62 protein-coding genes, 1 tRNA gene and 1 other RNA gene (2 of these 64 only partly in view) are annotated in these 53,859 nt (G+C 64.9%); 29 read left to right on the top strand and 35 right to left on the bottom strand.

All coding sequences use genetic code 11. The features are described 5' to 3' along the window. The 5 genes in view from ACUXST_RS02995 to ACUXST_RS02975 are tightly spaced (each overlapping or abutting the next) and all read left to right on the top strand, a layout consistent with a single transcriptional unit that may run on beyond the window. Window positions 1–124: the end of a MiaB/RimO family radical SAM methylthiotransferase gene (locus ACUXST_RS02995; RefSeq protein WP_458388458.1), read on the top strand. The gene continues 1,037 nt to the left of window position 1, outside the view; only the last 124 of its 1,161 coding nucleotides appear in the window; the start codon falls outside the window, past its left edge; it ends in the stop codon at window positions 122–124. Continuing rightward, a complete protein-coding gene (ftsY, locus tag ACUXST_RS02990; RefSeq protein ID WP_458388457.1) occupies window positions 121–1,038 on the top strand; it encodes a signal recognition particle-docking protein FtsY in 918 nt (305 codons plus the stop codon). Before ACUXST_RS02995 ends, ftsY begins: the two co-directional genes overlap by 4 nt. Then, a complete protein-coding gene (locus ACUXST_RS02985) occupies window positions 1,035–1,649 on the top strand; it encodes a septation protein A (RefSeq protein WP_458388456.1) in 615 nt (204 codons plus the stop codon). Before ftsY ends, ACUXST_RS02985 begins: the two co-directional genes overlap by 4 nt. Further along, complete coding sequence (locus ACUXST_RS02980; protein WP_458388455.1) at window positions 1,646–2,587, top strand: ABC transporter ATP-binding protein; 942 nt, start codon at window positions 1,646–1,648, stop codon at window positions 2,585–2,587. The genes ACUXST_RS02985 and ACUXST_RS02980 overlap by 4 nt, the downstream gene beginning before the upstream one ends. Further along, window positions 2,584–3,345 (top strand): ABC transporter permease, encoded by a 762-nt coding sequence (locus ACUXST_RS02975; protein WP_458388454.1) that lies wholly within the window; start codon window positions 2,584–2,586, stop codon window positions 3,343–3,345. Before ACUXST_RS02980 ends, ACUXST_RS02975 begins: the two co-directional genes overlap by 4 nt. Window positions 3,346–3,363: 18 nt before the next feature. Here the strand turns inward: ACUXST_RS02975 and ACUXST_RS02970 are convergent, their stop codons facing one another. Further along, window positions 3,364–3,987 (bottom strand): superoxide dismutase, encoded by a 624-nt coding sequence (locus ACUXST_RS02970; RefSeq protein WP_458388453.1) that lies wholly within the window; start codon window positions 3,985–3,987, stop codon window positions 3,364–3,366. A 96-nt stretch (window positions 3,988–4,083) separates the two neighbouring features. Continuing rightward, window positions 4,084–5,139, bottom strand: coding sequence for a phage shock protein operon transcriptional activator (pspF, locus tag ACUXST_RS02965; RefSeq protein WP_458388452.1), 1,056 nt, complete (start codon window positions 5,137–5,139; stop codon window positions 4,084–4,086). Between the two features lie 186 nt (window positions 5,140–5,325). Here pspF and pspA point away from each other — a divergent pair, with 186 nt between their 5' ends. Genes pspA through ACUXST_RS02915 form a run of 10 tightly spaced genes read left to right on the top strand, consistent with a single transcriptional unit; the run spans window position 5,326 to window position 9,001 of the window. Further along, window positions 5,326–5,994 (top strand): phage shock protein PspA, encoded by a 669-nt coding sequence (gene pspA, locus ACUXST_RS02960; protein WP_458388451.1) that lies wholly within the window; start codon window positions 5,326–5,328, stop codon window positions 5,992–5,994. Window positions 5,995–5,997: 3 nt separating this feature from the next. Then, window positions 5,998–6,267, top strand: a complete 270-nt coding sequence (pspB, locus tag ACUXST_RS02955) for an envelope stress response membrane protein PspB (RefSeq protein ID WP_458388450.1) — start codon at window positions 5,998–6,000, stop codon at window positions 6,265–6,267. Window position 6,268: 1 nt separating this feature from the next. Next, a complete protein-coding gene (gene pspC / locus ACUXST_RS02950) occupies window positions 6,269–6,688 on the top strand; it encodes an envelope stress response membrane protein PspC (RefSeq protein ID WP_458388449.1) in 420 nt (139 codons plus the stop codon). Between the two features lie 10 nt (window positions 6,689–6,698). Further along, the gene (locus tag ACUXST_RS02945; protein ID WP_458388448.1) at window positions 6,699–7,013 is read left to right on the top strand and encodes a hypothetical protein; all 315 of its coding nucleotides are present in this window, start codon (window positions 6,699–6,701) and stop codon (window positions 7,011–7,013) included. Window positions 7,014–7,033: 20 nt separating this feature from the next. Continuing rightward, window positions 7,034–7,357 carry a hypothetical protein gene (locus tag ACUXST_RS02940; RefSeq protein WP_458388447.1) on the top strand — a complete coding sequence of 108 codons (324 nt, stop codon included), beginning with the start codon at window positions 7,034–7,036 and terminating at the stop codon, window positions 7,355–7,357. 26 nt (window positions 7,358–7,383) lie between these two features. Continuing rightward, a complete protein-coding gene (locus tag ACUXST_RS02935; RefSeq protein ID WP_458388446.1) occupies window positions 7,384–7,674 on the top strand; it encodes a hypothetical protein in 291 nt (96 codons plus the stop codon). Between the two features lie 34 nt (window positions 7,675–7,708). Continuing rightward, a complete protein-coding gene (locus ACUXST_RS02930; RefSeq protein ID WP_458388445.1) occupies window positions 7,709–7,999 on the top strand; it encodes a hypothetical protein in 291 nt (96 codons plus the stop codon). 35 nt (window positions 8,000–8,034) lie between these two features. Then, a complete protein-coding gene (locus tag ACUXST_RS02925; RefSeq protein WP_458388444.1) occupies window positions 8,035–8,316 on the top strand; it encodes a hypothetical protein in 282 nt (93 codons plus the stop codon). Next, entirely contained in the window at window positions 8,313–8,552 is a 240-nt protein-coding gene (locus ACUXST_RS02920; protein ID WP_458388443.1) for a hypothetical protein, read from the top strand. Before ACUXST_RS02925 ends, ACUXST_RS02920 begins: the two co-directional genes overlap by 4 nt. Before the next feature lie 32 nt (window positions 8,553–8,584). Next, the gene (locus ACUXST_RS02915; RefSeq protein ID WP_458388442.1) at window positions 8,585–9,001 is read left to right on the top strand and encodes a SufE family protein; all 417 of its coding nucleotides are present in this window, start codon (window positions 8,585–8,587) and stop codon (window positions 8,999–9,001) included. Here the strand turns inward: ACUXST_RS02915 and ACUXST_RS02910 are convergent. The 9 genes from ACUXST_RS02910 to ACUXST_RS02870 form a co-directional block, all read right to left on the bottom strand. Next, the gene (locus ACUXST_RS02910) at window positions 8,998–9,537 is read right to left on the bottom strand and encodes a J domain-containing protein (protein ID WP_458388441.1); all 540 of its coding nucleotides are present in this window, start codon (window positions 9,535–9,537) and stop codon (window positions 8,998–9,000) included. The two genes, ACUXST_RS02915 and ACUXST_RS02910, sit on opposite strands and share 4 nt — an antisense overlap. A gap of 57 nt (window positions 9,538–9,594) precedes the next feature. Next, an RNA gene (rnpB, locus tag ACUXST_RS02905) (RNase P RNA component class A) lies at window positions 9,595–9,974 on the bottom strand. 15 nt (window positions 9,975–9,989) lie between these two features. Continuing rightward, window positions 9,990–10,670, bottom strand: coding sequence for an N-acetylmuramoyl-L-alanine amidase (locus ACUXST_RS02900; protein WP_458388440.1), 681 nt, complete (start codon window positions 10,668–10,670; stop codon window positions 9,990–9,992). A 32-nt stretch (window positions 10,671–10,702) separates the two neighbouring features. Further along, window positions 10,703–11,578 (bottom strand): CheR family methyltransferase, encoded by an 876-nt coding sequence (locus tag ACUXST_RS02895; RefSeq protein WP_458388439.1) that lies wholly within the window; start codon window positions 11,576–11,578, stop codon window positions 10,703–10,705. Then, complete coding sequence (cheB, locus tag ACUXST_RS02890; RefSeq protein ID WP_458388438.1) at window positions 11,569–12,606, bottom strand: chemotaxis-specific protein-glutamate methyltransferase CheB; 1,038 nt, start codon at window positions 12,604–12,606, stop codon at window positions 11,569–11,571. The genes ACUXST_RS02895 and cheB overlap by 10 nt, the downstream gene beginning before the upstream one ends. An 82-nt stretch (window positions 12,607–12,688) precedes the next feature. After that, window positions 12,689–13,054: a response regulator gene (locus ACUXST_RS02885; RefSeq protein WP_458388437.1), complete on the bottom strand. Its 366-nt coding sequence runs from the start codon at window positions 13,052–13,054 to the stop codon at window positions 12,689–12,691. 56 nt (window positions 13,055–13,110) lie between these two features. Next, window positions 13,111–13,551: a chemotaxis protein CheW gene (locus ACUXST_RS02880; RefSeq protein ID WP_458388436.1), complete on the bottom strand. Its 441-nt coding sequence runs from the start codon at window positions 13,549–13,551 to the stop codon at window positions 13,111–13,113. Next, the gene (locus ACUXST_RS02875; protein WP_458388435.1) at window positions 13,548–15,896 is read right to left on the bottom strand and encodes a chemotaxis protein CheA; all 2,349 of its coding nucleotides are present in this window, start codon (window positions 15,894–15,896) and stop codon (window positions 13,548–13,550) included. The genes ACUXST_RS02880 and ACUXST_RS02875 overlap by 4 nt, the downstream gene beginning before the upstream one ends. Window positions 15,897–15,941: 45 nt before the next feature. Next, window positions 15,942–16,595 (bottom strand): histidine phosphotransferase family protein, encoded by a 654-nt coding sequence (locus ACUXST_RS02870; protein WP_458388434.1) that lies wholly within the window; start codon window positions 16,593–16,595, stop codon window positions 15,942–15,944. A gap of 87 nt (window positions 16,596–16,682) precedes the next feature. Here ACUXST_RS02870 and ACUXST_RS02865 point away from each other — a divergent pair, with 87 nt between their 5' ends. Then, on the top strand, window positions 16,683–17,633 hold the full coding sequence (locus tag ACUXST_RS02865; protein WP_458388433.1) for an RluA family pseudouridine synthase: 951 nt from the start codon (window positions 16,683–16,685) through the stop codon (window positions 17,631–17,633). A 58-nt stretch (window positions 17,634–17,691) separates the two neighbouring features. After that, the gene (gene rpoH / locus ACUXST_RS02860) at window positions 17,692–18,600 is read left to right on the top strand and encodes an RNA polymerase sigma factor RpoH (protein ID WP_458388432.1); all 909 of its coding nucleotides are present in this window, start codon (window positions 17,692–17,694) and stop codon (window positions 18,598–18,600) included. Here rpoH and ACUXST_RS02855 read toward each other — a convergent pair. Next, the gene (locus ACUXST_RS02855) at window positions 18,597–19,640 is read right to left on the bottom strand and encodes a YihY/virulence factor BrkB family protein (protein WP_458388431.1); all 1,044 of its coding nucleotides are present in this window, start codon (window positions 19,638–19,640) and stop codon (window positions 18,597–18,599) included. The two genes, rpoH and ACUXST_RS02855, sit on opposite strands and share 4 nt — an antisense overlap. A gap of 18 nt (window positions 19,641–19,658) precedes the next feature. Continuing rightward, the gene (locus ACUXST_RS02850; RefSeq protein ID WP_458388430.1) at window positions 19,659–20,957 is read right to left on the bottom strand and encodes a YihY/virulence factor BrkB family protein; all 1,299 of its coding nucleotides are present in this window, start codon (window positions 20,955–20,957) and stop codon (window positions 19,659–19,661) included. Between the two features lie 162 nt (window positions 20,958–21,119). Here ACUXST_RS02850 and ACUXST_RS02845 point away from each other — a divergent pair, with 162 nt between their 5' ends. Then, window positions 21,120–23,153 carry an elongation factor G gene (locus ACUXST_RS02845; protein ID WP_458388429.1) on the top strand — a complete coding sequence of 678 codons (2,034 nt, stop codon included), beginning with the start codon at window positions 21,120–21,122 and terminating at the stop codon, window positions 23,151–23,153. 51 nt (window positions 23,154–23,204) lie between these two features. Further along, window positions 23,205–24,530, top strand: a complete 1,326-nt coding sequence (locus ACUXST_RS02840; RefSeq protein WP_458388428.1) for a lipopolysaccharide biosynthesis protein — start codon at window positions 23,205–23,207, stop codon at window positions 24,528–24,530. Here ACUXST_RS02840 and ACUXST_RS02835 read toward each other — a convergent pair. Further along, window positions 24,522–25,346, bottom strand: coding sequence for a TIGR01459 family HAD-type hydrolase (locus tag ACUXST_RS02835; RefSeq protein WP_458388427.1), 825 nt, complete (start codon window positions 25,344–25,346; stop codon window positions 24,522–24,524). The two genes, ACUXST_RS02840 and ACUXST_RS02835, sit on opposite strands and share 9 nt — an antisense overlap. 89 nt (window positions 25,347–25,435) lie before the next feature. On the opposite strand from ACUXST_RS02835, the gene ACUXST_RS02830 reads away from it, so the two are divergent. Next, complete coding sequence (locus ACUXST_RS02830) at window positions 25,436–26,737, top strand: dicarboxylate/amino acid:cation symporter (RefSeq protein WP_458388426.1); 1,302 nt, start codon at window positions 25,436–25,438, stop codon at window positions 26,735–26,737. 6 nt (window positions 26,738–26,743) lie between these two features. On the opposite strand, the gene ACUXST_RS02825 is transcribed toward ACUXST_RS02830, so the two are convergent. Next, window positions 26,744–27,994: a M24 family metallopeptidase gene (locus ACUXST_RS02825; protein WP_458388425.1), complete on the bottom strand. Its 1,251-nt coding sequence runs from the start codon at window positions 27,992–27,994 to the stop codon at window positions 26,744–26,746. Between the two features lie 67 nt (window positions 27,995–28,061). Here ACUXST_RS02825 and ACUXST_RS02820 point away from each other — a divergent pair, with 67 nt between their 5' ends. Then, on the top strand, window positions 28,062–29,327 hold the full coding sequence (locus ACUXST_RS02820; protein ID WP_458388424.1) for a multidrug effflux MFS transporter: 1,266 nt from the start codon (window positions 28,062–28,064) through the stop codon (window positions 29,325–29,327). Between the two features lie 4 nt (window positions 29,328–29,331). Here ACUXST_RS02820 and recA read toward each other — a convergent pair whose 3' ends face one another. Both recA and ACUXST_RS02810 read right to left on the bottom strand, forming a co-directional pair. After that, window positions 29,332–30,411, bottom strand: coding sequence for a recombinase RecA (gene recA, locus ACUXST_RS02815; protein WP_458388423.1), 1,080 nt, complete (start codon window positions 30,409–30,411; stop codon window positions 29,332–29,334). A gap of 147 nt (window positions 30,412–30,558) precedes the next feature. Then, window positions 30,559–31,272 (bottom strand): phosphatase PAP2 family protein, encoded by a 714-nt coding sequence (locus ACUXST_RS02810; protein ID WP_458388422.1) that lies wholly within the window; start codon window positions 31,270–31,272, stop codon window positions 30,559–30,561. 303 nt (window positions 31,273–31,575) lie between these two features. Between ACUXST_RS02810 and ACUXST_RS02805 the strand changes: the two genes are divergently transcribed. Further along, complete coding sequence (locus ACUXST_RS02805; RefSeq protein WP_458388421.1) at window positions 31,576–32,112, top strand: dihydrofolate reductase family protein; 537 nt, start codon at window positions 31,576–31,578, stop codon at window positions 32,110–32,112. A gap of 28 nt (window positions 32,113–32,140) precedes the next feature. On the opposite strand, the gene clpP is transcribed toward ACUXST_RS02805, so the two are convergent. The 6 genes from clpP to ACUXST_RS02775 form a co-directional block, all read right to left on the bottom strand. Then, a complete protein-coding gene (clpP, locus tag ACUXST_RS02800; protein WP_458388420.1) occupies window positions 32,141–32,797 on the bottom strand; it encodes an ATP-dependent Clp endopeptidase proteolytic subunit ClpP in 657 nt (218 codons plus the stop codon). 61 nt (window positions 32,798–32,858) lie between these two features. Continuing rightward, entirely contained in the window at window positions 32,859–34,091 is a 1,233-nt protein-coding gene (locus tag ACUXST_RS02795; protein WP_458388419.1) for a glutamate-5-semialdehyde dehydrogenase, read from the bottom strand. Further along, the gene (gene proB, locus ACUXST_RS02790; RefSeq protein ID WP_458388418.1) at window positions 34,088–35,218 is read right to left on the bottom strand and encodes a glutamate 5-kinase; all 1,131 of its coding nucleotides are present in this window, start codon (window positions 35,216–35,218) and stop codon (window positions 34,088–34,090) included. The genes ACUXST_RS02795 and proB overlap by 4 nt, the downstream gene beginning before the upstream one ends. A 1-nt stretch (window position 35,219) precedes the next feature. After that, on the bottom strand, window positions 35,220–36,158 hold the full coding sequence (locus ACUXST_RS02785) for a glycosyltransferase family 2 protein (protein WP_458388417.1): 939 nt from the start codon (window positions 36,156–36,158) through the stop codon (window positions 35,220–35,222). Window positions 36,159–36,262: 104 nt separating this feature from the next. After that, a complete protein-coding gene (tig, locus tag ACUXST_RS02780) occupies window positions 36,263–37,891 on the bottom strand; it encodes a trigger factor (protein WP_458389001.1) in 1,629 nt (542 codons plus the stop codon). An 89-nt stretch (window positions 37,892–37,980) separates the two neighbouring features. Beyond that, a tRNA-Leu gene (locus ACUXST_RS02775) sits at window positions 37,981–38,065 on the bottom strand. 111 nt (window positions 38,066–38,176) lie between these two features. On the opposite strand from ACUXST_RS02775, the gene ACUXST_RS02770 reads away from it, so the two are divergent. Continuing rightward, window positions 38,177–38,344, top strand: coding sequence for a hypothetical protein (locus ACUXST_RS02770; RefSeq protein WP_458388416.1), 168 nt, complete (start codon window positions 38,177–38,179; stop codon window positions 38,342–38,344). Here the strand turns inward: ACUXST_RS02770 and ACUXST_RS02765 are convergent. Genes ACUXST_RS02765 through gatC form a run of 5 tightly spaced genes read right to left on the bottom strand, consistent with a single transcriptional unit; the run spans window position 38,341 to window position 42,153 of the window. Then, on the bottom strand, window positions 38,341–38,574 hold the full coding sequence (locus ACUXST_RS02765) for a hypothetical protein (RefSeq protein ID WP_458388415.1): 234 nt from the start codon (window positions 38,572–38,574) through the stop codon (window positions 38,341–38,343). The genes ACUXST_RS02770 and ACUXST_RS02765 overlap by 4 nt on opposite strands. A gap of 3 nt (window positions 38,575–38,577) precedes the next feature. Further along, on the bottom strand, window positions 38,578–40,050 hold the full coding sequence (gatB, locus tag ACUXST_RS02760) for an Asp-tRNA(Asn)/Glu-tRNA(Gln) amidotransferase subunit GatB (RefSeq protein WP_458388414.1): 1,473 nt from the start codon (window positions 40,048–40,050) through the stop codon (window positions 38,578–38,580). Next, entirely contained in the window at window positions 40,047–40,403 is a 357-nt protein-coding gene (locus ACUXST_RS02755; protein WP_458388413.1) for a hypothetical protein, read from the bottom strand. Before ACUXST_RS02755 ends, gatB begins: the two co-directional genes overlap by 4 nt. Beyond that, entirely contained in the window at window positions 40,397–41,869 is a 1,473-nt protein-coding gene (gene gatA, locus ACUXST_RS02750) for an Asp-tRNA(Asn)/Glu-tRNA(Gln) amidotransferase subunit GatA (protein ID WP_458388412.1), read from the bottom strand. Before gatA ends, ACUXST_RS02755 begins: the two co-directional genes overlap by 7 nt. Beyond that, window positions 41,866–42,153, bottom strand: a complete 288-nt coding sequence (gatC, locus tag ACUXST_RS02745; RefSeq protein ID WP_458388411.1) for an Asp-tRNA(Asn)/Glu-tRNA(Gln) amidotransferase subunit GatC — start codon at window positions 42,151–42,153, stop codon at window positions 41,866–41,868. Before gatC ends, gatA begins: the two co-directional genes overlap by 4 nt. A 101-nt stretch (window positions 42,154–42,254) precedes the next feature. Between gatC and ACUXST_RS02740 the strand changes: the two genes are divergently transcribed. From ACUXST_RS02740 to ACUXST_RS02730, 3 genes are read left to right on the top strand one after another with little or no spacing between them, the layout of a single operon-like run. Next, window positions 42,255–43,358, top strand: coding sequence for a DUF3089 domain-containing protein (locus ACUXST_RS02740; RefSeq protein ID WP_458388410.1), 1,104 nt, complete (start codon window positions 42,255–42,257; stop codon window positions 43,356–43,358). Then, complete coding sequence (gene ruvX / locus ACUXST_RS02735; protein WP_458389000.1) at window positions 43,355–43,828, top strand: Holliday junction resolvase RuvX; 474 nt, start codon at window positions 43,355–43,357, stop codon at window positions 43,826–43,828. Before ACUXST_RS02740 ends, ruvX begins: the two co-directional genes overlap by 4 nt. Before the next feature lie 5 nt (window positions 43,829–43,833). Beyond that, a complete protein-coding gene (locus tag ACUXST_RS02730) occupies window positions 43,834–44,730 on the top strand; it encodes an aspartate carbamoyltransferase catalytic subunit (RefSeq protein WP_458388409.1) in 897 nt (298 codons plus the stop codon). On the opposite strand, the gene ACUXST_RS02725 is transcribed toward ACUXST_RS02730, so the two are convergent. Genes ACUXST_RS02725 through ACUXST_RS02715 form a run of 3 tightly spaced genes read right to left on the bottom strand, consistent with a single transcriptional unit; the run spans window position 44,727 to window position 47,483 of the window. Further along, the gene (locus ACUXST_RS02725; RefSeq protein ID WP_458388408.1) at window positions 44,727–46,124 is read right to left on the bottom strand and encodes an SPOR domain-containing protein; all 1,398 of its coding nucleotides are present in this window, start codon (window positions 46,122–46,124) and stop codon (window positions 44,727–44,729) included. The genes ACUXST_RS02730 and ACUXST_RS02725 overlap by 4 nt on opposite strands. A gap of 4 nt (window positions 46,125–46,128) precedes the next feature. Further along, window positions 46,129–46,752, bottom strand: coding sequence for a hypothetical protein (locus tag ACUXST_RS02720; protein WP_458388407.1), 624 nt, complete (start codon window positions 46,750–46,752; stop codon window positions 46,129–46,131). 8 nt (window positions 46,753–46,760) lie between these two features. Further along, window positions 46,761–47,483, bottom strand: coding sequence for an AAA family ATPase (locus tag ACUXST_RS02715; protein WP_458388406.1), 723 nt, complete (start codon window positions 47,481–47,483; stop codon window positions 46,761–46,763). A gap of 135 nt (window positions 47,484–47,618) precedes the next feature. On the opposite strand from ACUXST_RS02715, the gene ACUXST_RS02710 reads away from it, so the two are divergent. Further along, entirely contained in the window at window positions 47,619–48,575 is a 957-nt protein-coding gene (locus ACUXST_RS02710; RefSeq protein ID WP_458388405.1) for an SPOR domain-containing protein, read from the top strand. 1 nt (window position 48,576) lies between these two features. Here the strand turns inward: ACUXST_RS02710 and serB are convergent, their stop codons facing one another. Continuing rightward, window positions 48,577–49,455, bottom strand: a complete 879-nt coding sequence (gene serB / locus ACUXST_RS02705) for a phosphoserine phosphatase SerB (RefSeq protein ID WP_458388404.1) — start codon at window positions 49,453–49,455, stop codon at window positions 48,577–48,579. Here serB and miaA point away from each other — a divergent pair. Then, window positions 49,448–50,383: a tRNA (adenosine(37)-N6)-dimethylallyltransferase MiaA gene (gene miaA / locus ACUXST_RS02700; protein WP_458388403.1), complete on the top strand. Its 936-nt coding sequence runs from the start codon at window positions 49,448–49,450 to the stop codon at window positions 50,381–50,383. The genes serB and miaA overlap by 8 nt on opposite strands. A 9-nt stretch (window positions 50,384–50,392) precedes the next feature. After that, complete coding sequence (ilvC, locus tag ACUXST_RS02695) at window positions 50,393–51,370, top strand: ketol-acid reductoisomerase (protein ID WP_458388402.1); 978 nt, start codon at window positions 50,393–50,395, stop codon at window positions 51,368–51,370. Here the strand turns inward: ilvC and ppa are convergent, their stop codons facing one another. The 3 genes in view from ppa to mutL are tightly spaced (at most 11 nt apart) and all read right to left on the bottom strand, a layout consistent with a single transcriptional unit that may run on beyond the window. After that, on the bottom strand, window positions 51,371–51,904 hold the full coding sequence (ppa, locus tag ACUXST_RS02690) for an inorganic diphosphatase (RefSeq protein ID WP_458388401.1): 534 nt from the start codon (window positions 51,902–51,904) through the stop codon (window positions 51,371–51,373). It lies immediately after the preceding gene. Window positions 51,905–51,906: 2 nt separating this feature from the next. Continuing rightward, window positions 51,907–52,284, bottom strand: a complete 378-nt coding sequence (crcB, locus tag ACUXST_RS02685) for a fluoride efflux transporter CrcB (protein WP_458388400.1) — start codon at window positions 52,282–52,284, stop codon at window positions 51,907–51,909. A gap of 11 nt (window positions 52,285–52,295) precedes the next feature. Beyond that, window positions 52,296–53,859, bottom strand: the 3' portion of a protein-coding gene (mutL, locus tag ACUXST_RS02680) for a DNA mismatch repair endonuclease MutL (protein ID WP_458388399.1). The gene runs 215 nt beyond the window's last position; 1,564 of the gene's 1,779 nt are visible here — the last part of the coding sequence; the start codon falls outside the window, past its right edge; it ends in the stop codon at window positions 52,296–52,298.

Raw genomic sequence — 53,859 nt, 5'->3', positions numbered from 1 at the left:
CCATCACATCGGCCACACCGATCATTTTGCGCCGGCGAACATCGCTTCGGGAGCCCGCGGGAAAACCGGTATGGTCCACGTCACCGGGCGAACCGGTGATCGCCTTCTGGCGGAGTTCGCATGAGCTGGCTCGATCGTCTGCGCGGCGGCTTTTCGAAGACCGCCGAGCGCGTTGCGGACAACCTGACTGGGCTGACCAGCCGCGCCGCCCTCGACACCGCGACGCTCGATGACATCGAGGAAGCGCTGATTGCCTCCGACCTCGGGCCGGCCGCATCGCGTCGTATTCGCGAAGCGATTGCGCGTCAAACCTTCGAACGGCTCGACGAGCGCGGCCTTCGCACGATCCTTGCAGAAGAGATCGAGAAGATTCTAGCTCCGGTCGCCAAACCGCTGGAAATCACAGGTTTTCCCCGACCTCATGTCATCCTCGTAATCGGCGTGAACGGCTCGGGAAAGACCACGACGATTGGCAAGCTGGCGCGCTGGCTGAAGGACCAGGACTATGGCGTACTCCTTGCCGCCGGTGACACCTTCCGCGCGGCCGCCATCGAGCAGCTCAAGATCTGGGGGGACCGGATTGGCGCCCCCGTAATCTCCGGCAAGGAAGGCGGCGACGCAGCCGGGATCGTGTTCGACGGCGTCAAGCAGGCGACTGACACAGGCGAGGACGTGCTGATCGTCGATACCGCCGGGCGCCTCCAGAACAAGACCCATCTGATGGAGGAATTGTCCAAGATCCGCCGCGTTCTTGGCCGCCTCAACCCCGAAGCTCCGCACGACATCCTGCTCGTGCTCGACGCCACGACGGGCCAGAACGCGCTTGCGCAGGTTGAAGTGTTCCGCGAGACCGCGGGCGTGACGGGGCTCATCATGACCAAGCTGGATGGCACCGCGCGCGGGGGCGTGCTGGTGGCAGCGGCTGAGCGGTTCGGACTGCCGATCCATGCGATCGCGGTTGGCGAACAGGCCGACGACCTGCGACCGTTCGACCCCCGCGCCGTCGCCCGGGCGATTGCCGGACTGCCGCCGGAATGAGCGACAAAGCCGAGCCGCAAGGCGGCGCCAAGCTCCTGATCGACCTCGGTCCGCTGCTTGTCTTTTTCCTGGTCAACTTCCTTGCGCCGGTGGCGCCGGCGCTGAAGATCTTCGTCGCGACCGGCGCCTTCATGATCGCAATGATCGCCGCCATGCTGTTCTCGGCGATCCGATATCATCGAATTTCGGCGCTGCTGTGGTTCTCCGGGATCATGGTCGTGATCATGGGCGGCCTGACGATCTGGCTGCACAACGAGAGCTTCATCAAGATGAAGCCGACCATCTACTACGCCTTTGTCGCGGCCCTCCTCGCCTTCGGCCTTGCGACGGACCGGCCCATCCTGCAGCACGTGCTCGGGTCGACCTATCCGGGTCTCGACAAGTCCGGCTGGACCAAGCTCACACGGAACTGGGCGATCTTCTTCGCCTTCATGGCCGTCCTTAACGAAATCGTCTGGCGCCACTCCACGACGACCTTCTGGGTCGGCTTCAAACTTTGGGGGGCGATCCCCCTCACCTTCCTGTTTGCCGCGGCGAACATCCCGATGCTGCTTCGCCACGGCCTGATGCGCGAGGACGCCGCGCCCGCCGAGCCCGGCCCCGTCGAGTGAGCGAACCGATCCTGTCGATCCGGGGTCTGAGGAAGGCCTACGCAAGCGGCACGGAAGCGCTCAAGAGCGTCGATCTGGATATCCAGCCGGGTGAGATCTTTGCGCTTCTGGGACCCAACGGCGCAGGCAAGACGACGCTCATCAGCATCATCTGCGGAATCGTGACGCCAACCGCGGGCCAGGTGCTGATCGACGGCAAGCACTGGCAGAGCCACTATCGCGAAGCGCGGCGCCGCATCGGACTGGTGCCGCAAGAGCTAACGATGGACGTGTTCGAGCCACTGCTCAGCACGGTCAGCTTCAGCCGCGAGCTGTTCGGCCGGCGCCCTGACCCGAAGCGCGTCGAGCAGATTCTTCGCGACCTGTCGTTGTGGGACAAGCGCAGATCGATCCTGAAGGAACTGTCCGGGGGCATGAAGCGCCGCGTCATGATCGCCAAGGCTCTGGCGCATGACCCCGACATCCTCTTTCTCGACGAACCGACGGCGGGAGTGGACGTAGAACTTCGCCGCGACATGTGGGACCTGGTGCGTCGCCTGCGCGAACAGGGCACGACGATCATCCTCACCACGCACTACATCGAGGAAGCGGAGGAAATGGCAGACCGCGTGGGCGTCATAAATCGCGGCGAGCTGATCCTCGTCGAGGAAAAGCATGCGCTGATGCAGAAGCTCGGCCGCAAGATCCTGCACCTGCAGCTGACGGAACCGCTCAGCGAGGTGCCGGAAAGCCTCGCCCAATGGGCGCCGAGCCTCAGCGACAACGGGTCGACGCTCACCTACGAGTTCGACGCCAAGGCCGAACGGACGGGCATCCCGTCCCTGCTTACGGCGATGCGGGACGCCGGGATCGGCTTCAAGGATCTCGACACCAAGCAGTCGAGCCTGGAGGACATCTTCGTCAACCTGATCCACGACCGCAGCGGAGCGAAAGCATGAACTGGCGCGGCGTCTGGGCAATCTACAAGTTCGAGATGCATCGCTTCCGCCGGACGCTGTGGACCGGTCTCGCGGTGCCGGTGATCACCACGTCGCTCTACTTCGTCGTATTCGGTGCCGCGATCGGCAGCCGGATGAAGGAGATTAACGGCGTCGATTACGGCAGCTTCATCGTGCCCGGCCTGATGATGCTGTCGCTGTTCAACGAGAGCATCTTCAACGCCAGCTTCGGCATTCACATGCCGCGCTTTACGGGCACCATCTACGAACTGCTTTCCGCGCCTTTGTCGGCCTTCGAGACGGTGCTCGGCTATGTCGGCGCGGCGGCCAGCAAGGCAATGACGGTGGCGCTCGTCATCCTGCTTACAGCCAATCTATTCGTGCACGTACGCATCGAGCACCCCGCTTACATGGTCCTCTTCCTCGTCCTCGTCGCGGCGACCTTCTGCCTGTTCGGCTTTATCGTAGGAGTTTGGGCCAAGGGCTTCGAACAACTACAGATTATCCCCCTGCTGATCGTCACGCCCCTGACGTTCCTTGGCGGCGCCTTCTACTCAATCGACATGCTTCGCGAGCCCTGGCGGAGCATCACGCTGTTCAACCCCGTGGTCTATCTGATCAACGGCTTCCGGTGGACGTTCATTGGCCAGGCGGATGTGCCCGTCGCGACGAGCCTCGCGGCGACCTTCGCCTTTTTCCTGGTCTGCCTTGCCGGCATCTGGTGGATCTTCCGGACCGGCTACCGCCTGAAGCAGTAGCCACCCGGCTGCGGCGCCTCAGCTCTGCTGGTCGGCCCTGCTCTCGCCCTGCCCGTCGAGGTTCTGCGCGACGAAGTCCCAGTTGATGATGTTCTCGAGCACGCTCTTGAGGAAGCGCGGCCGCTCGTTGCGATAGTCTATGTAGTAGGCGTGCTCCCACACATCGACGGTCAGCAGCGGCGTCATGCCATGAGCGACAGGCGAGTCCGCGTCGTGGAGCGACGTGATCTCCAGCTTGCCGTTGTTGAGGATCAGCCAACCCCAGCCGCTCGCGAAGTGATTGGCGCTCTCGGTCGCCAGCTTCTCGAGCAGCGTTTGATGACCGCCGAAGTCGCTATCGATCATGTCTTTGAGACGGCCGGACGGAGCCGTCGAACCCTGCGGCGCGAGGCATTGCCAGAAGAAGCTGTGGTTCCAGATCTGGGCCGAATTGTTGAACAGCCCCTTGTCGCCGCGATCGCGAGCAGTGCGGATCACCTCCAGTAGGGAAGCGCCTTCCAGCCCCTTCTCAGACAGGAAGCCGTTCGTCTTGTCGACGTAGGCCTTGTGGTGCTTGCCCCAATGATAGTCGAACGTCTCGGCCGACATGTGCGGCTGGAGTGCGTCCTTGGGATAAGGCAGTTCGGGAAGCGTGAAGGCCATGGCGTCGCTCCTGTGGCTTTGGGGGTTCGAGCTGGCCCTAGGACTGGGGCGCGGCAAGGGTCAATGTCGCTGCGGCGGATGGGTTGCTGTCGTGGGTCAGCCCGCTTCAGCGTCGAGCAGCTTGTGGCGCTTCAGGGCGTGCCGCAGCTGGTCGTAGCTGAGGCCGAGAGCGCTGGCGGTGGCGCGCTGGTTGAAGCGGTTACGGGCAAGCGCATCCTGGAGAAGCGACCGCTCATAATCCGAAACGGCCGCGCGAAAGTCGGTCACCAGGGGAGACTGTTCGGCAGAGGTGACGAGGTGAAGCGGCGCCGCAGCGGCTTCCGCTGGGGCGCTCGCTGCAGAGGGCGCGAGCGCCGGTTGTGCCGGCTGGTTCGGCGCCCATGGCGAGTAGAATGGGTTGAACACGATCTCGTCGATTTCCCGCTCCGGATTCTCGTGGCGGTAAACAGCGCGTTCGACCGAATTGCGCAGTTCGCGGACGTTGCCGGGCCATGGATAGGCTTCCAGGTCAGCCATTGCGCGGGACGAGAAGCCGGGCCAGTTCGGCCAGTCCAGTTCGGCCGACATGCGGCGTCCGAAATGCTCGGCTAGCAGCGGGATGTCTCCTTCCCGCGCCCGCAGCGGCGGCAGGGTGATGACCTCGAACGAGAGCCGATCGAGGAGGTCGGCGCGGAACTTGCCGTTGTCGACCTGCGCCGGAAGGTTCTCGTTGGTGGCGGCGACGATGCGGACGTCGACGGAGATCGGCTTGGAAGCACCTATACGCGTAATCTCGCCATATTCGACCGCGCGCAGCAGGCGGTCCTGGGCCGGCATGGACAAGGTGCCGAGCTCGTCGAGGAAGAGCGTGCCGCCGTCGGCTTCCTCGAAGCGGCCGTGGCGGGTCTTGGCGGCGCCTGTGAAGCTGCCCGCCTCGTGGCCGAACAGTTCGGCCTCGATGAGGTTCTCGGGGAGTGCCGCGCAGTTCATGACGATCAGCGGGCCCGCCCAACGTGACGACAAGTGGTGCAGGCGCTCGGCAATCAGCTCCTTGCCGGTGCCGCGCTCGCCAATCACCAGCACCGGCCGGTTGAGCGGCGCGGCGCGGCTCGCCCGCTCGACGGAGTCGAGGAAAGCGAGGCTTTGGCCGATGAACTGATCCGCCCGTTCCATTTTTTCCTACAAAGAATCTGGCCGACTGTTGGTGGCAAATCCCACGAGTTGGCAAGGATTTTCCGACCCAAATCGCTGCCGCAAAAGGCAGATTGCCGCAATTCCATGCTTTGCTCCAGATTGGCATGCCTCTTGAATAGGAAGAGGCAGTAAACAGGGCCCTGTTTAGGAATACGGAGTATGCGAATGGGAATCTTCTCGCGAACGCGAGATATCTTCGCCGCCAACATCACCGAGCTGCTCGACCGCTCGGAAGATCCGGCGAAGATGATCCGCATGGTGATCCTCGAAATGGAGGAGACACTGGTGGAGGTCCGCGCGTCGGCTGCACGCTGCATCGCCGATGGCAAGGAAATGCGCCGGGCGCTGAACCGCCTCGACGAACTGCAGAACAGCTGGACGGAGAAGGCGGAGCTGGCCTTGTCCAAGGACCGTGAGGACCTTGCCAAGGCAGCGCTTACCGAGCGCCAGAAGGCGGCCGACATGGGCGACGGCCTGCGTCAGGAGCTCAAGGTTATCGACGACACGCTGAAGGGCTACGAGGGCGACATCGCCAAGCTGCAGGGCAAGTTGCGCGAGGCGCGTGCCCGTCAGAACGCGATCGCCGCGCGCTTCGAAAGCGCGGTGACCCGTGGTCGCGCCCGCGAGTTGCTCAACGGCAACCGCACCGAGGACGCATTCTCGAAGTTCGAAGTTCTCGAGCGCCGCGCCGACTTCGCTGAAGGCCGGGCAGATGCGCTGGGAATGACCGGCCCGAAGAGCCTCGAAGAAGAAATTGCCGAGCTGAAAGCCGCGGAGTCGGTCGATGCCGAGCTTGCTGCAATGAAGGCGGCACTTGCCGCCAGGGGGAAGTAATCAATGGACGACCTGATACCGTTTTTCGTCTGCGGGATCCTGTTCCTGGGCCTCCCGTGGCTGATCTTTCACTACATCACCAAGTGGAAGACCGCCGCGACGCTGACCTCCGGCGACGAGAAGCTGCTCGATGAGCTGCACGACGCTGCCCGTCGCCTCGACGACCGCATCTGCACGATCGAGCGGATCATGACCGCCGAGAACCCCAACTGGCGCCAGCAGTGCCTGCCTGGCCGTGAAACGAGCCGGCGGTTGCTCGCCGACGGAGAGTAGAATGAGCGACGACCGTTATCCCGAGCGCTACCGGACCGAGCAGCCGGCCAGCCGCACGAAATTCTATCGCGACAAGCGCAATGGGAAGATGTTCGGCGTGTGCGCCGGGATCGCCGACTACACTGGCTTCGACGTCACGCTGGTCCGGATCTGCTTCCTTGCGGCGATGTTCATGAGCGGGGGCTCCATCCTCCCGTTCTACTTCATCGCAGCCTTCGTAAGCCCGACCAAGCCGCGCTCGCTGGAAGTCAGCAACAGCGAGGAGAAGCACTTCTGGCAGGGGGTCCGTGCCTCGCCTGCTCAGGCGACACGCGACATCCGCTCACGCTTCAGGGACATCGACCGCCGGCTTGCCGATATCGAGAGCTACGTGACCACCGAGAACCGCTCGCTCGCCAACGAAATCGACCAGCTTAGGTAGGATAAGCGCCATGGACCCGGATGTTCTCAAGCTACTCGAAATCGTCATCCCGCTGATGGCTGTAGCCGTTGCGCTAGGGATGATCGGCTGGACCGTGAACACGTGGATCAGGATGAAGCACGGGTACCCGCTCGACGGGCCATGGGGCCGCCCGATCTTTCCGGCGAACGGGGGAAAAGCGGGCGAAGAGATCAGGGTCCTCATTGAGAAGAACTCGCTGCTCGAAGCGGAAGTCGAAATCTTGAAGGATCGGCTCGACACGCTCGAGCGGATCGCAGTGGAAAAACCATCGAAGCTGTCTCGCGACATCGAGCTCCTTCGCTAACTCCAACAAAAGGGGGGATCATGGATCCGCAAGTCATGGAAATTCTCAGGCTCATTGCCGGCTTCATCCCATTCATCGCAATCATCGTGGCGCTAGGCGTTGGCGGCTCGCTGCTTTCCACCTGGATCCGGATCAAAAACGGCTACCCGCTCCAGAACTCCTGGGGATTACCGATCCATCCGAAGACGGATCAGGAGACGATTGAGCGCATCAAGCTCCTGACGAGCGACAATGCCCAGCTTCGCGCTGAAGTCGGTGCGCTCAAGGACCGCCTCGCAACCCTTGAACGGATTGCCACCGATCAGCCTTCCAGGCTCACGCGCGAAATCGATCAGCTTCAGTAACTCACCTTCGAACGGAGACACAGCCCATGCATCCCGGTGACGTCATCGCGCTGCTCATCACGATATTGCTGCCCACGATATTCCTGCTTTACGTCTTCCGTCGTTGGTTCTCGTTCAAGGAGAAGCAACTCGAAGTGAATGCCCGGATGGCCGCCGAGAAAGCTGCGGAATACGCGACCAGCAACGGCGACCTCGAGCGGAGGGTCCGCGTCCTGGAGCAGATCGTCACCGATGGCGGCGCTCAGACGGCAGCCCAGATCGAGGCGCTTCGTGGCGGCACCCGCATCGAGCATGCCCGCCAGAAAGACCTGACATGAGAACGAGCTGCCGGAACGGATCGGGAGGCCCTAAGTGGAACCTACGCTTCTAATCTTCTTCTTCATCGTAGTGGGAATCCCGGTGATCGGCGGTATCGCGTACAGTTGCTTCCAGCGCTGGCTGCAGCACAAGGAGCGCATGAGCCAGCTCATTGCGGACCAGACCGCCGAGAAGGCTGCGCAATATGCATCTCACGTGGAGCGTATCGAATCGAGGCTACGTGTAGTCGAGCAGATCGTCACTGACGGTGGAGCCCAGACTGCGGCACAGATCGAGGCGCTCCGCCAGCCGCTGGCGACCTCGCCTGACCCCATGCGGCGATGACCGCGTCATTCTACTGAGCGTGATTGGATAGCTTTATGGATCTTGGACCGCTTGTGCCCGTCGTTGCCATCCTGACCGGACTCGGGTGGGGCTGGATTGGCTATAAGAACCGCGAGCTCGCTATGCGCGCCGGTGCAGCCAAGGAAGACGCCGCGCAGGAGTCTTCGGAGAAGCGACGGCTGGAATCCCGTGTGGCCGTTCTCGAGAAGATCATTACTGACGGCGGCCTGCAGACCGCAGCGCAGATCGAGGCTCTTCGCGACACGGAGCGCACCTCGGACGGCGATCGAGTGAACAATGGAGAGAAGGTTCGATGAACAGCGGCGAGATCATGGTTGTTTGCATCGTCGCGATCGTGATGATCACGTCGATCTTCCGCAGCCGCTCCAAATTTCACCACCAGGTTGGTGGCGACGACACTGGCCGCGTCGAGAACCAGCGCCTGCGGGAGGAAGTCAGCGAGCTGAAGGAGCGCCTGAAGGTGCTCGAGCGGATCACCGTCGAGAAAGAAAACAGCCTGTCAAAAGAAATCGAGCAGCTGCGCGACCGCTAGTGAGCGCGCACGCTCGGTGATAGCGGCTTGGTATGGCTTTGCCCTCCCTCGATGCGATCCTCGACGATTACCAGATGCTGGACGGAGAAGATCGCTATCGTCTCTTGATCGACCTCGGGCGCGAGCTGGAGCCGATGTCAGACGCGCTCAAGACGGACGCGACGAAGGTTCGCGGCTGTTCGGCTTCAGTGTGGCTCTACCCGACGGTCCGGGACGGAAAGCTGCACTTTGTCGCCGACAGCAATGCTGCGATCACGAAGGGGATCGTGGCGCTGGTCCTGGCGTCCGTCCAGGACAAGGCGGCAACGGAGCTTGCGGCGATGGACGTGAACGCCGCGCTTGCACCTTTTGAGCTGTCGAAGCATCTGAGCTTCAACCGGACCCAAGGCGTGCCCAACATGATCGCTCTCGTGAAGGAAACGGCGCAACGCTACGCGGCCACCGCCTAGGCCGGCTGGTCGCCCTTCCGCTCTTCGGCCTTCTTCAACACGTCGTAGGCAGCCTGAACTTCCTTGAAGCGCTTCGCGGCTTCCTCGTTGCCGGGGTTCGCGTCGGGGTGGGTTTCTTTGACAAGGCGCCGGTGCGCCGCCTTGATCGCGGTGAAGTCCGCATCGCTTTCCAGCTCGAGCGCTTCGAGCGCGCGCATCTCGTCACGGCTGCGGCTGCCATCGCCGGGACCACCCCACTTCCACTGCGCGGATTGGCGGAAGCCCCCGTTGCCTTGCTCCTCCTCGGCGGCACGGCGCGTGGCTTCTTCCGGGCTGAGACCCGCGAAGTAGTTCCAGTTCCGATTGTACTCGGCGGCGTGCGCCTCGCAGAAATACCAGCGGTCGGGACTGTTGGGCGCCTTGGGTGCAGGCCGGTCGCCAATCTCCGTGCAGCCCTCGCGGTCGCACAGGCGCACCTTCGCTGCGCCCCGGCTCTTGTCGCCATAGGAGCGCCAGCGCGGAAAACCCCAGTCGTCGGACCTCTTCTGCTTCGGCATGCCTACTTACCTAATCACACCACGAGCGCTTTGCGAGCGCAGCGCCAATCAAAGAAATTCGCCAGAGGGCCTGTAAGCCGGGTTCTGTCCATCGCCGCATGACGCGGTGACTGTGCGGCCATTCCTCTAGGAGACGAGTTGCCCCGCCTCTCAAGCAACCAACCCGGGCGACGAGCCGGAACCAGCCCATGTGCCGCCCCTATTCGGTCTTGCACCCGGTGGGGTTTACCCTGCCGGCCCTGTTGCCAGGACCGCGGTGCGCTCTTGCCGCACCCTTTCTCCCTTACCCGTCCGAAGGCGGGCGGTCTGCTTTCTGTGGCACTGTCCCTGATCCCGGCCGAGGCCGGGACCGCCGGGCGTTACCCGGCACCGTTGTTCCGTGGAGCCCGGACTTTCCTCGCCCCGCTTTCGCGAGCCGCGGCCGCCCGGCCCTCTGGCGAGCGGCATATGGTCTATTGCGGGCGCGGCAGCAACAGAGCGAGGAGCTTGGCGCGGCACTCGCCATCGATGATGCCGTCGATGACCTCCGGCCGGAAGCGCCGCTGAAAGGCGATGACGGCCTTCTGCGTGTCGGTGACGTCATAGCCGAACCGCTCCAATGCCAGCAGGAAGCCGGCGTCGGTCCAGAACGGGTCGATAAGGTCGCGCGTCGGACTGGGCAGCGCGAGCCGGCGCTTGGCGAGTGCATCCCACGGGAACAACTCGCCGGGATCTTCCTTGCGCGCAGGCGCCACATCGGAATGGCCGATGACGTTGCCGCGGCCGACTCCGTGACGCTCCTTGATGTCGGCGACCAACGGGATCAGCGACGCAATCTGCTCGTCGGCGAAAGGGCGATAACCGAACTCGTGGCCCGGATTGACGATCTCGATGCCGACGCTGGCGCCGTTGACGTCGGTGACCCCGCGCCACCGCGCCTTGCCGGCGTGCCATGCTCGCTTCGACTCATCCACCAGCCGAAACACCGTGCCGTCCTCGTCAACGAGGTAGTGGCATGAGACTTTCGCTTCCGGAGAGGTGAGCCGGTCGAGCGCTCCCTGCGCATCGGGCATGCCGGTATAATGGAGAACGATCATCGAGACGGGCAGCGTTCGCTCGTCGAAGTTTGGCGAGGGTCGCTCCACGAATTCCATAACGGCTATGGCGCACCAGCTTTGCCCCGCGGTCAAGCCCCGGGTGCAGCCCTCCGGTCCGGAAACTTGCGCTTTTCGACGCGGCTGCCGTCGCCGACGAGCCGGTAAAGCCCGCGCGCGCCGATATCGGGGCCCAACTTGCCGGTCTGGCCAATGACGGTCTCACCGGCACCCAGCATCAGCCAGCCGTCCTCGGCCATTGCGGAAGCGAGCCGCTCGAATGCGAGCGCACGCTTGTCGGCGCTGAGGTAGAGCAGGACATTGCGGCACAGCACAATGTCGAAGCCACCCGGGTGCGGCGCGGGCTCGAGCAAGTTGTGAACTTGAAAGCGGACCGGCCGGCGGAGAGTCTCGACTGCGCGCCAGCCGTCAGGACATTCCTCAAACCACTTGATCATCTGGGCAATACCAAGGCCGCGCTGGACCTCGAACTGGCTGTAGGCGCCGGCGCGGGCGCGATCGACGCACTCGTTCGAGACATCGGTGCCGAGAATGTCGATCGTCCAGCCGCGCCAGGCCTCGGCGTTCTCCGCAAACAGCATCGCCAGCGAATAGACTTCCTGACCCGTCGAGCAGCCCGCGGACCAGATCCGCAGGCGCCGGCTCTTCTCTAGGCGCTTTGCGAGCTCCGGAAGCGCATGGCGCGCAAGGAGATCGAACGGGGCGCGGTCGCGGAAGAAGTAGGTCTCGTTGTTGAGCAAGGCCTCGACAACTTTCTGGGACAGGCTCGGTTCGCGGCCCATCACCAGGATGGTGATGAGTTCGTCGAGCGTGGAAATGCCGCGTTCACGGAGCAGCGAGCTCAGGGCGGTTTCGATCCGCCAGCGGCGACTGATGGTCAGTTGCTGACCGGTGCGCGCCTCCAGCAGGCCCGCGAGAATTCGGCTTGAGCTGTCGCTTATTTGCACGAGGGCTCCTCGGTCCGGGACGCGATACGACGAGCGATCTTCTCCGGAGGCAGTGCCGCGCAGGCGAGTCCGGCTTCGAGAACCGCGCGGGGCATGCCCCAGACGGCGCAGCTGGCCTCGTCCTGGGTGATGACGGAGCCCCCTCGGGCAACGAGGCGCGCAGCGCCTTCAACGCCGTCGCGGCCCATGCCGGTGAGCACGACGCCGAGTGCGCCTGCCCCGTAGAGAGCTGCGACCGACGCAAGCATTGGATCGACCGAAGGCATGCAGCCGCTCGAGGCACGGCCATCGGTCAGGCGCACCACTGCGCGGTCGCCATCGAGGTCCAGCGTCAGATGAGCATCGCCTGGGGCGAGCAAGATTTCATCAGGAACGAGCCTCATGCCGTCCACGGCGACGGTCGCTGACCGATGGGCCGCAGCGGCGAGTTGGCGTGCAAATACCGGCATGAACGGCGAAGGCAGGTGTTGGGTGACCAGGATCGGCACGCCAATTCGGCGCGGCAGAGCCTGGAACAGTGTGGCGAGGGCGTGGATTCCGCCGGTCGACGCGCCGATCGCAAGCACATCGATCGGATCGGCGGGCATGGCGCGCAATGGCAGCGGCGAACCGGATGACGTCTGCAGCCGAGGCTCGGCATCGGCGCTGCTGGCATAGCCCAGCGCCTTGAGCTTACCCAGGAGGATCTCGGAAAAGCGCCCGTTGAAGCGTCCGGTACCGGGCTTCGGCAGTGTATCGGCAGCGCCAAGTGCGAGCGCGGCAACGGTCTGCTCCGCGCCTTCTTCGGCAAGAGAAGAAACGATCATCACTTTGGCGCCGGCTGCGGCGGCGATGATGCGCGGAATTGACTTGAGACCACCCGCTCCGGGCATTTCCAGATCGAGGATGATGATGTCCACGCGGACCTGATGCAGGGCTTCGATGGCGTCTTCGGCCGTGCCGGCGACGGCGGCAATCTCGAATGCTTCATCGCCTTCCACCATCCGCGAAAGCACCGCGCGGGCGATCATCGAATCGTCGACGATCATCAGCCGGATGGGTCGGCGTGAGGGTCGTGCGCCTTCGTGGCGGTCCCGCGATCTGGCGAGCGCCCGCTCCACGTTCACGAACTCAGGCGACGCCGACGAGCTGCAGCTTGATGTGAAGCGTCTCACGGTCGAACGGCTTCATGACATATTCGTCCGCTCCGGCTTCGAGGGCCGCGCGGATGTGCGCCATGTCGTTCTCGGTGGTGCAGAACACGACCTTCGGCTGGTCGCTGTGGCCGCGCTGGCGCAGGAGCTTCAGGAACTCCATCCCGCTCATCACCGGCATATTCCAGTCGAGCAGGACGACGTCGGGCATGCTGGCTTCGCAGCGCGAAAGCGCCTCCTGGCCATCGCCAGCTTCGTCGACGTTGAACTCCAGCGTTTCAAGGATGTGCCGGGCAACCTTCCGGATCACCTTGGAATCATCGACAATCAAACAGCTTTTCATGCCTGTGTTCTCGCTTCGGTTCGATTGAGCTTTAGGACGGAACGGTAACGAAGAGCTTAAGCAGCGGCCTGGCGTTCGACGCCGCCGATCAGCGCGGCAACATCGACCAGGAGCAGAGGTCCGGCTTCGGTCTCGACCATGCCCACGGAGGCGCGCTCCCAGCCCGTGCCCATCGCGGCGCGGACCGGCGTTGGCTCGGACTGCGCTTCGACGACGTCTTCGACGAGGTCGACGATCAGCGCGTAGTGGTGGCCGTCCACTTCGACGACCGCCGCTTCCTGGATGCCCTCAGTCGGACCCGCCGAGCCAAGTTCAAGTGAACGGATGCAGTCGATTACGGTGAGCACGCGACTGCGAAGTGCCGAAAGACCCGCGACGTGCGGAGCCGCGCGGGGCACTGGGATAAGCGTGTCGAGTTCGACGACGGACTCCACCGCGGATGCAGGCAGCGCCACGCGCTCCCCCGCGATCACGACGACCAACAGAAGCTCGTTCACTTGCCGCCTCCCGCAACAGCCGACTTCAACGCCATCAGAAGACCGGCGCGATCGTACCGGTAGATGCTGTCGTCCTTCTTGCCGGCCGCGTCGGGTTTGCTGCGCAGGCGGATGGTCCGGCCAGCTGCATCGCGGCCGACCTCCTGCCCTTCTGCGGCAATGACGAGATCCGCTGGCCCGGTATGTTCGTCGCCGACGACCTTGTACCCGGCGGCTTCGACCATCGGGCGGAGCATGTTCTGCATCCACGGATCACTGCTCGCGAGGCGGCATACGGCCGGTTCGCTGAGGCGGGCGGCAGAGCCGACGTGATTGGCGAACAGCCAGTGAGCATCGACGATTTCTGCCGGCTCGCCGTCGATGAGTGTCACGCCGCTGATCTCACCTGGGTGGTCGGAGTGTAGCACTTCATTGTCGATGGCAGCGAAGTCGATCACCTCGCGGAATGCGTAGCCGACCTCATGCGCCCCGTCGTTCAGGCGGAACAGGCGGACCTTCTCGTCTGACAGCTGATCAAGCGCTGCACCGGCCAGAGGCACGATCGCTTCGCCGAGCTGCACGCGGAGCTGGCCCGCTGCCATCTTGACCGCGTCGCGAGCGACTTCCTCGATGCGGTCGACGACGGCCAAACGAAGCGCGCGGCGGGCCCCACCCAGTTCGCGGAACAGGAGCACCGGCACCGACTTGGGTCCCGTATCGGTGACCGGGCCTTCAGCGATGCGCGCGGAGCGCTCCTGCGTTTCGAGACGGATACCGCCGACTTGGGCAAGTCCGGCAGCGTCGAACAGAAGGATCGGGCTACCGTCGTCGGCGAGAGTCGTACCGGCATAGATGCCCGTGGCCATCACCGCCGGAGCGGCGGGCTTCACGACCAATTCCTCGTGGTCGTGGATGCGGTCGACGGCGAGTGCATAAAGGTCGCCGCCAGCCGGGCGCAGCACGATCAAGGTGCGGTCCAGCTCTGCAACGTCGCTCTCAAGGCCGAGAATGTCGGCGAGCGAGACTTCCGGGACGCGGCGGCCGCGGATGGTCGCAACGCCTGCGCCGCCGATGCGCTCGAGGGTGACAGATGCGCCATTCGCGCGGACGATTTCCTCGATCGCGGAGCGCGGGATCGCGAAATGGTGTGAGCCGATGGAGACGGTGAGCGCCGGAATGATCGTGAGGGTGAGCGGCACGCGCAGCGTCATGCTGGTGCCCTCGCCCGGCTTGCTGTCAACCTCGACAATGCCGCCGATGCGTTCGACGTTGGAGCGGACCACGTCCATCCCGACGCCGCGGCCGGAGATGGCGGTGACTTGCTTGGCGGTCGAGAGGCCCGCCTCGAAAATCAGGGCCAGCTTCTCACGTGGGGAAAGCTGTGCGGCAGCCGCCTTATCTAGCAGCCCCGCACTGATCGCTTTTTCGACGAGCCGGTTGCCGTCGATCCCGCGTCCATCGTCGTGAATGTCGATGAGGATCTGGTTGCCCGACTGGCGGGCGGAAACGCAGAGCATGCCGATTTCGCGCTTGCCGGCCTTGAGCCGTTCGGCTGGCTTCTCGATGCCGTGATCGACCGCGTTGCGGACGATGTGGGTGAGCGGATCGCGGATCATCTCGATCATCTCGCGATCGAGCTCCACGTCGCCGCCCTCGACGTCGACAAGCACTTGCTTGCCGAGTTCGGCCGAAAGGTCGCGGACCATGCGGGGGAGCGCGACGAACAGGTTCTCGATCCGCTGCATGCGGGTGCGTGTGATCGCGTCGCGCATCTCGGCGATAATGGCCGACAGCCGCTCGAAGGCGCCGTCGACGGGTACTTCGGTCGGCGCCTCGCGGAGCCGGCGAGCAAGCTCGTTGCGCGCGAGCACCATGTCCGAGACCGTGCTCATCACGCGATCGAGCAGTTCGACGGAAAGCCGGATGGTGCGGGGCGCAGCCGATGCCTTGCCCTGCCCTTCGCCCAAGGCTGCGACGAGCGGCGCTGCAGGGCCTTCGGCTCCGGGAGCAAGCGCGTGGATGAGCGCGCTGTCGTCGCCGGCAGGCATCGCTTCGCCCGCCTCGATCGCCGAGACCATCTCGCCGATGCGGTCGATGATGGCGAGAACCGCACTAACCAGTTGGCCGTCGGGAACGCGGCGTCCGCTGCGAACGTCGGCGAGTGCGTCTTCGGCAGCATGGCTAAGTGCCTCGAGCCGCGGGAAATCGAAGAAGCCGCAATTGCCTTTAACGGTGTGGACGAAGCGGAAGATGGAATCGAGGCGTGCGCGGTCGTCCGGCTCAGCTTCCCAGGCGACGATCTCGCCGCCCAGCGCTTCCAGCATTTCGCGGCACTCCGCTACGAAATCGGCAATCAGATCGTCCACTGCGCGTGCTACCCCCGGCGTTTAAGCCGTTATGCCGGGCAGGAGTTAACGCGCCGTTATCCCTGTGGCGGGGAGGCGGACGCCGATCAGCAGGACGTCGCTCGACGGGTCGGAGAGCTGGATGGTCCCGCCGACCTCCTGCGCAAGCGCATTGGCAAGCCAGGCACCCGCGGCTCTTGCTTCGACGGTTCCGCTGCCGGGATTGCCAATGAGCGTCTGGCGAAGCGCCGGGTCGAGGAGCACGCGCGGTCCCTCGCCCCTGATCACGATCTCGATGCCTTCGTCGCTGCGCTCGGCCCCGACATCGAGGCGGCCGCCGCGGACCAGCGCGTCGCCGGCAAGCAGCGCGAGGTTGAGAAGCAGCTTCAGCGCTCCCTTCGGCAGCCTGTCGCTCGATACCATCCAGCCGAGCTCGATCCGCCGCTCGGGCCCGAACACACCTTCGATTGCAGACTGGGCCTCGCGGGTGTCGATCTCCTCGCCGAAGCCACCACCGGCACCAAATGCGAGGCGGAAGAACTTGAGCTTGTTCGCGGAGGCGCGGGCGCTGTCGGCGAGCAGTTCGAGGCACTTCTCCCGCATCTGCGGATCCGGCTCATCCGCCAGCAGTTCGATGCCGTTGTTCAGCGCTCCAACCGGGGACATCAGATCGTGGCAGAGCCGGGAGCAGAGCAGGCTGGCAAGGTCGACCGCGTTCATAGCGCGGGTTGATGGGGCAAAGCCGCAGAACGTGCAAGGATTCGAGGGGATTGAACCGCAAGCGTTCCAACCCATATCGACTGGCGAATGGGGGTTCACGGATCGATCGATGTGCAGCTCGATGCAGGGCATGCAGGGTGGCGGCTTGACCGTGCGCTTGCAGACGCGCTGCCGACGCTGTCGCGCGAGCGTCTGAAGACGCTGATCCGGAGCGGCGCAGTGGAACGCGCAGGCGGCGCGGTGCGCGACCCGGCCACCAAGGTGCGCGGTGACGAGCAGTTCGTTCTTGCGGTCCCGGAGCCGGAGCCTGCGCACAACGAACCGCAGGACATTCCCCTTACGATCGCCTTTGAGGACGAGCATCTCCTGGTCGTCGACAAGCCGGCCGGCCTGGTCGTGCACCCCGCCGCGGGAAATTTTGACCGCACGCTCGTGAATGCGCTTCTCCACCACTGCGGCGGTAGCCTGTCGGGGATTGGCGGCGTCGCGAGGCCGGGCATCGTTCACCGGATCGACAAGGACACTTCCGGGCTCCTGGTGGTGGCAAAGACCGATGTTGCTCACGAAGGACTGGCGAAGCAGTTCGCCGCCCACAGCATCGACCGACGCTATCTCGCGATCGTGTCCGGGGTGCCGAAGGCCAGCGAAGGCACGCTCGATGCGCCGCTCGCACGGTCGGCCACGAACCGAAAGAAGATCGCGATTGTGGAGAGCCAGCGCGGCAAACGCGCAGTGACCCATTGGACACGGCTGAACGTTTTGAGAGACGCGGCGCTCGTGGAGTGCAGGCTCGAGACCGGACGGACTCACCAAGTGCGGGTTCACATGGCTTCGATCGGTCACCCGCTACTTGGCGACCCGGTTTACGGCGGCGGTGGAAAGACGCACCGCAAGCTGCTGGCGGAACTCGGTTTTGGACGGCAGGCGCTTCACGCGGCGAAGCTCGGCTTTACGCATCCGGTGACCAAAAGCAGGCTGTCGTTCTCAAGTGGCATGCCGTCGGACATGCAGGAACTGTTCACTGCGCTTGGTGTATAGGAAATCACTGGTTAGGGCGTTCTCGGCTCCTGGCCTAAAAGGGAGAAAGACGAGAGAAATGGCACAGCAGCAAGGCATCGTCTCGCTCCCCGCGTCCGGTGGGGAGGCCGGGCTCAACCGCTATCTGTCGGAAATCAAGAAGTTCCCGATCCTCAGCCCTGAGGAAGAGTATATGCTCGCCAAGCGCTGGCGCGAGCATGGCGACACCGAAGCGGCGGCGAAGCTCGTCAATTCGCACCTCCGTCTCGTTGCCAAGATCGCCATGGGTTACCGCGGCTACGGCTTGCCGGTCAGCGACCTCATCTCCGAGGGCAACGTCGGCCTGATGCAAGGCGTCAAGAAGTTCGAGCCGGAACGTGGCTTCCGCCTTGCGACCTACGCCATGTGGTGGATCCGCGCCTCTATCCAGGAATTCATCCTGCGGGCCTGGTCGCTCGTGAAGATGGGCACGACGGCGAACCAGAAGAAGCTGTTCTTCAACCTTCGCCGGATGAAGAACCAGATCAACGCCTTCGAGGAAGGCGACCTAAAGCCCCAGGACGTGACCAAGATTGCCACCGATCTTGGCGTCAGCGAGGACGAAGTCGTCTCCATGAACCGCCGCATGTCGATGGGCGGCGATACCAGCCTCAACGCGCCGCTGAAGGGCGACGAGGGTGCCGAGAACCAGTGGCAGGATTTCCTGGTCGACAACGGACCCTTGCAGGACGAGCAGATCGCCGACGACCAGGAAAGCCGGGTCCGGCACGAGCTGCTGATGGACGCGATGGAATCGCTCAACGAACGCGAGCGCCACATCCTGATGGAGCGGCGCCTCACCGACGAGCCGAAGACCTTGGAAGAGCTAAGCCAGGTCTACGACGTCAGCCGTGAGCGGATCAGGCAGATCGAGGTCCGTGCCTTCGAGAAGCTGCAGGCCGCTCTTTTGCGCTTGGCTGGCGAGCAGAAGCTGCTTCCGGCCGCCTAGTCCTCGTCCTTGGCGACCTGAGGCGCGGCCTGGGTCAGCTTCTCCCCTTCCCGCGCCTCCTCGGGCCGGTCCTGCACGGTGTCATCAACGGCAACGTTGTCCGCCGCCCACGCGCCGCGTCGGCCCATCGGCTTGGGATAGCCGGTCGTGCTGTCGATCGCCGTCTGGTGCTCGATCTCGCTGTTTAGCTCGGCGCCGAACACGAAGGCGTAGGCGGACAGGTACATCCAGGTGAGAAGCGCAACGACGGCACCAAGCGATCCGTAGCTCGCCTCGTAATTGGTAAAGCGAGTGACGTAGAAACCGAATGCCCCTGTAAGGATAAGCCAGGCGATTGCGGCGAACGCCGATCCGGGCGTGATCCACCGCCACTTCGCGCCTTCTCGTGATGGACCGTAGCGGTAGAGCGTGCCGGCGATCGCTGCCGCGACGACGCAGAGCAGCGCGTAACCGAGGATCTTGCCGGCTATGACCACTAGCGGGTCGGCTTGCGGGAACAGCTTCTGCAGCGCCGCCAATGCTGCCGTCGCCGCAATCGCTGCCAGCGCGATGACCAAGGCGGCCCCGGTCATGCCGAGCGCGCGCAGGTAGAAAGAGACGAGCCCGCGCTTCTCTTTCTCCTCATAGGCGATGTTGAGCGCCGTCATGACGGCCGTCGCCCCGTTCGTACCGCCATAAAAAGCGACCGCAATGGCGAGCAGCAGCGCTAGCCCCTTGGTGTTCTGCGAGGCGTCGACCGCGCGGAGCAACTGGTCGCCGATGAGAACTGCGACGTCGTTCGGGAGCACTACGGTGAGCTTGCTCATCTGGTCGATGACAGTCTTCGGCTCGGCGAAGAAACCATAGGAGATGACGATCAGGCCCAGCAGAGAGAGCAAGGCGAAAAAGCCGTAGAATGCGACGCCCGCGGCCACCAGTGCGACATTGTCGTCCCAGGTCCGCTTGTAGGTGCGGGCGACAATGTCCTTCCACGCTGCCTTCGGCATCTGGGTTGGTGACGTGGCGGTGTGACCGCGCGGATCGGTGCCGGGCTCCGTCATGACGTCACGGCAGTTGCACTAATCGACGCGCTTCAACAGTGAGATTCCAGCTGCAGTGGCGAGCAGCGCAGCGCCGGCCCCTTCCCTGCCGCGCTTGCGCAGCAGCGACAGGCCGATCGTCGAAAGCGCCGCCGAGATCATCCCTACCTTGCGCAGCCCCGCGAGTGCAGCTGCGCGGTTGGTCGCCCGCGCGACGACATAGGTATGTTCGCCCGCGCCCTGGGGAGCGGCCGCGGGCGCGGCGTGAGCAGCCGGTTTCCTCCCGCCCGCGTCATCGGACATTGGCGAAGTGCCGCCATTGCCACTTTCCTTTCCTTCGTCCGCTGGGCCGTCCGCGACATGGTCTGCCGACCATGCTCCGCGGCTCCCGAGAGCCTTCTCCTGCGGGGCGGCCGTCGTGTCTCGCGCCGTCTGGTGCTCGACTTCGGAATTGAACTCCGCGCCGTAGAGCAGGATGAAGCTCGAGAGGTAGAGCCAGGTGACAAGGACAATCACTCCGCCGAGCGAGCCGTAGGTCACATTGTAGTTGCCGAAGTTCGAAACGTAGAAGGTGAAACCAAGGGTCAGCACGACCCAGCCAATCGCGAAGAGCAGCGTTCCGGGCGTGATCCAGGTCCACTTCGCCTTGCTCCGAGAAGGTCCGTAGCGGTACAGCGTAGCCGCGGCTGCTGCGGCAACGGCAGCAAGCAGTAAGTAAGCGAGCACTTTGCCGGCAATGACGCCTAGGGGACCAAGGCCGGGCAGCAGGCTTTCGAGTTGCGCCATCACGCCCACGGCGGCTGCTCCCACGAGAGCCAGGACAACGGCGGCTACGGTGATTGCCAGCGAAAGCAGAGTCACCTTGAACCAGCCTCTTTTCTCCTCTTCCTCATAAGCGATGTTAAGAGCGATCACGATCGACCCAGCGGCATTACGGGCGCCCCACAAGGCGACTGCCAGCGCCACCGTAAGGCCGAAGCCCTTCTTGCCGCTCGAGGTCTTGACGACGTTGAGCAGCTGGTCGCCGATCAGCGTCGCAACATCCTTCGGCAGCGTCGTCGCGAGCGACTGGACATTGTGCAGCACGGTTTCCGGGCTCGCGACCAGTCCGTAGGTCAGCACCGTTGCGCCGAGCATCGGCACCATTGCGAGGAAGCCGTAAAAGGCGACGCCTGCAGCAACGAGGGATACGTTGTCCTTTGACGACTCTTTCCAGGTTCGAAGGGCGATCTCTTTCCACCCACCGGCGGGGATGTCTGTCGGCGTGTCGGCCTCCCGGCCTCGATGTCCGGGCGCCGCCTCGGCGGTGTTCGCAACAGGGTCGGCAACAGTGGCCATCAGCTAAGCTCCTTGCCCCGCCCCAACCCTGCGGCAAGCAAGCCGTTCCCCTCTTGCCAACACGCCAAAACAGGCGGACGGTGGAGCATCCACTGGGCGCCCGAGCGCCATTTCGAAGAGCGACTCGCCCGCCCGTGAACCGGACGAAGGGAGAGTTCGCACATGGGCAATCGGGCTGGAGAAACCAAAGGCACTCGAGTCATCGCGCTGGTGGGACCCGCCGGCGCGGGAAAGACCAGTCTCGCCGAAGCAATGCTCTTCGCAGCCGGCGCCAGCGACCGCCTCGGCTCAACGGCCAACGGCTCGAGCATCGGCGACTTCAGTCCGGAAAGCCGCCAGCGCGGCGGGTCGACTGAGCTCAACCTCTACAATTTCGATTACCTCGGCGAAGCGTTCGCACTCGTCGACTCGCCGGGCGCGATTGGGTTCGCGGCCGACGGTGCTCGCGCGCTGGCCATTGCGGATGCGGCGATTGTCGTCGTCGATCCTGACCCGGCGCGCGCGCCGCTCGCCGCTCCCGCTTTGCGTGCCCTCGACGAGCTCGGCATCCCGCATCTCATCTTCGTCAACCGCATCGACCAGGCGCACGGCCGCATCCGGGATCTGCTCTCGGCGCTTCAGCCGGTCAGCGTTTCGCCGCTCATCGCTCGACAGGTGCCAATCCGCGAAGGCGAGCGGATCACCGGCTTCATCGACCTCGCTCTGGAGAGGGCGTTCCGCTACCGCCCCGGTGCGCAATCCGAGCGCATCGAAATCCCTTCCGAGCTGCAGGACCGGGAAATCGAAGCGCGGACGCACATGCTGGAACAGCTCGCAGACCACGATGACGCGCTTCTCGAGCAGTTGCTCAGCGACCAAACGCCAAGTCCAGAACGCATTTTCCACGATCTTGCCCGCGAGACGAGCGAGACTCTCGGTGTTTCCGTCCTGTTCGGCTCCGCGATCAGTTCCTGGGGCGTACGGCGACTGCTGAAGGCGCTGCGTCACGAAACACCGAGCCCCGGCGCAACGGCGGCGCGGCTCGGCGTTTCAGATCCCTCGCTCTACGTGTTCAAGGCACTTCACGGTGCGGTGGGTCGACTGGCGCTTGCAAGGGCGCTCGGCGGGCGAATCGCTGAGGGCTCGGAGCTCAAGGCCGGCGACGGAACCCGCGTGCGCCTCGGAGCAACCTTCAGCGTGCTGGGAGAAAAGACGCAGAAGGTGGAGCAAGCGCGTGAAGGTGACCTCGTCGCTGTCGCCAAGATCGACACCATCAAGGCCGGACAATGGCTTGGAGTCGGACAGCTGCCCGGCGAGATCGAGGTCGAGTTCCCTGCCCGCAACTGCACGATCGCGATCGAGCCTGCCGACCGCAAGGACGACGTTAAGCTCTCGGGAGCGCTCCAGCGGCTGCTCGAAGAAGACGCGGGGCTGGCCGTCGAGCATGCTGACGCCAGCCACGAGATACTCCTCAAGGGCGTCAACGACGAGCACCTCAAGACGGTGCTCGCGCGGCTCAAGCGGCGCTATGGCGTGGAGGTGAAATCCCACGCGCCGACGATCGGCTACAGGGAATCGATCCGTAAAGGCGTTAGCCAGCGCGGCCGGCACAAGAAGCAGACGGGTGGACATGGGCAGTTCGGCGATGTCGTCATCGAACTGGCGCCTTTGCCGCGGGGTTCCGGCTTCGTGTTCCAGGAAAAAATCACCGGCGGCGCAGTGCCGCGCCAGTGGATACCCGCCGTCGAGGACGGTGTCCGCGAAGCCCTCCAGAAGGGCGCGCTCGGGTTCCAGGTGGTGGACGTCGCCGTAACCCTGGTCGACGGCAGCTATCACAGCGTCGATAGCAGCGAGCTTGCTTTCCGCGTTGCCGGACGGATCGCCATGCACGAGGCACTCGCCGCGGCCCAGCCGCACCTGCTCGAGCCCATCCAAAGGCTTACGGTGGTCTGCCCATCCAGCGCCACGAGCCGGATCACTTCGGGTATCGCCGGCCGACGCGGGCAGATGCTCGGAATGGCTCCGCGGGACGGCTGGAACGGGTGGGACCGCATCGAAGCGCTCATCCCCGAAGCCGAACTCAGCGGTCTGGAAGCCGAGCTGCGGTCGCAGAGCCATGGCCTGGCGACCTACGAGGCGGCGTTCGACCACTTGGCCGAGCTTAACGGCCCGCTGGCGGAGAAGGTGCTCCAGGCCCGCGTCCCCGAGCCTGCCTAAGCGCCAATTGAAACGCGACAGTCGCGCAGCGCTCGTCTAGGCGAGCCGGCGATGAAGCATTGGTTCAAAGATCAGCATCTGCGATCGCTGGTCAAGAACAGCTCGTACCTGGGCATTTCCAAGATCGTCGCCGCGATTTGTGGCGTGGCGACGCTTGCCTTTGCCGGCCGCGGCCTGGGCGTGATCCTGTTTGGCACGCTCATCCTCATTACCAGCTACACCAAGGCCGTGACTGGAATCACCAAGTTCCAGTCATGGCAGCTCATCGTTCGCTTCGGCGGGCATGCCGTAACGCAGGGCGACGCCGAGCATTTCAAGGTCGCGGTCGGTTTCGCATTCGCGCTCGACATGATCAGCGGAATCCTCGGGATGATTGCCGGAGCGGCCCTCCTCCCGTTCATAGCGGCATGGGTCGGCATCAAGCCGCAGTTCCTCTGGCTCGGGGTGTTCTACTGCACCCTCGTACCGGTCATGAGTACGGCGACCCCCGACGGCGCGCTTCGCGTGCTCGACCGCTTCGATCTGATAAGCTGGTCGGGAACGATCACGCCGATCGCGCGGGCGATGCTGGCATTGATCGCATTCGTCTCCCATGCGGGTTTCCCCGTGTACGTGGCCATCTGGTACGTTACGGAGTTCTTGGGCCAGGCGTCCCCGTGGCTGTTCGCCATCCGCGAGATGAGGCGCCACGACCTGCTGACGGGTATCCGGCCGACGCTGCGCCCGACATTGCTACCGGGCGTCTGGCGTTTTGCGATCGACGTCAATCTCGCGAGCAGCGTGCAGGCGGTGTGGGGACCCATCGGACGGCTGGTTGTCGGCAGCCTTCTCGGTCCAGCGGGCGCGGCATTGTTCCGGGTCGCATCAACCCTGGCCGACAGCGCCCAGAAGCCGGCCGACCTGCTAGGGAAGGCTTTTTACCCCGAAGTCATGCGCATGGACCTCACTTCCAAGCGGCCGTGGAAGTTGATGCTCCGTAGCACCGCCTTGATCGGTGGAATCGCTCTGATCGCGGTCACCATCGTCCTGCTCGGCGGCAAGCCGCTCATGGGCCTGCTGTTCGGCAAGGCGTTCCTCGGCGCCTACGCGCCGCTGGTGATCCTCATGGCCATTCCGGTCATCGGGATCTTCAGCTTCCCGCTTTCCCCGATGCTGTATGCGCTCGGCCGTTCGGACGGGCCGCTTAAGGCGCGACTGCTCGGAAGCGCTGCATTCTTCCTCACCATTGCACCCCTCGCCTGGCGATGGGACATCGTCGGCGCCGCCATCGCGCTTGTGCTCGGCAACGTGGTCAACGCCGGAGTGATGATGCTGATGCTTCGCGGCGAGCACCGGCGGGTACGCACCAAGCCACCATCCGATGGTGCTCTAGGCTAGGCCAGCAACGACCGCGATCGGCTGCCAATCGCCAAGTCCGCGGGAAGACGCGAATTCCCGCGGAAACGGCTCGCCGGCATGGATCCCGCCGCTCACGAAAACACTGTCGAAGCCCATGCGAGCGGCGCCGAGCATATCGGTCTGGAGCCCGTCGCCAACGGCGAGCACCTGCTCTGCCGCCGGGTCGCCCGCGACGCGGAGCGCATGATCGTAGATCGACGGGTATGGCTTGCCGTACCAACTGACCGCCCCGCCGAGCTCCTCGTAAATGTCGGCGAGGGCCCCCGCGCACGGCTCGGCAACCTTCCCGCGCATGACCACGCGATCGGGATTCAGGCAGTGCAAACGGACGCCCTGCGCCGCAAGCCGCGCCAGCTCGGGACGGTAGTGTCCGACAGCCGGCTGCTCCTCGCGGAATCCAGTGCAGGCGAGGTCCGAGAAGTCATCGTCTTCAGCGATGCGGACTCCCCTGCCCTCCAGCACGCTTCGGTCGTCCGCGGTTCCGATGAAGCCGACGGGCTTCGCCAGCGCGTTCAGTGCCTCGATGCCGGCTTCGCCGCTGGTCACAATGGTACTCCAGCACGAACGCGGCAGCCCCATCCGGTCCAGGTAACTTGCGACAGCGTCGGCGGGACGCGGCGCGTTGGTGATGAGAACGACGAAGCGGCCCGCTTCTCGCCAGCGGCGAAGCCTTGTGGCTGCTCCGGGGTTCAACCGAACGCCGTCGTGAACGACGCCCCAGATGTCGCACAGGATCACACGGTAGCGCGCCGGCAGCATGTCCCAGGAGAAGTTCGGCGCAGGGGATTGGGGCATGGGCGGTCGCCTAGCCGCCGGCCCCACTTGTGTGAAGCGCTTGACGCAGTGCGAGCCACCCGCTTGGGTCAGAGCCGAAGGGGAACGCAATGGCGACGAAACTGACCAGGTACATCCTGATTGCGCTGGTGCTCGGCCTTGTCGCCGGCTGGGCGATCAACGCCGCTTTCGACGACGGCACGCCGGCAAGTGCCGAGCGGCTCAAGTCGATCGCCGACTATCTCAGCATCGTCACGGCGCTGTTCCTGCGCCTGATCAAAATGATCATCGCCCCGCTGGTTTTCTCGACCCTGGTGGCCGGCATTGCGCACATGGGCGACGTTGCGGCGCTTGGCCGCGTCGGCGTGCGATCACTCGTATGGTTCATCGGTGCGAGCGTCGTGTCGCTGCTGCTGGGACTGTTGCTGGTCACCGTTCTGCACCCCGGGATCGGGCTCAACCTGCCGCTTCCTCCGGCGACCGCCGGAAGCGGGGTGGAAACCGCCGCGTTCAACCTGAAGGACTTCGTGACGCACCTGGTGCCAGCCTCGATCTTCGAGGCGATGAGCACCAACGAAATCCTTCCCATCGTCATCTTCTCGATCTTCTTCGGGGTTGCCTTGACGGCCGTCGGGGAGAAGGGGGCGCCGGTCGTCCGCGGCGTCGAGGCGCTTGTCCGCGTCATGCTCCAGGTGACCGACTACGTCATGCGTTTCGCGCCCCTGGCAGTGTTCACCGCGGTTACCAGCGCGCTCGCCGAACGCGGGCCGCAGATCATCGCAACTCTGGGCAAGTTCGTCGGCAGTTTCTACCTGGGGCTCGTCCTGCTCTGGGCAATCCTGATCGGCGCCGCCTTTGTGATCGTCGGTCCGCGCACCCGCCACCTGGTCCGCTACATCCGCGATCCCGTCGTCCTGGCCTTCTCCACGGCATCGAGCGAAGCCGCCTACCCGCGGACACTGGAAGCGCTCGACCGCTTCGGGGTGCCGCCGCGCATCGCAAGCTTCGTCCTGCCGCTCGGCTATTCCTTCAATCTCGACGGCTCGATGATGTACATGACCTTCGCGACGATCTTCATCGCGCAGGCATATGGAATTCACCTCTCGATCGGGCAGGAGATCACGATGCTCCTGGTTCTGATGATCACATCGAAAGGCATGGCCGGCGTGCCCCGGGCCAGCCTGGTGGTGATTGCGGCGACGATGTCGATGTTCGGGATCCCCGAGGCCGGGCTGCTACTGATCCTTGCCGTCGATCACTTCCTCGACATGGGGCGGTCGGCAACGAACGTGGTTGGCAACGCGGTGGCGGCCAGCGTGGTTGCGCGCTGGGAAGGCAAGTTCGAGGCACCCGAGCCGCCGGACATCGAGCCGCCGCACGCGCCATCGCACCACGCTCGCGCCGAGGCCTGAGCGCCTCTAGCCGAACGGGCGATCGATGCTTGGTGGCGGCTGGCTGAAGAACTTCGGCCCGGCTTCGGTCATGTGCCAGCAGTCCTCAAGGCGGACGCCGAACTTGCCCGGCAGGTAGATTCCCGGCTCATCGGAGAAGCACATGCCGGGCGCCAGCGGCGTCGTCTCGCCATGCACCAGGTTGACAGGTTCGTGCCCGTCCATGCCGATCCCGTGGCCAGTGCGGTGCGACAGGCCGGGAAGCTTGTAGCCGGGTCCGTAGCCCCAACTCTCGTAAGCCGCGCGGACTGCGTCATCGACCGCGCCGGCGGGAACGCCGACCTTGGCGGCACGGATTGCGATCTGCTGGCCCTCGTGGACCTGGTTCCAAACCTTGCGCTGTTCGGCGGTCGGATCAGCGGCGTAGACGAAGGTGCGGGAGATGTCGGCCTGATAGCCGTGCACCGTACAGCCACAGTCGAACAGGACCGTGCTGCCCCGCTTCACCACCTGCGGTTTCTTGGAGCCGTGCGGCTGCGCGGCGGCTTCGTCGATCAGGACAAGCGAGAACTCAGGGCTGCCCCCCAGCGCGACAGTCGCCGCGTCAATGGCAGCGCCGAAGTCAGCCGGGGTCATGCCGGCTCGTGCGCGCTCGCCAGCGTGGCGCATAGCGCGTCCGGTGATGTCGTTGGCTACCTGCATCAGCGCCAGCTCGGCGGGCGACTTTCTCATCCTCAGCGCGCGAACGACGGGGTTGGCGCTGACCGCCTTGAAGGCGGGCAGCTGCTGGATCAGCCGATCGAAGATGAAGTAGCGGTCGGTCTCCTCGAATCCCACGGGCTCGGACGCGACGCCGCGCTCACGGAGGAAGTCGGCGACAAGCTTAAGTGGCTCCTCGTCTTCGTTCCAGGTGCGGACCTCGGCGGGGATCGCCAGGGTCTCCTTGACCGACGGGCTCTCGAAGAAAGGCGTCACGATGATCGGCTCGCCACGCGCCGGGATGACAGCGGCGGTGAGGCGCTCGGACCGAAACCACTGCACGCCCGTGAGATAATCGAGGCTCGATCCGGCCTCGACGATCACGGCGCCGATGCCGTTCTGCTGCATCAATTCACGGGCACTGGCGATACGGCGCAGGCGCTCGGCCGACGAGATGGGTGGAGGCAGCGGCAGTCGCCTCAGCTCATCGCCAGCGGTCGCCATGACGCGGTCGAACGGGATGGTCATCGCCGCTGTCATCGCTGCCGCACCTGCAATAAAGCTGCGCCGCTGGATCATTTCACCTGCTCTCCTTTGCTCGCCACTGTTGCACGGGTCGGGTTGTTCGGCCAGCAGGCGCGCTCCCATGTTCGATTCGGCTTTTCAGGACGGCGTCCGGCGCCCGGGCACCCGTGAGATGACGGCGCTTCTCGCCGGGCTCATGGCGCTCAACGCATTTGCGATCGACGCCATGATCCCTGCGCTGGCGGAGATCGGACGGTCGCTCGAGGTCCCGCGCGAGAACGATCGTCAGCTCGTCGTCATCGCCTATTTCATCGGCTTCGCGTCGACGCAGCTCTTGTGGGGACCGCTGGCCGACCGCTTCGGCCGCAAGCCCATCCTGGCCCTCGGCGTCGCGCTCTACGGTGTGTTTGCAGCGCTGTGCGCTTTCGCCTGGAGCTTCCCGCTGCTGATCGTCGGCCGGGTGGCGATGGGCGCAGCGGCCGCCGTCACCCGCGTACTAGTCGTGGCGATGGTGCGCGACCTGTTTGAAGCAGAAGCAATGGCGCGCGTCATGAGCCTCGTGTTCATGGTCTTCATGCTGGTGCCAGTGCTGGCGCCCAATATCGGCCAGCTGATCCTTGTGATCGGGTCTTGGAGGCTGATCTTCGGCGTCATCGCCGGATACGCAGTGCTGATGCTGGCATGGTCGACGATGCGACTGCCGGAGACGCTCCATCCAGAGTTTCGCCGCCCGCTCGACTGGCGCGACACGTTTGTCGCGATTGCGGAGACGGTCCGTGAACCGCAGTCGCGCGGCTATACGCTCGCGACGACGATCAGCTTCTCGGCGCTCGTCGCCTACATCAGCTCGATTCAGCAAATCGTGTCGGAAGTGTTCGACGCCGCGCGTTACATCGGACTGGTCTTCGCCTCGATCGCCGCACCCATGGCGCTCTGCTCATGGTTGAACTCGCGCTTTGTCGGCCGTTTCGGCCTCCGGCTGGTCGGCCACAGCGCATCGCTTGGCCTGATGCTCATCACTTCCGTTCACGCCGTGATCGCGTTGTCCGGAATGGAGACGCTGTGGACCTTCATGATCCTTCAAGGGCTGACGATGGGCTGCTTCGCCTTTGCGTCATCGAACCTCGGCACCTTGGCGATGGAGCATATGGCGCCAATCGCCGGCACCGCCTCATCGGTCCAGGGCGTCGTCGGCACGATCGGAGCCGCCGCAATCGGCTACCTTATTGGCCAGCAGTTCAACGGGACAGTGACGCCGTTCGTGATCGGTACTGCGCTCTGCGCCGCCGGCGGGTTCGTGCTGATTTTGCTGACCGAGCCCAAGCGGCTCTTCGCCGGCGTCGATAACCGCGAAGAACCGAACAGGGTTGCCGAGGACCCCGCCTGAGGCGTTACTCGGCGGCGACGTCCGCCTCGTCCGGACCGACCATCAGCGCTTCTCCGACCTGCTCGGTGCGGCCGCGGATTGCGCCTTCGATGCGCTGCGCAACGTCGGGATTTTCCTTGAGGTAGGTCTTGGCGTTTTCGCGGCCCTGACCGATGCGCACCGAGTCATAGCTGAACCACGAGCCCGACTTCTCGATCAGGCCCGCCTTCACGCCAAGATCAAGGATCTCGCCGACCTTGGACACGCCCTCGCCGTACATGATGTCGAATTCGACCTGCTTGAACGGCGGCGCGACCTTGTTCTTCACGACCTTCACGCGGGTCGTGTTGCCGACGATATCGTCGCGATCCTTGATCTGGCCGGTGCGGCGGATGTCGAGGCGGACGGAAGCGTAGAACTTCAGCGCGTTGCCGCCGGTCGTCGTCTCGGGATTACCGTACATGACGCCGATCTTCATGCGCACCTGGTTGATGAAGATGACCGTGCACCGCGAGCGGCTGATCGAGCCGGTGAGCTTGCGCAGCGCCTGGCTCATCAGCCGCGCCTGCAGGCCGACGTGGCTATCGCCCATCTCACCCTCGATCTCGGCCCGCGGGACGAGCGCGGCAACAGAGTCGACCACGAGGACGTCGATAGCGTTCGAACGCACCAGCGTATCGACGATCTCGAGCGCCTGCTCGCCCGTGTCGGGCTGTGAGACGATCAGCTCGTCGATATTGACGCCAAGCTTTCGGGCGTAAATCGGGTCGAGCGCATGTTCAGCGTCGACGAAGGCGGCGGTTCCGCCGGTCTTCTGCGCTTCGGCAATGGCGTGAAGCGCCAGCGTGGTCTTGCCCGAACTTTCCGGGCCGTAAATCTCGATCACGCGGCCGCGCGGCAGGCCGCCGACGCCAAGCGCGATGTCGAGGCCGAGGCTGCCAGTCGAGACCGTTTCGATCTCGATCTTCTCCCGACTGCCCAGCTTCATTGCCGAGCCCTTGCCGAACGCGCGATCAATCTGGGCGAGCGCCGCTTCGAGCGCCTTCTGCCGATCCATGCTGGGGGATTCCATTCCGCTACCGATCACTTTGAGCTGTGCTGCCATGTCCCCTGTCTCCTTCGTCAATGCAAGCGGTCAATCCGCTTTCATCGGCGGCCGAGCTCCGCCTGGTGAGACGGTGCGTATCCTATTTGTTCTTGAGGAACAAGAGGAGAACATTCACGGTTGCATCTATCGTTGCGAACGGGTCGCCTACGCCCCCCGAGCGAGCGCAAGAAGCCGCACGTCGGCACCGCGCAACTCCCGCTCGGCCCTGAGACAGATCAGTATCCAGAAGGCGCCGAACGCCCATCCCCCGATCACGTCCGTCGGCCAGTGCACGCCGATCATGATGCGGCTTGCTCCAACCAGGAGCGAGATCGCCAGAGCACAGCAAATCGCGTGCCACCGCCACCTGACGAACGGTTGCACCTGAGTGACTAGCAAAGCCGCTGTGAGGTACACCATCAAGGAGCCTGCCGAGTGGCCACTGGGAAAGCCATACGTTTGCACATGGATGAGGTGGAACTGCTCGGGCGGGCGGGGCAATGAAAACAGTTTCTTCTGCACCTCGTCCAGGAAACTGCCGAACGGCGGGATCAGCACGACTGCCAGAGCCGGTATGAGCCTTTTTCTCGCCGCGAGCACAAGACCCGCAAGAGCCGGTACGAGATAGCGAATGGTCGGAGAACCGAAGGCCGTCATCGCCATGGCCATCCTCGCGAGCAGCGGATGGTCACCCGCATACAAGGCGTTGAGAACCTCCCAATCCGCCGGATCGGCATGCATGGCCAGCATTCCCGCCCAAATGATCACGCAGGTGGTGACCGTCAGCCAGTAGCCAAGACCGCTTACGGCATGGAACCTGCGCTTCTGGGCGACCCGAGGGGCAGCCAGGGCAGCCGCCGAGGCTGGCGCAGCGTCCATCATCCCCTAGCTACCTGCAATTTGGTCACGCGTGCGTATCGGATGTCCATGGCCATTCGCTGGTTGCGCGAACTTCGCGGCACTCGTCCACAAAGTATCTCAATCGACGGGATCGGGTGTCCGGCATCGCTTCGGGACGGGAGGTGCCTAGTCAACATGCTCGTCCCGTCTGAAGCGATTGCAATCAAGAGGTTACCGACTCTTGAGAACCGAAAATGTTGCGACTGCTGAATCAGCGCGCAAGACAGGGCAATGCCGACTAAGTCGTCGAAGTCGTTGAGACACTGAGCTGGAGGTTGGGAAGTGGCCAAGTTCGTGTTCGGAATGAACCAGTCGGTGGACGGTCGGATTGATCATACCGCCTTTGCCCCCGCCCCTCGGCTATTCCGTTACTTCATCGACCAAACCGGCGGTCGCGCGGGAGCGGTCTACGGTCGTGAGATGTATCAGGTCATGCGCTACTGGGACGAACATCAGGCGAATTGGACGGACGAGGAGCATGCCTTTGCGTCGGCTTGGTGCAAGATGCCCAAATGGGTGGTCTCGCGATCCCTCGAGAGAGTCGGGCCAAACGCCACGCTGGTCGCTGGCGATGGCGATCTCGAACGCGCGATGCGTGAGATCAAGGCGGCGCACGACGGTGTGATCGAAGTTGGCGGTCCGGAGCTGGCGCACAGCCTTGGCGAGCTTGGACTCGTCGACGAGTACCAAATCTACCTGCATCCGGTCGTGGTCGGCGAGGGCAAGCGGTTCTTCGCCGGAGCCCGTCCGCGGCTACGGCTGACGGGGACTGAAATGGTCGACGAGGACGTGATCAGATTGACCTACGTCCCCGCCTGAAGTCCGAAGTTGGACGCCTGACAGCTCGTCAGGCTGGGGTGACATCCCCCGCACCAGTGCCGCCGTCCTGGCCAGCTTCGGGACGTGTGTCGAAGACCTCGTCGATCAGACCGAACGCCTTCGCTTCGTCAGCTTCGAGGAACTTGTCACGGTCCATCGCCTTCTCGATCTCCTCCAGCTTCTGCCCGGTGTACTTGGCGTAGAGCTCATTGAGGCGCTGGCGCATGCGCAGGATTTCGCGGGCCTGGATTTCGATGTCCGCGGCCATGCCCTGGGCACCACCCGAGGGCTGGTGGATCATGATGCGGCTGTTCGTCAGCGCCACACGCATGCCGGGCTCGCCGGCCGCAAGCAGGAAGCTGCCCATGGACGCAGCCTGGCCAATGCACACCGTGCTCACCTTCGGGCGGATGTATTGCATGGTGTCGTGGATGGCGAGCCCGGCGGTGACCACGCCGCCCGGCGAGTTGATGTACATGAAAATGTCCTTCTTCGGGTTCTCGGACTCGAGGAAGAGCAACTGGGCGGTGATCAGCGAGGACATGTGATCCTCGATGGCGCCGGTGATGAAGACGATCCGCTCACGAAGCAGGCGCGAATAAATGTCGAAGCTTCGCTCGCCCCGGTTGGACTGCTCGATGACGATGGGCACGAGCTGCGAAACGATGTCCTGATGATCAATCACGTGAAGCGGATCCCTTTTGTATTGTCCCGCCTACATCGGCGTGAACAGCTGGGAGTTCAAGCTATGGCCGGACCTGGCCACTCCCACGAACGACGTACTTGAAAGTCGTCAATTGCTCCGGTCCGACCGGACCGCGGGCGTGGAGCTTGCCGGTGGCGATGCCGATCTCTGCTCCGAAGCCGAACTCCCCGCCATCGGCGAACTGCGTGGACGCGTTCCAGATAACGATGGCGCTGTCGACTTCGTTCAGGAAGCGCTCGGCGGCGGCAGTGTCCTCGGTAATGATTGCCTCGGTGTGGCCGGTCCCGAAGCGTGCGATGTGACCGATCGCTTGCTGGATGCCATCGACAGTTCGAACCGCCAGGACCGGCGCCAGGTATTCAGTGTGCCAATCCTCCTCGGTCGCAGCCTTCATCGGGAGGATCGCGCACGCAGCTTCGTCGCCGCGCAACTCACAGCCATCGAGGGCGTCGGCAATGATCGGGAGTAACGCAGGAGCCGCACTCCGGTCGATCAGGAGGGTCTCGGTAGCACCGCAGATGGAAACGCGGCGGAGCTTGGCGTTGTGGACGACCTCGGCCGCCATGTGCGGGTCGGCGGCACTGTGAACGTAGATGTGGCAGACGCCTTCCAGATGGCCCAGCACGGGAACACGGGCGTGCGTGCTGACCCGCTCGACTAGCGCGCGGCCGCCGCGCGGGATGATGAGGTCGAGAGCCCCGGCGAGACCGCCGAGCAGATGGTCGACCGCCTCGCGATCGGCGGTGGGTACGATCTGCACGCAGGCAGCCGGTAGGCCCGCCGCGTTGAGTCCCTCGGCAAGGGCAGAATGGATGGCCATGCTACTGCGCAACGCGTCGGAGCCGGAGCGCAAGATAATCGCGTTGCCGGAGCGGACGCAGATCGCCGCTGCGTCGGCCGTGACGTTCGGGCGGCTCTCGTAGATCATCCCGATCACCCCGATCGGAGTGCGCACCCGGGCGATATCCAGACCGTTGGGGCGCTGCCACCGGGATGTCTCCGCTCCAACAGGATCGGGAAGTGCGGCGATTTGCTCCAGCGCTACCGCAATCGCTTCGAGGCGTTGCTCGTCCAGCCGCAAACGGTCGCGGTTGCTGCTCGCCGCCGCCAAATCTTCGGCGTTCGCAACCAGGATCGGGTCTGCGCGCGAGCGAAGCGCGGCAGCCATCGCGGCAATTGCCTCGGTGCGCTGAGTAGCTGACGCGGAGCGGAGCTCCATGGCTGCGCCACGCGCCGCCTGGCCCATTCGCAGAAGCTGGCGTTCGATGGTCACAACAGCACCAGGTCGTCGCGGTGGATTAACGCGTCGCCACGACTGTACCCAAGACGCGCCGGGATGTCGCTCGCTCGAATCCCGGCGATCGCCCGTGCCTCCTCTGCGGAATAGCCGATGAGCCCACGCGCGATTTCCTGCTCATCGTGATCGGCGATCGTGACGCAATCGCCGGGGCCGAATTCCCCTTGCACGTGAGTGAGACCCGCAGCGAGGAGGCTCCGGCCGTTGTGCAACGCATCCGCGGCACCAGCGTCGATGAGAATCCGCCCAACGGGAGCAAGCGATCCTGCGATCCACTGCTTGTATGCACTTGCGGGCGTTCCAGTCGGCGGGATCGTCGTCGTCCGCGCCTGGCCCTCCAGGATGGCCGTGATAGGATGATTGCAATGACCACTGGCAATCACGGTCGCACAGCCGGCGCTGGCGGCGATCCGCGCTGCTTCCAGCTTGGTGCGCATGCCGCCCGAACCGATGCCCTGGGTGATCGCTGGACCGCCTGCGGCAAGGACTTCCGGCGTTAGTCGCTCGACGAACTCGATGTGCTCGGCGCCGGGGTGAACGCGCGGGTCGGCTGAATAAAGCCCATCGACGTCCGAGAGCAGCACGAGCAAGTCGCTGCGGACCATCTGCGCCACACGGGCGGATAGGCGATCGTTGTCGCCGTAGCGAATCTCCTCGGTGGCTACGCTGTCATTCTCATTGATGATGGGGATGGCGCGCTTGCGGAGCAGTGTTTCGATGGTGGCACGAGCGTTGAGCCACCGTCGGCGAGATTCGGTGTCCCCGAACGTCAGCAGCAACTGTGCGACCGGCGCATCGTGCGTTGCGAAAGCCTCGGCCCAGCTCTGCATCAGCAGGGGTTGCCCAGTCGCTGCCGCGGCCTGCTTCGAGTGCAGCCGTGCCGACTTGGGCAACCCAAGCTTCGCCCTCCCGAGCGCCACCGCGCCGGAGGAGACCAGCACTAGATCGACGCCTTGGGCCCGCAAGCCCGCTAGATCTTCGGCAAGTGTCGCGAGCCAGTCGCGCCGCAGTCCGTCGCTGCCGATCAGCAGCGAGGAGCCGATCTTGAAGGTGACGCGCTTGCTCTGCCGGATCAGCGCCTCGGCTGTCAGGCCGTTCGCCATCTCAGCTTCGTGCTGGCGCGGGCTGGGCGAGGTAGGCGAGCCGACGGACTTCGCGGCGGCCGCGAGTCACGGTGTCGAGGATCAAACCGGCGAAGAAGCACAGCACGGCGATGATGATGATCCCGGTGACCAGGATAGCGGTCGGAAAGCGCGGCACGAGGTGCGTGTGCAGGTAGGTCACGATCAGCGGCACGGAGAGCAGCAGTGCCACGATGACCAGGATCGCCCCGACGGCCCCGAAGAACAGCGCGGGACGCTCAACCCGGTACAGGGTGCCGATGGTCTTCAGGATGCGCCAGCCGTCTCCGAACGTGGACAGCTTGGACTCCGATCCTTGAGGCCGGGCACCATAAGCGGTCTCGACCTCGCCCACCGGCATCCTGAGCTCGAGCGCGTGGACGCTCATCTCGGTTTCGATTTCGAAGCCAGACGAGAGCACTGGGAAGCTTTTCACGAAGCGGCGGGAAAATACCCGGTAGCCCGAGAAGATGTCGCTGAAACTGCGGCCGAACAGGCCCGACAGGATGCCCGTAAACAGGCGATTTCCCAGGACATGACCGCCGCGATAGGCGTCCTTCTCCTCGTGCTTGCGGGTGCCGACGACCATGTCGAGTTGTTCGTCGAGAAGCATGTCGACCATGGCCGGGGCGGCGTTCGGATCGTAGGTCAGGTCGCCGTCGGCCATAATGTAAACGTCGGCGTCGATGTCGGCGAACATGCGCCGCACGACGTTGCCCTTGCCCTGCTGGCGTTCGGTGCGAACGACCGCGCCGGCCTTCGCTGCGATCTCGCAAGTGCGGTCACGGCTGTTGTTGTCATAGACGTAAACGGTCGCGCCAGGCAGCGCTTCACGAAAGCCCGCGACCGTAGCCGCAATCGCCGCTTCCTCATTGTAGCAGGGCAGGAGCACGGCAATGCGCGGTTGCAGCTTCGCCATCATCCCCCCTCAACCGTTCGAACAGGCCCGTCGAGTGCCTGCCCTCGCCGCCGATCCAAGGTTAAGGACAAGGCAGCCGTCTCGACAAGCTCTGGACGAGCGGGACCCTACTTCTTTTTGGCGGGCGCCTTCTTGGCGGCCTTGGCTTCCGACGGCTTCACACTGTCTTCGGCCTTCGCCTGAGCCTTGTTGGCAGGCTCGCTCTTCTTCGGCTTAGCGGGCTTTGGAGCAGCGTCGGCTTCGACGATGTCCGACTTCCTGGCCGACTTCGGCGCAGCATCGGCGCTCTCGACGATATCCGCCTTCTTGGCAGCCGGCTTGCTGCCCTTCGCGGCTCTCTTCTTGGCGGTCTTCGGCTTCACGGCGTCACCGTGATCGTGCCCGCAGCCCGGTCCATGGACGTGACCCTCTTCGGATTCCAGGTCGGCTTCGAGCTCGGCGCGCGTTGCCGTGCGGTCGCTGATCTCCGCCTTGGAGAAGAGGAAATCGACAACCTTGTCTTCGTAGAGCGGCGCGCGGAGCTGAGCAGCCGCCATTGGCTCCTGCTGGATGTAACGCAGGAACGCCTCGCGGTCCTTGCCCTGGTACTGCGAGGCAGCCTGGCCGATCAGTGCCCGCATTTCCTGCTCGTTGATCTCGACGCCGTTCGCGGCTCCGATCTCCGACAGCAGCAGGCCAAGGCGGACGCGGCGCTCGGCGATGTGGCGATAGTCGGCAGAGTCCTTCTCGATCTCGGCAAGCGAGCCTTCGGGATCTTCGTCGTGGCTGGCTTCGTGGCGAAGCTGCGACATGATGTTCTCGAACTCGGCGTCCACCATGCTTTCCGGCACTACGAAGTCGTGCCGGCTGGCAAGCTGGTCAAGCAGTTGGCGCTTCATGTGCGTGCGGGTCAGACGGTTCAGCTCCTGCGACTGCTGGTCGCGGATCAGTCCCTTCAGCTGGTCGAGACTTTCCAGACCGAGCGACTTGGCGAAGTCTTCGTCGACGCCGCGCTCGCTTGCCGTACGAACTGCCTTGATCGTCGCGGTGAACGTCGCGTCCTTGCCCTTGAGATTGTCGGACGGATAATCCTCCGGGAAGGTCACGTTAAGGTCGCGGGTCTCGCCGACGCGGGCACCGACCAGCTGGTCCTCAAAGCCGGGGATCAGCTGGCCGGAGCCAAGCTCGACCGACATGTCCTCGCCCTTGCCGCCCTCGAACGCCTTGCCGCCGACCTTGCCTTCGAAGTCGATGACGACAAGGTCGCCGTTCTCGGCCGCGTGGCCCTCGGGAGCGTCGTTCCAGTTCTTGGAAGAATTGGCGAGCTGGCGCAGCTGCTCGTCGACCTGGGAGTCGTCGACTTCGACCGTCAGGCGCTCAAGCGTGAGGTCGCCAATCTCCGCCGCGGGCACGTCGGGAAGCGCTTCGAGGCGGACCGTGACCTCGGCGTCCTTGCCGGGCTCGTAGGCTTCGTCGAGTTCGACCTGCGGCTGCAGTGCCGGGCGGATCTTCTGTTCGCTCAGGAGCTGCTGGACACCGTCCTGGACCGCGCCCTGGAGGGCCTCGCCGCGAAGAGACTCGCCGTGCATCTTGCGAATGAGGTTCGGCGGCACCTTGCCGGGCCGGAAGCCGGGCATCCGCACCTGGGGCGCAAGGCGCCTCACTTCCGTTTCCACCCGCGCCTCGATGTCCTCGGCCGGGATGGTCAGCATGAAGGCGCGCTTGAGGCCCTGGTTCTCGGTCTCGACGGTCTTGATCATCACGTTGCTAAAGTCCTGATGAAGAATTCTGTTCTGGGGCGCGAACACCATGCTCGGCAGTCCCCCGGACTGCCTGCGCGTGGTGTTGGTGCGCGCGAAGGGACTCGAACCCCCACATCTTTCGATACTGGAACCTAAATCCAGCGCGTCTACCAATTCCGCCACGCGCGCGCGGCCCGACGAAGGCGGGCGCTATAACAGGCACACGGCCCGGAGCAAGCCGCTGCGGCCAGCCGCAACTGCCGCCGCCGGCAATCGTTGGAAGGAAAAGGAGACGATCGAATGCAGCAGCTCCCACCCTTTCCCGAAGAGCCGGCCCAACCATCTCAGCCGGGACAGCCGACCGAAGCTCCGCCAGAGACACCGGTCCGCGGCCCGGACGTGGACGTACCCTCGCCGACGACCCCGGGAACAGAGCCGCCGACGACCCCGGTGTCGCCCGTCGGCTAGCGCGCGCCGCAGGCGCTCCCCGCAACTGCCTTGAGGCAAACGCCGTCCACCTCGCCGGGAGCGAGCGGCAGTCCAACTATTGCGGCGAGCGTGGGCAGGATATCGACCGTAACTGCCGGCACGTCGACCGACTTGGCCGGAAGGCCGCGCCTCCAGAACAGGATCGGCACTCGCCGGTCATTGTCCCAGGGGCTTCCGTGCGCCGTCATCGCAGCAGCGCTAGCCTTCATGCGCTAGCCGCCGTCGAGCTTCGCCCGCAGCCGTTCGTTGACGACCTGAGGATTGGCCTTGCCGGCCATCGCCTTCATGGTCTGCCCGACGAAGAAGCCGAACAGCTGTTGCTTGCCGTCGCGGTACTGCTGAACCTTGTCGACATTGGCGGTGAGAATCTTGTCGATCTCGGCGTCGATCGCACCGGTGTCGCTCGTCTGCTTGAGATTGCGGCTCTCGACGATGGATGTGGCTCCTTCGCCTGTTTCGAGCATGATCTCGAACACCTGCTTGGCGAGGCTGCCGGAGATGGTGCCGTCGGCGACCAGTCTCAGCAGTTCGCCGGCTTGGGTCGGGCTGACCGGGCTGTCCTCGATGCTCTTGCCGAGGCGATTCAGGGCGCCGAACAGCTCGGCGACCACCCAGTTCGCGGCCTGCCTTGGCTCGGCTCCTGCTTCAAGCAGCGCGTCGAACCAGCGCGCGATCTCGACTTCGGCGGTCAGGACGCTGGCGTTGTAAGGCGTGATACCCTGCCCTTCATATCGCTTGCGCTTTGCATCCGGCAGCTCCGGGAGGCTCGCGCGGCATTCCTCGACGAAGGCTTCGTCCAGCTCGAGCGGCAACAGGTCGGGATCGGGGAAATAGCGGTAGTCGTGCGCGTCTTCCTTGGACCGCAGCGACCGGGTGACGTTCTTGTCGGGATCGTAGAGGCGGGTTTCCTGGACGATCGTACCGCCGCCTTCGATCAATTCGACCTGTCGGCGCGCCTCATGCTCGATAACCGCCATGACGAAACGCACGCTGTTCACGTTCTTCGTCTCGGTCCGGGTTCCGAATTCCTCGCCGGGCTTCCTCACGCTGACGTTGACGTCGGCGCGCATCGACCCTTCTTCCATATTGCCGTCACACGAGCCGACGTAGCGCAGGATCGCTCTCAACTTCCGCAGGTAAGCCCCTGCCTCGGCGGGCGAACGCATGTCGGGCCGCGAGACGATTTCCATCAGCGCGACGCCGCAGCGGTTGAGGTCGACGTAGCTCATCGTCGGATGCTGGTCGTGCATCAGCTTACCGGCGTCCTGCTCGACGTGGATGCGCTCGATGCCGATCGTCTTGGCGCTGCTGTCGTCCTTGTCGTCGACCAGCACCTCGATCTCGCCCTCGCCGACCAGCGGGTGGTAGAGCTGGCTGATCTGATAGCCCTGCGGCAGGTCGGCGTAGAAGTAGTTCTTGCGGTCGAACCGGCTCCAGGAATTGATCTTGGCGTCGAGCGCCATGCCGGTGCGCACCGCCTGGCGGATGCATTCACGGTTCGGAACCGGGAGCATGCCCGGCATGGCCGCGTCCACGAGGCTGACCTGCGTATTCGGCTCGGCGCCGAACGCCGTGGCCGCGCCGGAGAACAGCTTCGAGGCCGTCGCCGTGATCTGCGCGTGGACCTCAAGGCCGACCACGACCTCCCAGTCCGCGGTATCGCCTTTGATGCGGAATTCACTCATGCTTCGTGGCTCTTGTCCAAGCAGTTCCAGTTCAATTCAGGCCAGACCAAGTCGGTGTCGGTGATCGCAATTGGGTCTGCCTGTTCGATGTGGCCTTTGCACATCTGAATTTGGATTCTTCCTGTGCGCTCGGCGACATGAAACTCGCTAAAATCCCAACCTGTGAAGAAGGTCTGCGATTTTTCCCCGCGATTGAACGCGAGCTGATACTTTTCACCGTCGATGGCCGAACCCACCGATGTGATGACAAGTTCAACAGAACCACGCGAAAACCGTATCCGTTCTCTATGAGTGACGGTGTCCTGGCATCCAGAAAGAGCTAAAACGGCCGCGAGCGCGGCGATCTTCACCACCACTTCTCCGGTCGCGCGGTGAACCCTGCCCGCTCTTCTATCGCCAGGCCGGCGTTGAGTACCGTCTGCTCATCGAGCTCGTTGCCGATCAGGTGCAGGCCGAGCGGCAGCCCTTGGCCGTCGAGGCCGCCGGGAACGCTCATCGCCGGGAGGCCGGCGAGGCTGGCCGGGACTGCGAACACGTCGTTGAGGTACATCGCCAGCGGATCGGTGGTCTCGCCGATGCCGAAGGCCGCGCTTGGGGCGGTCGGCGTCAGGATCACGTCGCACTGCTCGAAGGCCTCACGGAAGTCCTGCTTGATGAGGGCTCGGACCTTCTGCGCCTTGGTGAAGTAGGCATCATAGAAGCCGGCGGAGAGAACGTAGGTGCCGATCATGATGCGGCGCTTCACTTCTGCGCCGAAGCCGGCGGCACGCGTCGCGGCGTACATGTCGTCCAGCGTCTTCACGCCCTCTTCGCGCAGGCCGTAGCGAACCCCGTCGTAGCGGGCGAGGTTGGACGAGGCCTCCGCTGGCGCGATGATGTAGTAGGTCGGAAGCGCATACTTGGTGTGCGGAAGGCTGATCTCGACCGGCTCGGCGCCCGCATCCTTCAGCCATTCGATACCACGTTCCCACAATGCGTCGATCTCGCCGGGCACGCCGTCAATTCGATATTCCCTGGGAATTCCGACGCGCTTGCCCCTGAGATCGCTCGACAATCCCGCTTCCCATTTGGGCACCGGCACGTCGAGCGAGGTCGAATCCTTCGGATCGAACCCGGCCATCGCCTCGAGCAGGATCGCGCAATCGCGAACCGTCTTGGCCATCGGTCCCGCCTGATCGAGCGAGCTCGCGAAGGAGACGATGCCCCACCGCGAGCAGCGGCCGTAGGTCGGCTTGATCCCGCTGATTCCGACGAAGGCGGCAGGCTGCCGGATGGAGCCGCCGGTGTCGGTGCCGGTCACGCCCGGTGCGATGCCCGCCGCAACTGCCGCCGCCGAGCCGCCAGACGAGCCGCCGGGGGTCAAGCCAACATTGCTGCCCCCGCGCCGCCACGGACTGATGACCGGACCGTAGGTGCTGGTCTCGTTAGACGAGCCCATGGCGAACTCGTCCATGTTGAGCTTGCCGAGCATCCCCGCCCCTGCCTTGCGCAGGTTTGCGGTGACGGTGCTTTCGTAGGGCGGGCGGAAGTCCTTGAGGATGTGGCTGCCGGCCGTCGTGTCGACCCCCTTGGTGGCGAACAGGTCCTTGATGCCCAGCGGGATGCCTGCGAGCGACGGCAGATCGCCTGAGCCGCGCGCCTGATCGGCTCCATCGGCAGCAGCGAGCGCGTCTTCTGGTGTTTCGACCGTGTAGGCGTTGAGCGTCCGCGCGGCGGCCACCGCGGCGTTATAGCCTTCAGCGATCTCCCGGGCGCTGAACTCGCCCGAGCGGAAGCCGTCGCGCAACTCGGCGATCGTCTTGGCGGTTAGATCGGTCACTCGATCACCTTGGGCACTGCGAAGAAGCCATGTTGCGCTTCGGGGGCGTTGGCGAGGATGTCCTCGCGGATGTTGCCGTCGTTGAGGACGTCGTCCCGGAGCCGGAGCTTCTGGTCAATCACCGTCGCCAGCGGCTCGACGCCGTCGGTGTTCACCTCGCCGAGCTGCTCGACCCAGCCGAGGATGTTGTTGAGCTCGGGCGCGAGGCGCTCGATTTCCTCGTCGCTCATGGCGATGCGCGCCAGCTTGGCGATGTGGCGGACCTGTTCGGGGGATACGGACATTGCCGCGGCGCGATAACCGGCAGGGTATGAGGGGGCAAGCGGGTGATCGTGGCGGTGGCACGCTTGCCGGGTGCGCTCCCGCTCAATAGGGCGCGCCGCACATGTGCGCTCGCCGGTTCCTGATCGTCATCTTCGTCCTGACGCTGATCGGCGTCGCAGGAGCGTTCGCCATTTTCCAGTTCGGCGACCGCGTGCTCATCAACAGCGCCGTTCCGAAGGGGCACTTCGTCGCTCCGGCGGCAGACGGCGCTCCCGACTACACGCAACCGTCAAACTGGGTCTCGCAGCCGGGGACGAGCGGGCCGGCGACATGGCTGCCCGAAGGCGTGCAACAGGCGACCGTCGGGAACGCGGCGGTCTTCTACATTCACCCGACGACATATCTCTACACGGACCGCTGGAACGCCCCTCTCCTGCCGGGTGGCGATTCCGAGTTCCGGACGCAGCTGTTCACCCAGAGCCAGGCGAGCGCGTTCAATGGCAGCGGGCAGATTTGGGCGCCGCGCTACCGGCAGGCGGCGTTTGGTGCGTTCCTGCTCAGCAGCAGCGATGCGCAAAAGGCGCTCGATCTCGCTTATCGTGACGTGATCGCGGCGTTCGACCAGTTCCTGAAAGAGGCGGGCGACCGGCCGATCATCCTTGCTGGGCATAGCCAGGGCGCGTTGCACCTCGAGCGGCTGCTTCGGGAGAGGATCGCCGGCAAGCCCATCGCGAGTCGAGTGGTCGCTGCCTACGTCGTCGGCTGGCCAATCAGCCGCACCGCCGACCTTCCGGCGCTTGGACTTCCGGCATGCGCGGCTCCTGACCAGAGCGGGTGCATCCTGTCGTGGCTGACCTTTGGCGACCCACCCAATCCCGACCTCGTCCTGAATTCCTATCAGGGCTCCGCTGGACTGGCCGGGGGCGAACGCAATCGTGAGGACTTGCTTTGCGTCAATCCGCTGACCGGCACGCCGGACAGCGCGGCGCCCCCGCGGGACAACCCGGGAACGCTGGTGCCAACGGCCGACCTCAAGTCCGCGAACCTGCAAACCGGGCGGGTCGGCGCGCGCTGCGACAAGGGGCTGCTGATCGTCAGCGGCGACATCCCGCCGCTTGGGCCATTCGTGCTGCCCGGCAACAACTATCATGTCTACGACTATGCGCTGTTCTGGGGAGCGATCCGCCAGGACGCGCAACGGCGGCTTGCGGCGTGGCATCGCTGATCACCGCAGAAGCCGCCGAGTTCGGAGCCGCTCTTGCGGACGGCGGCAAGCTTGCGGGTCTGGACGTCGGCACCAAGACGGTCGGCGTCGCGATCTGTGACGCAGGCTGGCACTTCGCCGGGCCCGCGGAGACGATCCGCAGGACCAAGTTCACGCAGGATCTCGAGGCATTGCGCCAGATTGTAGCGCGGGAGCGGATCGCCGGAGTCGTGGTGGGCCTCCCGCTCAACATGGACGGCAGCGATTCGCCACGCACCCAGTCGGTTCGGGCCTTCGCCCGCAACCTGGCGCCGCTGGAACTGCCGGTTCTCCTCTGGGACGAGCGCTGGTCGACCCAGGCGGTGCAGCGGGCGATGATCGCCGCGGACGTCAGCCGAGCGCGGCGGGCGGAGAAAGTGGATGCGCTCGCCGCGGCGCACATTCTGCAGGGCGCAATTGACGCGCTGGCCAATCTGGGGCCGGCCCAATAAGCGCCATGCTCGTGGACCTGCTTTCCATCGATTCGCTGACTGACAGTCAGATTGGCACCATCCTCATCCGAGGGCGGCACTGGTTCGAGCAGAATCGCGCCGGCCGGGTCGGCGAGCCGCTTGCCGGGAAGCTGGTCTTCAACCTTTTCTACGAAAATTCGACGCGCACGGCGATGTCCTTCGCGACGGCGACGCACCGCCTCGGGGCTGCACCGGTGTCGCTCTCGGTGGAGCATTCGTCCGTGAAGAAGGGGGAGACGCTGGAGGACACGGCGCGGACGCTGAATGCGATGCGCCCCGACGCTCTGGTCATCCGGCATCGCGACAATGGAGCGCCGGCAAGAGTTGCACAGATCATGGACACGCCGGTGATCAACGCCGGCGACGGCACCAACGAGCACCCGACGCAGGCGCTTCTCGATGCGGCCGCGATCGAACTTCGGTTCGGGCGGATCAACGGCCTCAAGGTGGCGATCTGCGGGGACATCCGCCATAGCCGGGTGGCGCGGTCCAATGCAAAGCTGCTGCCGCGGTTAGGCGCCGAGCTGCGCCTTGCAGGGCCGCCGGAGCTGATGCCTTCCGAGCACCCGCCGATGTCCGTCGATGAGGCGATCGCAGGCGCGGACGTGGTGATGATGCTCCGCGTACAGCGGGAGCGGATGGACGACGATTTCGGCGACGGTCCGGGAGAATATCTCGCCCGTTACGGTCTTACGGCAGAGCGGCTCGCCAGCGCAGCACCGAATGCGGTTGTCATGCACCCCGGCCCGATGAACCGCGGCGTCGAGATCGCCGACGAGGTCGCCGACGATCCGCAACGGTCATTGATCACGCTTCAGGTCGAAATGGGCGTGGCAGTCCGCATGGCCTGCCTCGAGATACTGCTTGGCAGCGCGGCCTAACGCATCGCGATCTGGACGGGAGCGTCGCCGGCAAAGTTGCGGACGAAGCAGCTCCCACCTGCGCGGCGAACGGACAGGCACAGGCTCTTGGCTTCCCCAAGAGTCGTGAAGCCCTTGACCGAAAGACGGTAGACCGTCCCCTTCGGGCCATCGAAACGGGCGCTCATCGGAGTGTAGGCGCGAAGTCCGCCGAAGCGGCGCGAAGCGGCGGTCCAGGCGGCGGCAACCCGCTGCGGTGCGGCGTAGGCGCCGATCTGCACGACTGTTCCGGACTGGCCCTTGCGGGTGCCGAGGAGATGCGGAGCGACGGCTGCGTGGCGGACCTGCGGAGCCTTGCGGGCCGGTGCGTGGAACGGAGCCTTGGTGACCATCGCGGCGAACGCAGCGGGAGCCTCGGGAGAGGCCATGGCGGCCTGCGCCATCGTCATGGCAGCTTGATGGACCGGCGCTTGGGAAGCGCTGGGCTCCGGAGCAACTGCAACGGCCGGCAGCGGCGCTGGAGCGGGTTCGGAATACACGGCCTGCTCGAGCGGTGCGGGCATCGGCTGCTGGGCAAGTGCCGGTTCTTCCTCTGGAAGCGGAAGGTTCACCGCCACGCTCGCGACAGGCGCAGGCGCCGGAGCTGGAGCGGCCTGGGCGAACCGGGTGTCAGCCTGGCGCAGCGCGAGCTGAACCGGCTGGCCAGGGTCGCTGGCGGCAGGCGTTACGCCCACCAGCGCTGCGACCTGGTCGGATGCCCGGTGCGGACTTGCGAGCTGCATCCACTGATGAATGCGCGCGTCGAGCTGGTCGGCCGGAACGTCCTGGCTGGCAATGGTGCGCGCCTTCGCCCAGTCGCCCGAGAGCGCATAAGCAAGTGCGAGGTTCTGGCGGACGCGAGCATCCGCACCCACGCTCCGGGCAGCCGGTTCGAGCACGGAGACGCCGGCTTCCGGCCGACCCGCAAGCGCAAGCGCAAGGCCATAATCGGCCGCGTCGATGACGTCCCTGCCGGCGTCCAGGAAAGTCAGCGCTTCGGCAGTCTTCCCTTCCGCAATCTGCACCAAGACGAGCTTCAGGATGACACCGGGCTGGTTGGACTGGACGAACAGCGAGTCCTTGTAGGCGGCTTCCGCCGAAGCGAAGCGGCCGGAGGCGAAATAGGCGTTGCCGAGCAGCGTGCGAACGGTGGCGTCCTGCGGGGTCTTCTGGGCGGCACGTTCCGCGAGCGCGACAGCAGCAGGATAGTCGTTGGAGTTCAGAGCAGCAGCGGCGCGAAGCGCAAGGGCCACATCGCCCTTCATCGAGGTCGAGCCGGCGGTAAGCGCCCGCCCTTGCGGCGCGGCGCAGCCGACCATCATCGAGGAGACGACGAGCAGCGAAACGACAGAGCCAAAGCGGACGGGCTTGGACATGAGATTATCCCTTGCGTTTGGCCTTCTCGGCCATGGCTTCGAGTTCGGGCATGGATTGCAGAAACTGGTCGAGAGCATCGGTGACCAGCTGTTGGGCTGACCGGCCGTTGACGGCGCAGGCGAGCCGCAGCTTCAGGTGGCGGGGCGGATCGAGGCGAAGCGTGAACGCTGCCTTGGCCTTGCTCCCGGGCGCAACGCGCTCACGCGGAGCACGGCGCGGCGTCGGCGCTTGGCCTACGACGGGGGCGCGGACGACGACCGGCGCCGGCTCGAACGCCACGACCTCTGCACTCTCCTGCGGTTCCTCAGCTTCGTCATCGACGGCGAAGCGATCGGCGATCTCTGCATGCTGCGTGTGGACTGGCGACTGGACCGGAGTGAGCCCCGTCGGATGTGCAACCCGCGGATGCTCGACGACGTCGTCGCCAAAGGCATCATGCGCGACGTCGCGAGCGACTTCGGTCGGCTTGGGCGGCTCGAAGCCCATGTCGTTCCAGCCGAGATCCTCGAGACTTGCACCGCCCTGGCCGAAACCCTGGGGCCGCATGGCGGGACGGGCCGCGCCCTTGCGCGCCAGAAGTCCGGAAGAGAGTGAGGCGAAAGGCTTGGGTTCGCTAGCCACCGTCATCGTCCCCTTCACTGGCCGACGACGCGGCGGCCGAAGCCACCGACGGGACGCGGACTAGCCGTTGCATTGCCCTGGGCTGCACCCGGGGCTGCGAACACGGTTCGACGGAAGTTCTTCTCGAGACGGTCGGAGATATATTCCCAGAGTTCGACGACTTCCTTGGCGGAGCGTCCGTTGGGATCGATCTCCATCACCGTGCGGCCGTCGATCATCGAGGCGGCAAAGTCGGTGCGATGGTGGACGGTGACCGGAGCCACGGTGCCGTGCTGCGAGAGCGCGACGGCGGCTTCGTAAGTGATCTTCGCCTTGGGCGTTGCCGCATTAACGACGAAGATCAGCGGCTTGCCGGCACGGTCGCACAGATCAACGGTCGCGCCGACCGCACGAAGATCGTGCGGGCTTGGACGGGTCGGAATGACGATAAGCTCGGCGACGGCGATGACGCTCTGGATGGCCATCGTGATTGCAGGGGGCGTATCGACGACGGCGAGGCGGAAACCCTGCTGACGGAGCACCTCGAGGTCGGACGCGAGACGCGCCACGGTCGTTTGTGCGAAGGCCGGCATATCGGCCTCGCGCTCGTTCCACCAATCGGCAAGGCTGCCCTGCGGATCGATATCGATCAGGCAGACGGGGCCGGCCCCTGCCAGCTGCGCCTGCACCGCAAGATGGCCGGACAGAGTCGTCTTGCCAGACCCGCCCTTCTGCGATGCCATTGCCAGAACGCGCATGCTTTTCCCCTCGCGGTGTGACGTCAATTCAGGGGTCGAAGTGGCACCTAAGGCTCTAAAATCTGGTTAACACTGGCACGACCTTATTTGCGCGCTGCTCCGGCTCCGCTAAGCTCGGCCACGGGTGGAGGATCAGTGAATCACAGGCATTTGCTCGCAGCGGCACTGTTCGTCGGGATTGCTTTCCCGCTGAGCGCACAGTCCGTGAAAAGCGGTATCGAAGCATGGCAGCGGCAGGATTACGCCGACGCGGTAAAGATCTGGCGTCCGCTTGCGGAGAGCGGCGATCCCGACGCGCAGTTCAATCTCGCGCAGGCGTATCGCCTTGGCCGCGGCATGCCGACCAACCTCGCCGCCGCACAGACCTGGCTCGAGCGCTCGGCGCAGCAAGGCAATGTCGATGCCGAGACGACGCTGGGGCTGCTGCTGTTCCAGAGCGGCAACAGAGCGGCAGGCCTTAGGTGGCTGAAAGCGGCCGCGGAACAGAACGACCCGCCGGCGATGCTCGTCTACGGAACGGCGTTGTTCAACGGCGACACCGTCACCCAGAACAGCTCCCTTGGATTTGCCTACGTGAGCCGGGCTGCAACGCAGGGTCTCGTCGCAGCGAAGGACACGCAGGCGCAGATGGACAAGCTGCTGACACCGGCAGAGCGCAAGAAGGCACTAACGCTGATCGCGGCGGCCAAAGGCGCGACGAAGAAAACTGCACGAAAGGCGCCGGTGGAAAAGCCCGCGCCCAAGATTGCGGCGAAAACCTCTCCGGAGGAAGCAGCCGCGCCCGCGAAGGCCCCGGCCAAGACCGCTGCCGCGCCGGTCCGGCATGTTTCTGCGCCCGCTGCTGTCGCCGCTCCCCGTTCCGGTGCGTGGCGCATTCAGCTCGGCGCTTTTTCGCAGCGCAGCTCGGCGGAGGCCCTGTTCCGCAAAGTGTCAGGCAGCAGCGCACTTGGCGGCCGCTCCGCAGTCTACACGTCCGTCGGTGCGATCACGCGGCTGCAGGTCGGTCCGTTCGAGAGCCGCGCTGCGGCGGTAAGCGCTTGCCACGCACTTGCGGCGCGCGGACAGGCCTGTTTACCGGTGCCGGCGAAATAGCCTAGCGGCGGAACCAGTCGCGGCGGCGCACGCCCTGCGCCCATAGCAAGGCATCAAGGCCGTGATGCTTGAGCTCAGCGTCGGCAACCTGCGCCAGTGCCGGCTTGGCGCGGAACGCGACGCCCAGCCCCGCCTCCTCGATCATTGGTTTGTCATTCGCTCCATCGCCGACCGCGAGCACGTCCGCGGCCGAGAGGCCGAGCTGTTCGCGCACTTCGATGAGCGCGTCGCGCTTGGCAGTCGCGTCGACGATCGGGTCGCCCACCTCGCCGCTCAGCTTACCGCCAGCGAATACGAAGCGATTGGCGCGCACGCGGTCGAAGCCCACCGCCTTCGCGACCGGCTCGGCAAAGGACAGGAAACCCCCTGAGACAAGCATGCAGCGTGCACCGCCCGCCCGCATCGTCTGAACGAGGGTCTCGGCTCCGCTCGTGAAGCTCACCCTCTCCTTGAGGCAGCGGCCAAGTGCGCCTTCATCTAGCCCGGCAAGCATCCGCACCCGTTCCTTGAGCGCACCCCGGAAGTCGAGCTCGCCGCGCATCGCGCGATCGGTGATGCGCGCCACCTGCTCCTTGAGCCCAGCGTAGTCGGCGAGCTCGTCGAGGCACTCCTGGCCGATGATGGTGGAATCCATGTCGGCGACCAACAGCCGCCGCCAACGCGGCTCGTCCGCCTGGACGAACACGTCGACCTCTTCCATCCCGGCGAGCGACCAACGCGCGGACTTGAGATCGCCTTTGAACTTCAGGTCCGCTGCGTCGCCCTCGTCGATCCAGCCGCCGAACGCAGCAGCGGGATCGATCTCGCGCAGCAGCCCAAGGGCGCGGTCGATCAACCTGTCATCCAGTCGTCCCGCTGCTATCAGCGTCGCAATGGCCATCGCGTCTGCAAAACCTCCGGTCGCCCTAATTGCCGGACCGACCGCAAGCGGCAAGTCGGCACTTGCACTGGCGCTGGCCGAACGCACCGGCGGAGCGATCGTCAATGCCGATAGCGCCCAGATCTACCGGGATCTGACGGTCGTAAGCGCAGCTCCTTGCGCAGCGGAGCTCGAGCGAGCCGATCACCGGCTCTACGGGGTTCGCGATGCTGCCGATCCGTGCTCGGCGCCGGACTGGGCAGAGCTGGCGCGGAGCGAGATCGAGGACGTCCAGGCGGAGGGGCGCCTGCCGATACTTGTCGGCGGCACCGGCCTTTACATCCGGACCTTGCTTGATGGGATCGCGCCGGTTCCGGGGATCGATCCCGCGGTGCGGGCAGAGGTTCGGCAAGCGCCCCTCGAGGAGCTTCGAAGCCGGCTTGAGCAGAAAGACCCCGGAGCGGCGGCCCGGCTCAACCGGGGGGACAGAGCCCGGTCGGAGCGAGCGCTCGAAGTGGTGCTATCGACCGGACGGACGCTTCAGGAGTGGCAGTCGGCGCGAGCAGGCGGCATTCGCGACGCCATCGCGTTGCGGCCACTGATCCTGCTTTCGCCGCGTGACTGGCTCTATGCCCGCTGCGACGAGCGGTTTGCGACGATGGTCCAGCGGGGCGCGATCGCCGAAGTCGAGATGCTGCTCGCCCGCAAGCTCAACCCCAAATTGCCTGCGATGCGAGCAATCGGCGTGCCGGAGTTGGCCGCGTACATCCGCGGCGAACTGTCTCTCGAAGCGGCCATTGCCGCCGGTCAGCAGGCGACCCGCCGCTATGCCAAGCGGCAATATACCTGGTTCTCGCACCAGCCACCCCCCCATTGGCCACGCTTTCTTGAGCCGCTCGGCAGCGCGACAATGGCAGCGGCGCTGGAACTGCTGGGCACGAAAGGTTAGTCGCCGCCGATGGGCTGGCTCCGCGACGCAGACATCGATACCGCTCCGCTCGCCGGCAAGCGCGTCGCCATTGTCGGGTTCGGCAACCAGGGACGGCCACAAGCGCTGAATCTCCTCGATAGCGGCGTCGACGTCGTCGTCGGCCTGCGCGGCGGCTCCGGAAGCATGATCGCCGCCGAAGCCGATGGATTGCGAACCGCGCTGCTGGAGGATGCCGTTGCTTCAGCGGACGTGGTGATGATGCTGGCGCCCGACGAGATCCACGGCGCGCTGTACAGCGAGATCCAACCGAACCTGCGGTCGGGCGCCGCGCTGGGCTTCAGCCATGGCCTGTCCATCCGGTTCGGCTTCATCACGCCACGCGACGACCTGGACGTCTTCCTTGTCGCGCCCAAGGGACCGGGGACTGCGCTGCGGTCCCTGTATCGCGAGGGCAGAGGGATGATCGGCCTGTGGGCCGTGGCGCAGGATGCCACCGGCCATGCTCGCGAAATCGCCTTGGCATACGGTCGGACGATCGGGTGCGGGCGCACAGGGTTGATGGAGTCGAGCTTCGCGGAAGAAGCGGAGGCAGACCTGTTCAACGAGCAAGCTGTCGTTTGGGGGGCCGTTCCCGAAATCCTCACCGCCGGCTTCGAGACGCTGGTCGCGGCAGGGGTGTCGGCGGAAGTCGCTTACATGGAATGCGTCGGCGAGCTGAAGTTGATCGCCGAACTGATCGAGGCGCGGGGCATCGCCGGAATGCGCGAGGCCATTTCCAACACCGCCGAGCTTGGCGCAACGGTGGGTGGACGGCGGATCATCGACGATGGCGTTCGAGCCCGCATGGCCGAGGTGCTTCAGGAGGTCCGCGCCGGCCGCTTTGCCGACCAGCTCCGGCGTGAGGAGGAAAGCGGCTATCCGCTGCTGGAAGCCGCGCGCAGGGACGCTCGGGAAAATCCGATCGAAGAGACTTACCGGAAGCTCAGCGGCGTCGACGAGCGCTGATCAGGCGCTCGCGCCAGCGCGATCGATCGCTTCCTGAAGGACCTGCTTGGCGTCCGCGGAGTCGCCCCAATGGCCAACCCGGACCCATTTTTCGGCTTCAAGGTCCTTATAGTGAGTGAAAAAGTGCTCGACCTGCTGCCGGACGATTTCCGGGAGATCGCCGTGCGCCTCGACCTGCGAGTAATAGGGGAACACGGAGTCGACCGGCACCGTCAGCAGCTTCTCGTCCCCGCCATGCTCGTCCTCAAGGTAGAGGACGGCAATCGGGCGCGCCTTGACGACGCTGCCCGGGATGAAGGGCGAGCGCGCAACCACTAGGGCGTCCAGCGGGTCGCCATCCGGTGAAAGGGTGTGCGGGATGAATCCGTAGTTGGCCGGATAGCGCATTGGCGTGTGCAGAATGCGGTCGACGAACAGGGCGCCCGACGTCTTGTCGAATTCGTACTTCACCGGCTCGCCGCCGACGGGCACTTCGATGATGACGTTGATGCTGTTCGGCGGATCGTCGCCGATGGGGATGAGGTCGATGTTCATGGCTAGTTGGCGGCGCTCCTAAACGCGGTCAGGCCCAAGAACAATGCGCCAATGCTGACCGCGACCGAACTGACGATGTAGCCGGCGGCAAGCGCATAGCTGTGCCGCTCCACCAGCAAGGCGGTGTCGAGCGAGAAGGCCGAGAAGGTCGTAAAGCCGCCGAGCACGCCCGTGGTTAGGAAGAGGCGCAGGTTCTGGGAGAGGCCTGGCCGGAACGCGAAATAGCCGGCGACCAGCCCCATGAGGAAGGAGCCGATGACGTTGACTAGAAAGGTGCCGGACGGAAATTGGGTGGAGAACAGCCGCGCTGAAGTGAGGTTGATCGCGTGGCGCAGCGCGCCGCCAATGCCGGCTCCGAGAAAGACGACGAGGTAAGGCACTCGCTCGGCCCTTACTTGCGGCCGAACAGTTTTTCGATCTCGGAATGCCCGAGCTTCACCCAGGTCGGGCGGCCGTGGTTGCACTGACCGGAACGTGGCGTGACTTCCATTTCGCGCAGCAGCGCGTTCATCTCCGCGACCGAGAGCACCCTGCCCGCCCGGACGGAGCCGTGGCAGGCGATCGTTGCCGCGACCAGGTCAAGCTTGTCGCGGAGGCTGAGTGGGCCACCAAGCTCGGCGATTTCGGCGGCGAGGTCCGCTGCAAGCGCCTTCGCATCCGTCTTGCCGAGCGCGGCAGGCACTGCGCGGATGAGGATCGAAGTGTCCCCGAACCGCTCGATCTCGAACCCCATTTCGGCAAGCTCGGGAGCAGCGGCTTCCAACCGGTCGCAGTCAGGCTCCTCGAGTTCGACGACTTCGGGAATGAGAAGCGCCTGCCGGGCAATCGCGCCACCCTCGCGCGCGGCACGCATGCGTTCGAGGACCAGCCGTTCGTGGGCCGCATGCTGGTCGACGATGACCAGCCCGTCCTCGGCTTCGGCAACGATGTAGGTGGCGGCGACCTGTCCCCGGGCAACGCCGAGGGGGTAGCGCGGCACCGGCTCGACGGCTGGTTCGGCGCGCGCCGCCGGAGCGTGCTCGAAGAGGCGGTGCCCTTCGGCCACGGTGGCGAGGGTCGCTGATGTGGGCGCCCGACCGTATGGTTCGAAGCTGCGCGGCGCATCGGCAACACGGTTGAGAGCGGCATCGTAGCTTGCGCTGCTGGTCCACATGACCGGCGCCGCGGACTGTTCGCGGGCGGCGCTTCGCTGGCTTTCAGCGTCCAACGCCCGCCGGAGACCACCGATGATCAAACCACGGACCGCGGACGGGTCGCGGAAGCGAACTTCGGTCTTTGCCGGGTGGACGTTCACGTCGACTTCGTCGAGGGGCACGTCCAGGAACAGCGCAGCAATCGGGTGGCGGTCCCGGGCTATCAGATCGCGATAGGCGGCGCGGAGTGCTCCGACGAGCACGCGATCCTTCACGGGCCTGGAGTTGACGAACAGGAACTGCTGGTCGGCAACGCCGCGGTTGAAGGTCGGCAGGCTGATGACGCCAGTCAGGCGCAGGCCCTCGCGATCGCAGTCGATGCCGACGCCGTGGCGGTCGAGTTCATGGGCGAGAAGCTCGGCCACGCGAGCAGGCGCTTCCGCCGCCTGCAGCGTCAGGATTCGCCGGCCGTCATGCTCGAGCGTGAAGCCGACGTCGCTGCGGGCCATCGCCAGCCGCTTCACGGTGTCCAGGCAGGCGGCATATTCCGCCCGGGGGCTGCGCATGAACTTGCGCCGCGCGGGCACCTTCTCGAACAGGTGTTCGACGCGGATGCGGGTGCCGGGCGGAAGTGCTGCCGGCCCCTCGCCCGCCGGTTCGCCATGATCGATCTCGATTCGCCAGCCGTCCGCGCTTCTGACCCGGCTTTCGAGGGTCACGCGGGCGACGCTGGCAATCGAGGGCAGCGCCTCGCCGCGGAAGCCGAAGCTCGTCACCTGGTCGATGGCGTCGCCCGGCAGCTTGGACGTTGCATGCCGTTCC

This window comes from Sphingomonas sp. F9_3S_D5_B_2, assembly GCF_054263715.1.
This window is presented reverse-complemented; position numbering and strand designations above follow the sequence as displayed.

Excerpts from the sequence above, each read along its gene's own strand:
- ACUXST_RS02935 (WP_458388446.1), top strand. The coding sequence starts at position 7,384 with ATGCATCCCGGTGACGTCATCGCGCTGCTCATCACGATATTGCTGCCC.
- ACUXST_RS02985 (WP_458388456.1), top strand. The coding sequence starts at position 1,035 with ATGAGCGACAAAGCCGAGCCGCAAGGCGGCGCCAAGCTCCTGATCGAC.
- serB (WP_458388404.1), bottom strand. The coding sequence starts at position 49,455 with ATGGCCATTGCGACGCTGATAGCAGCGGGACGACTGGATGACAGGTTG.
- ACUXST_RS02915 (WP_458388442.1), top strand. The coding sequence starts at position 8,585 with ATGGCTTTGCCCTCCCTCGATGCGATCCTCGACGATTACCAGATGCTG.
- ACUXST_RS02730 (WP_458388409.1), top strand. The coding sequence starts at position 43,834 with ATGCTCGTGGACCTGCTTTCCATCGATTCGCTGACTGACAGTCAGATT.
- rpoH (WP_458388432.1), top strand. The coding sequence starts at position 17,692 with ATGGCACAGCAGCAAGGCATCGTCTCGCTCCCCGCGTCCGGTGGGGAG.
- ACUXST_RS02725 (WP_458388408.1), bottom strand. The coding sequence starts at position 46,124 with ATGTCCAAGCCCGTCCGCTTTGGCTCTGTCGTTTCGCTGCTCGTCGTC.
- ACUXST_RS02765 (WP_458388415.1), bottom strand. The coding sequence starts at position 38,574 with ATGAAGGCTAGCGCTGCTGCGATGACGGCGCACGGAAGCCCCTGGGAC.
- pspB (WP_458388450.1), top strand. The coding sequence starts at position 5,998 with ATGGACGACCTGATACCGTTTTTCGTCTGCGGGATCCTGTTCCTGGGC.
- pspC (WP_458388449.1), top strand. The coding sequence starts at position 6,269 with ATGAGCGACGACCGTTATCCCGAGCGCTACCGGACCGAGCAGCCGGCC.
- ACUXST_RS02830 (WP_458388426.1), top strand. The coding sequence starts at position 25,436 with ATGGCGACGAAACTGACCAGGTACATCCTGATTGCGCTGGTGCTCGGC.
- proB (WP_458388418.1), bottom strand. The coding sequence starts at position 35,218 with ATGGCGAACGGCCTGACAGCCGAGGCGCTGATCCGGCAGAGCAAGCGC.
- gatB (WP_458388414.1), bottom strand. The coding sequence starts at position 40,050 with ATGAGTGAATTCCGCATCAAAGGCGATACCGCGGACTGGGAGGTCGTG.
- ACUXST_RS02715 (WP_458388406.1), bottom strand. The coding sequence starts at position 47,483 with ATGCGCGTTCTGGCAATGGCATCGCAGAAGGGCGGGTCTGGCAAGACG.
- ACUXST_RS02850 (WP_458388430.1), bottom strand. The coding sequence starts at position 20,957 with ATGGCCACTGTTGCCGACCCTGTTGCGAACACCGCCGAGGCGGCGCCC.
- ACUXST_RS02940 (WP_458388447.1), top strand. The coding sequence starts at position 7,034 with ATGGATCCGCAAGTCATGGAAATTCTCAGGCTCATTGCCGGCTTCATC.
- ACUXST_RS02740 (WP_458388410.1), top strand. The coding sequence starts at position 42,255 with ATGTGCGCTCGCCGGTTCCTGATCGTCATCTTCGTCCTGACGCTGATC.
- ACUXST_RS02865 (WP_458388433.1), top strand. The coding sequence starts at position 16,683 with ATGGGGGTTCACGGATCGATCGATGTGCAGCTCGATGCAGGGCATGCA.
- ACUXST_RS02945 (WP_458388448.1), top strand. The coding sequence starts at position 6,699 with ATGGACCCGGATGTTCTCAAGCTACTCGAAATCGTCATCCCGCTGATG.
- pspF (WP_458388452.1), bottom strand. The coding sequence starts at position 5,139 with ATGGAACGGGCGGATCAGTTCATCGGCCAAAGCCTCGCTTTCCTCGAC.
- miaA (WP_458388403.1), top strand. The coding sequence starts at position 49,448 with ATGGCCATCGCGTCTGCAAAACCTCCGGTCGCCCTAATTGCCGGACCG.
- ACUXST_RS02910 (WP_458388441.1), bottom strand. The coding sequence starts at position 9,537 with ATGCCGAAGCAGAAGAGGTCCGACGACTGGGGTTTTCCGCGCTGGCGC.
- ACUXST_RS02835 (WP_458388427.1), bottom strand. The coding sequence starts at position 25,346 with ATGCCCCAATCCCCTGCGCCGAACTTCTCCTGGGACATGCTGCCGGCG.
- ACUXST_RS02770 (WP_458388416.1), top strand. The coding sequence starts at position 38,177 with ATGCAGCAGCTCCCACCCTTTCCCGAAGAGCCGGCCCAACCATCTCAG.
- recA (WP_458388423.1), bottom strand. The coding sequence starts at position 30,411 with ATGGCAGCACAGCTCAAAGTGATCGGTAGCGGAATGGAATCCCCCAGC.
- ppa (WP_458388401.1), bottom strand. The coding sequence starts at position 51,904 with ATGAACATCGACCTCATCCCCATCGGCGACGATCCGCCGAACAGCATC.
- ftsY (WP_458388457.1), top strand. The coding sequence starts at position 121 with ATGAGCTGGCTCGATCGTCTGCGCGGCGGCTTTTCGAAGACCGCCGAG.
- ACUXST_RS02840 (WP_458388428.1), top strand. The coding sequence starts at position 23,205 with ATGAAGCATTGGTTCAAAGATCAGCATCTGCGATCGCTGGTCAAGAAC.
- ACUXST_RS02820 (WP_458388424.1), top strand. The coding sequence starts at position 28,062 with ATGTTCGATTCGGCTTTTCAGGACGGCGTCCGGCGCCCGGGCACCCGT.
- ACUXST_RS02975 (WP_458388454.1), top strand. The coding sequence starts at position 2,584 with ATGAACTGGCGCGGCGTCTGGGCAATCTACAAGTTCGAGATGCATCGC.
- ACUXST_RS02810 (WP_458388422.1), bottom strand. The coding sequence starts at position 31,272 with ATGGACGCTGCGCCAGCCTCGGCGGCTGCCCTGGCTGCCCCTCGGGTC.
- pspA (WP_458388451.1), top strand. The coding sequence starts at position 5,326 with ATGGGAATCTTCTCGCGAACGCGAGATATCTTCGCCGCCAACATCACC.
- gatC (WP_458388411.1), bottom strand. The coding sequence starts at position 42,153 with ATGTCCGTATCCCCCGAACAGGTCCGCCACATCGCCAAGCTGGCGCGC.
- ACUXST_RS02720 (WP_458388407.1), bottom strand. The coding sequence starts at position 46,752 with ATGACGGTGGCTAGCGAACCCAAGCCTTTCGCCTCACTCTCTTCCGGA.
- ACUXST_RS02855 (WP_458388431.1), bottom strand. The coding sequence starts at position 19,640 with ATGACGGAGCCCGGCACCGATCCGCGCGGTCACACCGCCACGTCACCA.
- ACUXST_RS02920 (WP_458388443.1), top strand. The coding sequence starts at position 8,313 with ATGAACAGCGGCGAGATCATGGTTGTTTGCATCGTCGCGATCGTGATG.
- ACUXST_RS02970 (WP_458388453.1), bottom strand. The coding sequence starts at position 3,987 with ATGGCCTTCACGCTTCCCGAACTGCCTTATCCCAAGGACGCACTCCAG.
- ACUXST_RS02870 (WP_458388434.1), bottom strand. The coding sequence starts at position 16,595 with ATGAACGCGGTCGACCTTGCCAGCCTGCTCTGCTCCCGGCTCTGCCAC.
- ACUXST_RS02900 (WP_458388440.1), bottom strand. The coding sequence starts at position 10,670 with ATGGAATTCGTGGAGCGACCCTCGCCAAACTTCGACGAGCGAACGCTG.
- ACUXST_RS02785 (WP_458388417.1), bottom strand. The coding sequence starts at position 36,158 with ATGATGGCGAAGCTGCAACCGCGCATTGCCGTGCTCCTGCCCTGCTAC.
- ACUXST_RS02925 (WP_458388444.1), top strand. The coding sequence starts at position 8,035 with ATGGATCTTGGACCGCTTGTGCCCGTCGTTGCCATCCTGACCGGACTC.
- ACUXST_RS02885 (WP_458388437.1), bottom strand. The coding sequence starts at position 13,054 with ATGAAAAGCTGTTTGATTGTCGATGATTCCAAGGTGATCCGGAAGGTT.
- ACUXST_RS02825 (WP_458388425.1), bottom strand. The coding sequence starts at position 27,994 with ATGATCCAGCGGCGCAGCTTTATTGCAGGTGCGGCAGCGATGACAGCG.
- ACUXST_RS02845 (WP_458388429.1), top strand. The coding sequence starts at position 21,120 with ATGGGCAATCGGGCTGGAGAAACCAAAGGCACTCGAGTCATCGCGCTG.
- ilvC (WP_458388402.1), top strand. The coding sequence starts at position 50,393 with ATGGGCTGGCTCCGCGACGCAGACATCGATACCGCTCCGCTCGCCGGC.
- cheB (WP_458388438.1), bottom strand. The coding sequence starts at position 12,606 with ATGATCGTCGACGATTCGATGATCGCCCGCGCGGTGCTTTCGCGGATG.